Genomic DNA, 55,249 nt, shown 5'->3' with positions numbered 1-55,249 from the left:
ACGCCGTCGGCGCCCGCCCCGCCTGAGAACCGGTGCCCGCCCCGCCTGAGGACCGATGCCCGCCCCGGCCGGGGCAGGCATCGCCGTGCGGGGGTCCCCGCCTCCGTCAGGGGACGGAAGGTCCGCATTCCTGGTCGAACTTGTGCTGGAGGTCGGACAGCCGCTTCTCGTCGTACGACAGCTGCCGGCGGTCCGCGGCCAGTCCCGCCTCGGCCGAGGCGACCTTCACCGGATCGGGATCACGCTGGGAACGCAGCCGGTCGAGCCCGGCCTGGTCGTTCCCCACGGCCGTGAGGTCGTGCTCCACCGCGTGCTCGGCCGTGGCCATCCAGGTCTTCATGCGGCTGCACGGGTCGGGTGGCAGAGGGGCCATGGGTACGCCCCCTTCCTCTCGGATTCGGGCCTTGCCCGCTGCCTCCATCGTGGCGCCGCCCCGCCGCGGCCCGCATCCGGAGCCCCCGGGGGAGCCCGCCCAGCCATGACGAAGGGCCCTCCGACCTGTCGTTTCCGCAGGTCGGAGGGCCCTCGTGAAGCCAGGGGCGGAAGAGCAGGCCTGTACGCCGGGTTCTGTCTCCCGGGTTGCTCGCGCGGCCCGGGGAGGCGGCCATCCATCTAGGGCTGCCGTTGCCGACAGCCTCGTGCGGTCCACCCGCGGACTCGGGCGAGCAGCCTTCAAACGTCCGCGCACGGCGCCCGAGGGCGCCGATCTTGACCTTGCTCCAGGTGGGGTTTACCTAGCCGGCCGGGTCACCCCGGTCGCTGGTGGTCTCTTACACCACCGTTTCACCCTTACCCACCACGTGAAGCGGTGGGCGGTCTGTTTTCTGTGGCACTGTCCCGCGGGTCACCCCGGGTGGGCGTTACCCACCACCCTGCTCTGTGGAGCCCGGACGTTCCTCGGCGGGTCTGGGACCCGTCGCGACCGCCCGGCCGGCTCTTCCGCCGTAGTGGTCATCGTAGCCGCTCGGGCGGCGCCTCCCGTACACCGGACCGGACGGTGGGCGGCTCGGCGCCGAGGCGGGCGGCCACCCGGGCGGCCGTCGCGCTCGCCCAGGCGGTGGTGGTGACCAGGCCCAGGACGAGGACGGCGGCGCCGAGGCCGACCAGGATCCACCAGCCTGCGTGGCTGGCCTGCGCGAAGCCGGTCGCCACCGGCCCGACCACGGCCGCGGTGACGACCGTGCCGATCACCGCCACGCCCAGCGACTGGCCGATCTGGCGGCTGGTCGAGGCCACCGCGGCCGCCACGCCCGCCTGGGCGCGCGGCATGCCGGACACGGCGGCGTTGGTGGTCGGCGCGTTCACCATGCCGAAGCCGAAGCCGAACAGCCCGTACGCGACCAGCAGCAGGGCGGGTGGGGAGTCGGCCGCGAGCCGGGTGAGCAGCAGCCCGCTCGCGGCGAGGCCGAGCCCGGCCGCGACCAGCGGCAGGCGCGGGCCCCGGCTCGCGACGATCCGTCCCGACAGCGGCGCGCAGACCAGCATCATCCCGGCCATCGGCAGCGTCCACAGGCCGGCCTCGACCGGGCCGTAGTGGCGGACGTCCTGGAGGTAGAGGGTGTTGAGGAAGAGGAAGCCGCCGAGCGCGGCGAAGGCGCAGACCGCGGTGACGGTGGCGCCGGTGAACGGCGCGCTGGCGAAGAAGCGGGGGTCCACCAGCGGCTCGGCCACCCGGCGCTCCCAGAGCGGGAAGGCGATCAGCGCGGCGACGGCGGTGGCGGCCAGCGCGAGGATCAGCGGGGAGGTCCAGCCGTTGGCCGGGCCCTCGATGATCGCGGCGGTGCCGCAGCCGAGCAGCACGACCATCAGCAGCTGCCCGACCGGATCCAGCCGGCGCGGCCGGGGCGCCCGGGACTCGGGCACGAAGCGGGCGGTCAGCGCGATGGCGGCGAGCGCCACCGGAACGTTGATCAGGAAGATCGACGGCCAGCCCGCACCGTCCACCAGGAAGCCGCCGAGCAGGGGGCCGAGCGCCATCGAGATGCCGACCACCCCGCCCCAGACGCCGATCGCCCGGGCCCGTTCCCCGGGGTCGGTGAAGGTGTTGGTGATGATCGACATCGCCACCGGGTTGAGCATCGAGCCGCCCACCGCCTGGAGCGCCCGGAACGCCACCAGCCAGCCCAGGCTCGGCGCCTGGCTGCACAGCAGCGAGCCGAGCGCGAAGCAGACCAGGCCGGTCTGGAAGACCCGGCGGCGGCCGAAGCGGTCGGCCACCGAGCCGAACAGCATCAGCAGCGAGGCCAGCACCAGGGTGTAGGCGTCGATGATCCACTGGAGCCCGGACGCCGGGGCGCCCAGGTCCCGCTGGATCACCGGCAGGGCGATGTTCACCACGGTGTTGTCGAGGCCGACGATGAACAGGCTCAGGCAGCAGATCGCCAGGACGAGCAGACGGCGGCGGGGCCCGAGCGCGGGCCCGGGAGCGGGCGCGGGCGCGGGCAGGGCGGCGGCGCGGGGCTGGGGGTCGGGCACGGACCGATCCTCCCACCGCGCGGTGGCCCGGGGCGGGTTGGCGGCGCGTCCGGGTGGCGCAGTCCTCCAGCGGGGGCGACGGCAGGGGTGCGGCCAGGAGACGGGGGCCGGGCGGCGGCCGCGGGGTGTGCGCGGCCGGCGCAGTAGGGTTGCGGGGTTCGTGTGCCACAGATTGTCGAGGAGTCCGCTGTGCTGGTGCTTTTGCCGCCCTCGGAGGGCAAGGCCGGGTCCGGCGACGGCGGGCCGGTGGCGCTGGAGCGGCTGTCGCTGCCCGGGCTGGCCGCGGCGCGCGGTGCGGTGCTGGACGCGTTGGTGGGCCTGTGCCGGGGCGACGAGGACACCGCCGCCGAGGTGCTCGGGCTCTCCCCCGGTCTGCGCGGCGAGATCGCCAAGAACGCCGGACTGCCGACGGCCGGGGCCCGCCCGGCGGGCGAGGTGTACACCGGGGTGCTGTTCGACAACCTCGGCCTGGCCACCCTGGACGCCGTCGCGTACGACCGGGCCGAGCGCTCGCTGCTGGTCTTCTCCGGTCTCTGGGGCGCGGTGCGGATCTCCGACCGGATCCCGTCCTACCGCTGCTCGATGGGCGTGAAGCTCCCCCGGCTGGGGGCGCTCGGCGCGTACTGGCGGAGTGCGATGGCCCCCGTGCTTCCGGAGGTCGCGGACGGGCTGGTGCTGGACCTGCGCAGCTCCGCGTACGCGGCGGCCTGGCGGCCGGCCGGCGAGGTGGCCTCCCGGACCGCGACCGTCCGGGTGCTCCAGGAGCGCAACGGCAAGCGCACCGTGGTCAGCCACTTCAACAAGGCGACCAAGGGGCGGATCGTCCGGGACCTGCTGGTCACCGGCGCCGAGCCGAAGAACCCCGAGGAGCTGATGGACGCGCTGCTGGAGCTGGGCCACCGGGTGGAGCTCGCGGCGGAGGGCACCGCCCGCAAGCCGTGGCAGCTGGACGTGGTGGTCACCGAGGTGCACTGAGATGCACTGTGGTGCACCGAAGTGCACCGAGGTCCACCGACCGGCTGCCCCGGCCGGGTCAGCGCAGGTGCGAGGTGTCGTTGAGCAGCCGCAGCGAGGCGTTGCCGTCCGCGTAGTACTGGACGGCGCAGATCGAGGCGGCGGACAGCTCCATCCGGTACATCGAGTCCGGCGGGGCGCCGAGCGCCAGCCGGACCAGGGTCTTGATCGGGCTGACGTGCGAGACCACCAGCACGGTCTTCCCCGCGTACCGGGCGAGGATCTTGTCCCGGGCGACGCCGGCCCGGTGGGTGAGCGTGGTGAAGCTCTCGCCGCTGCCGGTCGGCTTGGCCTTGGCGGAGCCGAGCCAGGCGGTGAGGTCGTCCGGGTAGCGCTCCCGCACCTCGGCGAAGGTCAGGCCCTCCCAGTCGCCGAAGTCGACCTCGCGCAGCCCGTCCTCGTACCGGACCTCCAGGCCGAGCCGTTCGGCGACGGTCTCGGCGGTCTGCCGGGTGCGGCGCATCGGGGAGGCGACGACCGCCTGGACCGTGCCGCGCGCGGCCAGCGCCTCGGCGGCCCGCTCGGCCTGCCAGCGGCCCTTGTCGGAGAGCTCCGGGTCGCTGCCGCCGCTGCCGGAGAAGCGCTTCTCCGGGGTGAGCGGGGTCTCGCCGTGGCGCAGCAGGACGAAGGTGGTCGGGGTGCCGAGGTCGGCCGGGGCGGCCCAGCCGGCCTTGGGGGCGGCGGTCTCCAGCGGCGGTTCCTCGACGGCGGCCGCCGGCTTGCGGGGCTCCCACTGGCGCCCGGCCTTGCCCGCGTCCATCGCCTCGTTGGCCAGCCGGTCGGCGTCCTTGTTCCGCTCGCGCGGGATCCAGGTGTAGGTGACCCTGGAGCGCGGGAAGACGGTGCGCGCCTCGGCGGCGAGCGGCTGCATGTCGGGGTGCTTGATCTTCCAGCGCCCGGACATCTGCTCGACGACCAGCTTGGAGTCCATCCGGACGTCCACCGAGGCGTCCGGGTCCAGCGCGCGGGCCGCCCTGAGCCCGGCGATCAGTCCCTTGTACTCGGCCACGTTGTTGGTGGCGTGGCCGATGAACTCGGCGGCCTCGGCGACGATCTGCCCGGTGTCCCCGTCGCGGACCACCGCGCCGTAGCCGGCCGGCCCCGGGTTGCCCCGGGACCCGCCGTCAGCCTCGACGATGAAGCGCGCCGTCACCGGCTCAGACGCCCGAGTCGGAGGTGCGGACCAGGATCCGCGAGCAGTTCTCGCAGCGGACCACCTTATCGGCCGGCTCGGCCTTGATGGCGTTCAGCTCGGTGATGGAGAACTCGGTGCGGCAGCCCTCGCAGCGGCGCTGGTAGAGGCGGGCCGCGCCGACGCCGCCCTGGGTCTCGCGCAGCTTGGTGTAGACCTTCAGCAGGTCGGCCGGGATGACGGCGGCGACGGTCTCGCGGTCGCGCTTGACCTTGTCGGCCTCCCCGTCGATCTCGGCGAAGGAGGCGTCGCGGCGGCCCTCGGCCTCCTTGAGCACGACGGTGGAGTGCTCAAGGCGGGCGGACAGCTCCTCGACCCGGCTCTTGGCGCTCTCCTGGCGCTCCATGATCTCCAGCACGACGTCCTCCAGGTCGCCCTGGCGCTTGGCGAGCGAGCCGATCTCGTGCTGGAGGTTCTCCAGGTCCTTCGGCGAGGTGATCGCGCCGGAGTCCAGGCGCTGCTGGTTGCGGGCGGCACGGGAGCGGACCTGCTCGACGTCCTGCTCGGCCTTGGTCAGCTCGCGGGCGGTGTCGCCCTTCTGGGCCTCGGCGGCGACGACGAGGTCCTTGAGCGCGGTGTGGTCGGCGGTGGCCTTGTCGATCTCGGCGTGCTCGGGCAGGCTCCGGCGCCGGTGGGCCAGCTGGTCGAGCTTCGAGTCGATGGCCTGGAGGTCGAGCAGGCGGATCTGGTCGGCGGGCGCGGCGTTCAAGCGGAGAGCTCCTGTGAATCGGGTCAGGCGGTGAAGGACATGGGGGCGTGCGCGGTCCACGGGTCGGTGACCCGGTGGGAGACCTTGGTCTCCACGGCCCAGCCGCGCTTGTCGGCGGCGGCCAGCAGGGCCCGCTCGGCCAGGGTGAGCCAGGGCCACTCGGTGGCCCAGTGGGCGGCGTCGAGCAGTGCGACGGGCGCCGCCTCGGCGGCCTCGGAGGCCGGGTGGTGACGCAGGTCGGCGGTCAGATAGGCGTCCACGCCGGCCGACCGGACGTCGGCGAGGAAGCTGTCGCCCGAGCCGCCGCACACCGCGACCCGGCTGACCAGCCGGTTCGGGTCGCCGGACACGCGGACGCCGGCGGCGGTGGCGGGCAGGCCCTTCGCCACCTGCGCGGCGAAGGCGGAGAGGGGCAGCGGGGGCTCCAGCAGGCCGATCCGGCCGCTGCCGCGGCGGCCCAGCGGGTCGGTCGGGTCCGGCACCAGCGGGCCGGTGACCTTCAGGCCCACCGCCTCGGCGAGCGCGTCCGAGACGCCGGGGTCGGCGTGGTCGGCGTTGGTGTGGGCGACGTGCAGGGCGATGCCGTTGGTGATCAGGGTGTGCACCACCCGGCCCTTGAAGGTGGTGGCGGCGACGCTGGTGGTGCCGCGCAGGTAGAGGGGGTGGTGGGTGACCACGAGGTCGGCGCCCCACTCCACGGCCTCGTCGACGACCGCCTGGACGGGGTCGACGGCGAACAGCACGCGGTTGACCTCGGCCTGAGGGTCTCCGCAGACCAGGCCGACGGCGTCCCAGGACTCCGCCCACTGCGGCGGGTAGACCTCTTCGAGCGCGGTGATGACGTCGGACAGTTTCGGCACCTGTCGAGACTACCGTGCGCGCGGGGGCGGTCGGGCCTCGGCCGTTCGGCGGGCTGCCGGGGAATTCGTCGCGGCTGTTCGGACGCGGGAGCTGTGGGCGTACGGGTGCGCGTCAATCGTCGACGGGAGGCGCCCGACGGGGCCCGCGCGCTCCGTACGCGGCCGCACGCCTGGCGTCCGTTACTCACAGCAGGGGTCTCGTACGAATTCGAAACCATGCCTTGATCACCCTTACGAGTGAAGTGACCGGCTCTGCGTTGAGGCTTCGGTTGGCTCGAAAGTAACTTCACTCCTGCGAACGGGAGTTGCCCCGGCGCCAGCCGCGACAGGAGTCGGGCGGCGGCCGCGCCGGGCCGGACGGGATCCGGGCGAGCGCTCCCGCGCCGGGGCGGCACCGCCGCTCCCTCCGGGAAGACCGATCAGGCCGGGCCGTGGCCCGGGTGCCTCGAGCAGTGGGCACCCGGGGCGGTGGCCGGGACGAAGGGATGTGGTGGCGAATGGGAGCGGGCACATCGCTGCGTACGGCCGGTAAGAGGGGATCGGTCGCACCCGGACCGGCCGCGGCGGGTTCGTGGCCGGAGGCGACGCGGGCGGCACCGACCGGTGCCGGAGGCCGGGGAGACGGCGGTGACCGGGACGTCACCGGCGGCGGCCTCCGGCGCGCGGCCGGGCCGCCCGCGTCCGCGCCCCCGGAGCCGCACGCCGTCGGGCCGGTCGGGCGGGTCGAGCCGGTCGGGCGGGTCGGACGGGAGGGCTCCGCCTTCCCGGTGCAGGAACGAATCGCCGGGCGGCCCCCGAGCGGCCCGGGGACCACCCGGCCGCGGCGCGACGGCACCCCCGGGGTGAGTGGAGCATGAACGTGGCCACCCGGACCGTGACCCAGGCCCTGCGCCGGCTGGGCTTCGCCTTCGCCGCCGACGGCGGCCACGCCGCCTGCCTCGCCTCCTCCGCCGACAGCGGCTGGTACGTGGAGAGCTGGCGGCTGCCGCAGGACGGCGGCCCGGCCGTACCGACCCCGCTGCCGCTGCCTGGCAACCGCTCGGAGAGCCCGCGCTCGCAGCTGGTCCCCTTGTCGGACGGCTCGGTGCTGATCTGCCGGCACGACGGCGAGCGGCACGACCTGGTCCGCCTGGCGCCCGGCGAGGGCTCCACCGCGGAACAGCACGCGGGCGCGCTGCGGATGGCCGGACTGCGGGTGCTGCCGCTCCCGACCCGGGCCGGGGCCGGCCCGCGGCCGCCGGTGGCGGTCGCCCTCGGCAGCGACACCCGCCCGGCGACCACCGTCTGGCTCGTACGCGCGGACGGCGGCGAGCCCGAGCAGGTCGCCGAGATCCCGGGGCTGCACGGCGGCGGCACCTGGCTGGACCGTACGGGCACGCTGCTCGCGCTGGACCGGGTGAACGCGGGCCTGGTCCGCAGCGTGGTGCTCGACCTGCGCACCGGCTCCACCACCCCGCTGCTGGAGATCGGCCCGGACAGCAACGACCGCCTGGTGCTGTTCGACCCGGACAGCCGCTTCGCGATGGTGCGCAGCGACGCGCCCGGCGCCGACCGGCTCGGCTGGGGCGTCCTCGGATCCGGGGAGCCGCTGCGGTTCCCGGAGTGCCTGCACGTCGCGGGCATGCTCCTGCGGCCGGTGGCGCTCCGGGTGGCGGCGGACGGCCCGGGGGTCGCGGTGCAGATCGACCACGGCGCGGGCTCGGCCCTCGCACTGTGGCGGCCCTCGGCCGGGCGGCTGGACCCGCTGCCGGTGCCGCCCGGGCGGCTCGGCGCGGTCGGCCACTGGGGCGAGGCGGGGCTGCGGCTGCCGTACTCCTCGCCCGACCATCCGGCGGCGCTGGCCACCCTGGACGTCGACGCGCTGCTGGCGCACGGTCCGCTCCCGGCCGCCTCCGGGCCGACGCCGCTGCCGCTACGACTCGCACCGCTGGCCTCGGGGCTGCCCGGGCCGTGGCGGGACACCATCCTGCCCTGGCAGCCCGGCGGGGTGCGCCCGGTGCTGACCGAGCCACCCGGCTGGCGGCTGGACGGCAGCACCGCGCCCGGCGACGGCGGCCGCTGGCAGCCCGCGCAGAGCCTCGAACTGGCGGGCCCGGCAGGCCCGTTGGAGGCCGTGGTGTACGGCGGGGACGCCTGGCTGAGCAGTCCGCACCTGGTGCTGGCGCTGCACGGCGGCCCGGCGGACGCCTGGCGGCTGGAGTTCGACCCGGCGCTGCAGCGGATGGCCGCCGAGGGCCTGGCGGTGGTCGCGCCGAACCAGCGCGGCTCCACCGGCTACGGCGTGCCGCACGCGCTGGCCATCCGGGGCGCCTGGGGCGGTCCCGACCTGGACGACGTGCTGCACCTGCTGGACGGCATCGCGGGCCAGCGCGCCGCCCTCGGCCTGGAGCCGCCGGCCCTCTTCGGGGTCAGCTACGGCGGCTTCCTGGCGCTGCTGGCGGCCGCGCACGCGCCGGCCGAGCAGGTCTCCCGCTGCGCGGTGGTCGCGCCGTTCCTGTCCGGCGCCCGGCTGCTGGCCGAAGCTGCGCCGCCCGTAGGGGCGTTGACCACCCGCCTGGGCGGCGGCGAGCCGATCGCCGACGCCCGCGGCCCGCGCGACGTCCTGCAGCTCGCGCACCGGCTGAGCGCCCCGCTGCTGATGGTGCACGGCAACCGGGACGAGGTCGTACCGGTGAGCCAGTCCCGGTCGCTGCGGCACGAGCTGCTGCGGATCGGCCGGATCGAGGGCGAGGACTTCCGGTACGTGGAGGCGGCCGGGGCCGGGCACGAGGTACTCGCGGACGAGGGCGCCGCCGTCCTGCACGAGCTGCTGGCCACGTTCCTGCGGACCGGCCGTCCGGGCTGATCCGCCGCCCGGCGCGGCCTCGGCCCGCCCGGCAGCCCCGCGGCGGCCCCGCACTGGGCGATCCGGGTGAACTCGCCGCGGGTGGGCACCGATTGTCGGACCTTGGTACGGACCTGCCGGGCGCCCGCCCCGGGCCGCCGTACCGGTGGGCCGCCGGCCCGGTTCAGGGCCCCGGACCAGCACGGGACCCGCGTCATGATCTCGATAGGATCTCGTCCGTTCCGGCCGTTATGGTGGCCGGGGCACGGGCCGCGATCACCGGCTACGGGCGCGTACCGAGCGCCCGATCGGGGCCCCGACCGTGCGCCACCGGCGCCGGCCGGGCGCCGATGACCTGCACCCTCCGCACGGAAAAGACGAATCTCATGTCCGACACCCTCACCGACACCACCGGACCCGCGGTTACCGGGACCGACGCCGACGAGAAGACGGCCAAGGACACCGCGTCGCACGGCCGCCACCGCGGTGGCACCGCCGCCGACGACAGGCCGGAGACCGACCCGCACGGCCGCCACCGCGCGGCCGGCGCGCGGGGCTGACCGCAGCGGCGCCTCAGGGCGGCGCCGCGCCCGAGGGCCCGCCGGGAGGGCACGGACTCCCCCGGCGGGCCCTCGCCTTCCCCCCGGCCCGCGTTCGCCCCCGGCCCGCCCTCAGTCCATCGTCACGACCGTCCGCAGCGCCTCGCCGCTGCGCATCTGCGCGATCGCCTGGTTGACGTCCGCGAGCCCCACCCGGTGGGTGACCATCCCGTCGAGGTCGATCCGCCCGGCCCGCCAGAGGTCCACGACCAGTCCGATGGTGCGCGTCACCGTCGCCCCGCCGTACAGCGAGGGCAGCAGGCGCTTCTCGTTGAAGAACAGCTCGCCCATGGTGAACTGCGCGAGGTCGTCCTGCGCGCCCGCGCCGATGACCACCACCGCGCCGCCGCGCCGGGCGGCCTCGTAGCCGGCCCGAACGGTGGCCGCGCGGCCGACCGCCTCGAAGACGTAGTCGAAGCCGCCGCCGGGCAGCTTCCTGGCCGCCGCCTTCAGGTCCTCGGGCGCGATCGCCTCGGTGGCGCCGAAGGCCAGGGCGCGTTCGCGGCGCGAGGCCACCGGGTCGACGACGGTGATCCGGCCGGCGCCGCAGACCCGGGCGCCCTGCACGGTGGCCACGCCGACCCCGCCCGCCCCGATCACCGCGACGGAGGCACCGGGCTCGACCCGGGCGGTGTTCACCGCGGCGCCGACGCCCGTGGTCACCCCGCAGCCGATCAGCGCGGCGGCCTCGTACGGGAGGTCGGCGGGCACCTTGATGACGGCGTTCGCCGCGACCACGACCTCCTCGGCGAAGGCCCCGGTGCCGTAGAAGCCGGAGGCGTCCAGCCCGCCCTCGGCGATCCGGAACCCCGGGGCGCCGAGGCCGCGCAGGCTGGCGATGCACAGGTGGCCGCGGTCCCGGCGGCAGTGGTCGCAGCGGCCGCACGGGGCCATCCAGCAGAGCACCACCCGGTCGCCGGCGGCGAGGCCGGTGACGCCCTCGCCGACCTCCAGCACGTCCCCGGCGCCCTCGTGCCCGGGGACGAACGGCGCGGGCTGCGGCAGCACGCCGCTCATCGCGGAGAGGTCCGAGTGGCAGAGGCTGGCGGCGCGCATCCGGACCCGTACGGTGCCCGGTCCGAAGCCGACGGCCGTGACGTCCTCGCGGACGTCGAGGGTCTCCTGGCCGGTCTTGTGCAGGACGGCTGCGCGCATGGTGCTGCTCCCGGGGTGCCTGGTGTTCCTCGGATCGGCGGTCGCGCCGATTCTGGCACGGGCGGCGCGGCACGACGAGAACGCGTTCCACCGACCACGGGCCGATGGAACCGGGCCGCCCCGGCACCGCCGCCCCCGCTACCGTCGAGTAGGGTCCGTGCACGTCCGTCCGCGTCCCGACCCCGAGGAGCACCCCATGTCCGACCTGCTGCTGAGCGCCGAACCGGCGCCCGAGGTGCTGGCGGCGTTCGAGGGGGCCACCGGGTTCATGCCGGTGGACGAGGGTCTCGCGCTGTACGCGGCGGCGGTGGCGGCGGCGCGGGGCACCGGGCTGCCGGTGCTGGAGATCGGCACGTACTGCGGGCGGTCGGCGATCCTGCTCGCGGCGGCGGCCCGGGAGGCCGGGACGGTCGCGCTGACCGTCGACCACCACCGCGGCTCCGAGGAGCAGCAGCCCGGCTGGGAGTACCACGACCCGACGCTGGTCGACCCCGAGGTCGGGCTGATGGACACCCTGCCGCGGTTCCGCCGCGCCCTGCACGCCGCCGGGCTGGAGGAGCACGTGGTGGCGCTGGTCGGCCGCTCGCCGCGGATCGCCGCGCTGTGGGGACGCCCGCTGGGCCTGGTGTTCATCGACGGCGGGCACACCGACGAGCACGCGACCGGCGACTACGAGGGCTGGGTGCCGCACCTGGCGCCGGAGGGCCTGCTGGTGGTGCACGACGTCTTCCCGGACCCCGCGGACGGCGGCCAGGCCCCGTACCGGGTGTACCTGCGGGCGCTGGCCGAGGGCTTCGAGGAGATCTCGGTGACCGGCTCCCTGCGCGTCCTGCGCCGCACCGCCCGCTGAGGCCCGTCTCCTGAACCCTTCCCGCCGCCCCGCGCCGATGCTCTAACGTCGTGCCGGGGCTGTCGGGCGGGGGTTCGAACGGTACGGTGGCCGCGCAGCACCAGGCAGGGCGCAGAGCATCGGCGGACGGTGGGGGCCAGCAGCGACATGACGGACCAGCAGAACAGCGCTCCGGCGGTCTGGGACCCCACCGCGCGCGGCGGCGCCGGCGGCTGGGTGCGTGGCCCGCAGCGCCCGGCCGACCCCCAGCCCGCCCCCGGGGCACCCGCCGCCCCGGCCTCCGCCGCCGTGCCCCCACCGTCCGCGACCGAGCAGTCCGCCGCCCGCCCCGGCCCGATGGCCCCGCCGCCCGCACCCGGTGCCGTCGGCGACCAGGGCCCGCCGCTGGGCGCCCGCCCGTACCTGGCCGGCTCGCCCGGCTACGATCCGCCGACCGCCCGGCTGTTCCCCGGCGCCACCCCGCCGCCGCCGGCCGCCCCGCCGACCGCGCCGTTCCCCTCCCACGCGGGCGCGCAGGCCCCCGGGCACGACTACGTCCTGCAGCCGCCGGCCGCCCCGCCGACCGCGCAGCCTCCGTACGACGTCCAGGCCCCGCATGACGCCCAGGCCCCGTACGGCGCCGCCCAGCCCGCGTACGGCGCGCAGCCCCCGTACGGCGTCCAGCCCCCATACGGCGCCCAGCCCGACTATCCGACCGGCCACGGGGACGAGGAGGACCGTCCGGCCAACCGCAAGGCCCCGCTGCTGATCGGCTTCGCCCTGCTCCTGGTGCTGGCGATCGGCGGCGGGCTGCTGTTCGCCACCCAGGGCGGCGACAAGGACGGCCAGGCCGCGCCCGCCCCGGCCTCCGCCCCGGCGACCGGCGCGGACAACCCGCCGCCCGCCCCCGCGCCCACGGGTACGGACGGCGCGCCGAGCGCTGCCGCGAGCGCGTCCGGCTCGCCCACCGGCGCGCCGTCCCCGACCGCGACCGCCGCCGGCCCGGGCGCCCAGACCCAGGCCCAGGCGCTGGACAGCCTGCTCAGCGAGGGCGAGAACGCCAAGGCCCCGATCGGCAGTGCGGTCGCCAAGGTGACCAGCTGCCCGTCGAAGGCCGACATCGAGAGCGCCGCGCAGACCTTCGACAACGGCGCGAGCCAGCGGACCGCCCTGCTGGCCAAGCTCTCCCAACTGAGCGTCACGGACGTGCCGGGCGGCGCGGACGCGGTGAACTCGCTGAAGTCCGCCTGGCAGCTGTCGGCCGACATCGACAAGGCGTACGCGAGCTGGGCGCGCGCCGTGGCCGCCCAGGGGTGCACCGGCAGGGCCCCGGCCACCCAGGACAAGAAGCACGCCGACGAGCTCAACCCGCAGGCCACCCAGGCGAAGACGGACTTCATGAACAAGTGGAACCCGATCGCCAAGAACTACGGCCTGACTCCGCGCACCCAGGACAGGATCTGACCGACCCGTGACCGGTTCCGCCGCCCGACCGCCCCGCCGCTCCGCCCTGCTGCGCGCCACCACGGCCGCGGCGGTGGCCGTTCCCCTCTGCACGGCGGGCTGGTTCGGCTGGCGGGCCCTCGACCACTCCGGCCCGACGGGCGCGACGGCCCGGGCCACGGCGTCGCAGGCTCCTGCCTCGGCTTCGGCTCCTGCCTCGGCTTCGACGGCCACGGGCCAGCCAGGCGCCACCGGCACGCCCCTCACCCCTCCGGTCGCGCCGGCCCCCACCGACGGCGCGACCCCCGACGGCACCCCCCCGGCCGGCACCCCTTCGGCCGGCACCCCGGCCCCGCCCGCCGACCCGGCCACCGACCTGGCCGGCCGCACGATCCTGCTCGACCCCGGCCACAACCCCGGCAACTCCGCCCACACCGCCGAGATCAACCGCCAGGTGGACATCGGCAACGCCCGCAAGGAGTGCGACACCACCGGCACCGAGACCAACGCCGGCTACACCGAGGCCGAGTACACCCTGGACGTCTCCCGCCGGGCCCGCGCCATCCTGACCGCCCGGGGCGCCAAGGTGGTGCTGGTGCAGGACGGCGACCGCCCCTGGGGCCCGTGCATCGACGAACGCGCCCGCGCGGGCGCCGAGGCGCACGCCGATGTCGCGCTCTCGGTGCACGGGGACGGCGGTCCGGCGAGCGGCAGCGGATTCCACGTGATCATGCCCGCCAGGGTGGTGGCCGGAAAGGCGGACAACGCGGCGATCGTCGATCCCTCGCACCGGCTCGGCCTCCTGCTGCGCGAGCGGTTCCGCGCCGCGACCGGCGAACCGTACGCGGACTACATCGCCAAGGACGGCCTGGACACCCGCTCCGACCTGGGCGGCCTCAACCTCTCCACCGTCCCCAAGGTGTTCGTCGAGTGCGGTAACATGCGCAACTCGACGGACGCGAAGCGGATGACGGACCCTCAGTGGCGCCAGCAGGCGGCCCAGGGGATCGCCGACGCGCTGACCGCGTTCCTGACGACCCAAGAGAAGACCGAAGAGCGACGCGGGAGTTGAACCGCACACCCCCGGAGGACGACGCTCCGCCCGGACCTCACGGTTTGCAACGACTTCGCCCCATTCACCGTCCCGCCGTGCACCGGCAGGACGGTTGGGCCTAGGCTTCTGGTCCGTTCGGGAGTTTCGGCCGGTCGGCCCGACCGCACGAACCACCGTCCACGACACGTCAACGAGGGGAACGTTAGTGAATCTGCGCGCTCTCACCAGGGGAGACGCCGCCGTCGCAGGCGCGGCCGTCCTGCTCTTCATCGCCTCCTTCCTGCCCTACCTGACCGCGGACTGCAGCGGCCGGTACTGTGCGGATGCCTCAAAGAACGCGTGGAGCACCGAACTGTTCCCCGTCCTGCCCTCGATCTACCTGCTCGGCATCGTCGCCGCCGTGCTGATCCTGGTGCAGCGCTTCCAGGGCGAGGCCGCGGCCAACCGCCAGGTGCTCGGCCTGCGCCTGGACCAGTGGGGCATCGCCTTCTCCGTCGCCGCGCTGTGGACCTCGGTCTGGTCCCTGGGCGCCAGCCCGTACGGTTCGAGCGTCAGCCACGGCTTCGGCGCCTGGCTCGGCTTCATCGCGCTGATCGTGCTCGCCGGCGCGGCCGCCGCGAGCCCCCTGGTGCCCGCGCTGAAGGCCCCGCTGGTCTCCGACCGCCCGGCGGCCGTCCCCGGCCAGTACGGCTACCCGGGCCAGCCCGGTCACCCGGGTGCGGCCGGCCAGCCCGGCCAGTACGGCTACCCGGCCCAGGGCCACGACCCGGCGTTCGGCGGCCAGGGCGGCTACGGCTACCCGGGTGCCGGCCAGCCGCAGCCCGGCCAGCCGGTCCAGCCGCACGACGCCGGCGCCCCGGCCCCGCAGCCGGCCCAGGCCGTGCAGCAGCAGGCGCCCGCCCCGGCGGCGGACTTCCAGCCGTTCTGGTTCGCCGTCCCGGCCCCGCGCCAGCTGGCCCCGAAGGACAACCCGGCCGGTGCCCCGGTCGGCGAGGTCGTGCCGGGCACCTGGTACCTGGCCGTCGAGCAGCGCGGCGCCGCGCTGGTCGCGCAGCTGCCGGACGGCAGCCAGGGCGTGCTGGCCGACACCTCGGGCATCCAGCGCGGCTGACGTCCGCCGACACACCGCGAAGGGGCGGGACCGGTTCTCCGGTCCCGCCCCTTCCGCGTCAGCGCTCGTGCGCGCCGCCGGTTCCCGTCCGTGCGCGCGACGCCCGCCCGCACGCCCGGCTCAGCAGCAGTCCTCGACCACCAGCCCGGCCGGCAGCTGCTCCCCGCCGAAGACCGCAACCGTCGCCGGGTCCCCGCCGAGCGCGGCCACCGCCAGCAGCAGCGCCCCCGCCGTCCAGGTGGTGCGCTCCTCCGGCCAGATCGCGTCGTCCTCGAAGACGTACCCGGTCCAGTACGAGCCGTCCTCGTGCCGCAGGTGCTTCTGGATCCAGCGCAGGATGTCCACCGCGCGGTCGGACTGGCCGATCGCCCAGAGCGCGAGCGCCAGCTCGGCGCTCTCCCCGCCGGTCACCCACGGGCGGTCGCTGACGCAGCGCACGCCGAGGCCGGGGACGACGAAGCGCTCCCAGTCCCGCTCGATCCGGGCCAGCGCCTCCTCGCCGCGCAGGCCGGTGCCGAGCACCGGGTAGTACCAGTCCATCGAGTAGCGGTCCTTGTCCAGGAACCGCTCGGGGTGGTGGGAGACGGCGTGCCCCAGCCGCCCGGCCGCGAGCTCCCAGTCGGGCTGCGGCTCCTCCAGGTAGTCGGCGATGGCCAGGCCGCAGCGCAGCGCGTGGAGGATGCTGGACGAGCCGGTGAGCAGCGCCTCGTCGGTGGCGGTGCCGTCCTCGTCGACCCGCCAGGCGATCGGGCCGCCGGGCAGCCGCAGTCCGACGATGAAGTCCAGGGCGCGCCGGACGACCGGCCAGATCCACTCCAGGAAGGCGTCGTCGCCGGTGCTGAGGTGGTGGTGCCAGACCCCGACCGCGACGTAGGCGCAGAAGTTGCTCTCCTTGGCCCGGTCGGTGACCACGCCGTCGGTGTAGGCGGCGTACCAGGAGCCGTCCGGGTTCTGGGCGGCGGCGAGCCAGCGGTAGGCGGCCTCGGCGGCGGCGTGCTCGCCGGCCGTGTCGAGGGCCATCGCGGCCTCGGTGTGGTCCCAGGGGTCGAGGTGGTGGCCGGTGAACCACGGTATGGCGCCGTCGGGGCGCTGCTCGGCCAGGATGCTGCGGACGGTGTCGGCGGCCTGCTCGGCGTCGAGCACCCCGTCGAGCAGCAGCACCTCGGGGACGGCGGCGGTCACGCCGTCCCGCCCGGCGCGCGGTTGGGCTTGGAGGCGTACGCGACGAAGCTCTTGCCGATCACCGGGTTGAGCGCCCGCTCGGCGGCCTTGGTGAGGGTGCTGATCACCGGGGTGCCGACGATGTCCCAGACCAGCAGCTTGTGGTACGCCTTCACCGGCAGCGCCTTGTCGTTGTCGACGCCGACCGCGCACTTGATCCACCAGTACGGCGAGTGCAGCGCGTGCGCGTGGTGGGTGCCGTAGGGCTTCAGGCCGGCGTCCTTGAGCTTGCCGAGCAGCTCGTCGCCCCGGTAGATCCGGATGTGGCCGCCCTCGACCTCGTGGTACTCGTCGGACAGCGCCCAGCAGATCTTCTCCGGCAGCCAGCGCGGCACGGTGACGGCGAGCAGGCCGCCCGGCTTGAGGACCCGGAACATCTCGGCGAGCACGCCCTTGTCGTCCGGGATGTGCTCCATCACCTCGGAGATGATGATCTTGTCGAAGGACTCGTCCTCGAACGGCAGCGCCAGCGCGTTGCCCTCCATCGCGACCGCCGACGCGCCCTCGGGGGCCTCACCGGCCTGCTCCATGGCCGCGAACCACTTCCTGACCTCGGCGATCTCCTCGGCGTTCTGGTCGAGGGCGATCACGTTGGCGCCGCGGCGGTAGCACTCGAACGCGTGCCGGCCCCCGCCGCAGCCCAGGTCGAGCACCCGGTCGCCGGGGGCGAGCGGGAAGCGCGAGAAATCGACGGTCAGCACTGCTGGACTCCCATTCCTATTGCTGCCAAGCGTTCTTGACGCTTCGTCAGGCCTTCGTTCGGCGTGTCAAGCGTCGCCGGGCGGGCCCCCGCCCCGCCGCCACCGACCGGGCGGCCGGCCAGGACCGCGCCGTCCGGGACGGCGCTGTGCGGGACCGTCCTGTGCGGGACCGTGCCCTCCAGGACCATGCCCTCCGGGACCGTGCCGTTCGAGTGGCCGACCGGGACGGTGCCGCCCGGGGGCCCACCCCGGACGGTGCCGCCCGCCGTGCGCGTCGACACGGCCTAGGCCACGTACCGCCAGCCCGGCCCCGAGCGGGCCCGGGCGCCGACGCCGGTGGCGATCGCCGCGCGGTAGGCCTCGGCGGTCAGCTCGGCGGCCCGCTCCCAGGTGAACCGGGCCAGCACCCGCTCCCGTCCGGCCGCGCCGAGCCGGGCCCGCAGCTCCGGATCGTCCAGCAGCCGGCCGAGCGCGGCGGCCAGCGCGTCCGCCTCCCCCGGCGGCACCGCCAGGCAGGTCTCCCCGTCCGGCCCGGCCACCTCGGGGATCGCCCCGCCGGTGGTCGCGACCAGCGGGGTGCCGGTGGCCATCGCCTCGGCGGCGGGCAGCGAGAAGCCCTCGTACAGGGAGGGGACGCAGGCCACCTCGGCCGAGCGGTAGAGGTCGACCAGTTCCCGGTCGGTCAGCCCGCTGCGGAACTCGATGTGCCCGGCCAGCCCGAAGCGGCGCACCGCCTCGGCCACCGGCCCGTCCTCCTTCTGCGGCTTGCCGACCACCACCAGGTGGGCGTCCCGCTCGGTGCGCACCTTGGCGAGCGCCTCGACCAGGAAGACCAGGCCCTTCAGCGGGACGTCCGCGCTGGAGGTGGTGACGATCCGGCCGGGGACGCGCTCGACCTCCGCCGAGGGCGACCAGAGCCGGGTGTCGGCGCCGATCGGCACCACCGAGATCGCGCCCGGCACGGCGCCCAGGTGCTCGGCGATCTCGCGCTGCGAGGTCCCGGAGACGGTGATCACGCGGTCCAGCCGGGCGGCGACCCGGCGCTGCATCCGGGTGAAGGCGTACCAGCGGCGCAGCGAGAGGCGCTTGCCCCGGGTCGCGGCGGCGTCCAGCTCCAGCTGCCGGTCCACGGTGATCGGGTGGTGGATCGTGGTGACCAGCGGGAAGCCGTGCCGGGCCAGGCCGAGCAGGCCGTAGCCGAGGGTCTGGTTGTCGTGCACCACGTCGTAGCGGCCCTTGTGGGCGGCCAGGTACCGGCGGGCGCGCAGCGAGAAGGTGAGCGGCTCGGGGAAGCCGCCGGTGCGCATGGTGGCGAACTCCAGCACGTCCACCGGGCCGCGGAACTCGTCCCGGGCCGGGGTGCGGAAGGGGTCGTCGGCGCGGTAGAGGTCCAGGCTCGGCAGCTCCACCAGGCGCACCGAGCCGGGGCCGTCGACCTCGTCGAGCACCGGGTAGGGCTGGGCACCGATCACGTCCACGTGGTGGCCGAGCCGCGCCAGCTCGCGGGAGAGGTGCCGTACGTACACGCCCTGACCGCCGCAGAAGGGGTCACCGCGGTACGACAGCAGGGCAATCCGCAGCGGCTGCGCGGTCATCCTGGGCCCTCTTCTCTAGCTGCTATCGGTGCTGCCGGTGGTGCTTCCGGTCGCTAAAGTAGATCAGGTTTCAGTAGCCGGGGAACTCGTCGTCGACCACGTGAACAATGAGAGACCTCGAAGATACCGGCCCGTAGCATTTCCTCAGGAACCAGGGCTGGTGATTCCCGCCACGCCGGATCCTGCCGACCACGTGGAGCACGCCGCCACTCTCGCCAGCCCGGGAGCACCCTTGCCGCCGCACTCTCCTTCGACGTTGCCGCCGCTCTCCCCGCCGCCTTCCCCGCCGGGCGAGCCGCCGCTGACCGCGCGCCAGGCCGAACGGCGCCGGCGCATCCTGCGGGCCGCCACCGCGCTGGCGGTGCGGGGCGGGTACGAGGCGGTGCAGATGCGGGAGGTCGCGGAGAGCGCGCAGGTCGCCCTCGGCACGCTCTACCGGTACTTCCCGTCCAAGGTGCACCTGCTGGTCGCGGTGATGCTGGAGCAGCTCCAGGGCCTCCACGAGCACATCCGCCGCCACCCGCCGACCGACCTCGAACCGGCCCCGCGGGTCGCCGACACCCTCACCCGGGCCTTCCACGCGTTGCAGCGCGAACCGCTGCTCGCCGAGGCGATGGTCCGGGCGCTGTCCTTCGCGGACCGCTCGGTCGGGGCCGAGGTCGACCAGGTCAGCGTGGCCACCGGACAGCTCATCCTGGACGCGATCGGCCAGTCCGGACCGCCCACCGAGAGCCAGCGCGCGGCGGTGCGGGTGATCGAGCACACCTGGCACTCGGCCCTGGTCGCCTGGCTCTCCGGCCGCGCCTCGATCGCCGAGGTACGGGCCGACCTGCACACCGCGGCCCGGCTGCTCACCCTGCCGTGAGCGGGCGGCGGCCCCGTCGCGGCCCGTCGGTTTCCCGGGTTCGCATCTGGAACCTGTTCCTGCCCGCCTCGGGCCGCACGCCGCGCTCCGGCGGTTAGAGTCGACGGGCAGCACAACTCCATCCCGCTCCTCCCCCGGGGAAAGCCGGTGCGAACCCGGCGCTGACCCGCAGCCGTGAGACCGGCGCCGCCACCGGCCGCCCGGACGAGCCGGAGCACCCGGGGAGGGACGAGCGGCCGGCCCGGACGCACGCGCCCGGCACCGTCGAGGACTACGGAACGGCCCCGCCCGGGCCACCACCGCTCACCGAAAGGCACACCCGCACCATGCTGACCGCCGCCCGCCTGGGCGCCGCCGCCCTGTCCGCCGCGCTGCTCACCGGCATCGCCGCCGGCCCGGCCCTCGCCGACGTCACCCCGCCCGCCGTCCCGGACGGCCTGTACGGCAAGAGCGACCCGACGTACGACGGCGTCTGGCGGCAGTCCCTCGCGCTCACCGCGCTGACGACGGCCAGGATCACCCCGGCCGACTCCGCGGTCGGCTGGCTCACCGGCCAGCAGTGCGAGGACGGCGGCTGGCCCTCCTACCGGAACGCCGGCACCGCCTGCGACGCCAAGTTCGAGGACAGCAACGCCACCGCCATCGCCGTCCAGGCCCTGGTCGCCCTCGGCGGGCACCAGGACGCCGTCGACAAGGGCGTCGCCTGGCTCAAGGCCAACCAGAACGCCGACGGCAGCTGGGCCTACAACCCGGGCAACCCGGGCGACGCCGACTCCACCGGGCTCGCCGTCAACGCGCTGTTCGCCGCGAAGACCGACCCGGCGGGAGTCGCCAAGGCCGGCAAGTCCGCCTTCGACGGGCTCGCCCTGTTCCAGCTCGGCTGCGCCGCCCCCGCCGACCAGCGAGGCGCCTTCGCCTACCAGCCCGACCCGGCCGGCGGCGCCCTCACCCCGAACGCCCTGGCCAGCGCCCAGGCCGCGCTCGCCGCCGCCGGCGGCCGCCTGCCGGTCGCCACCTCGGTGCGCGCCGACGCCGCGCCCAAGGCACTGGTGTGCCCCTCCGACGCCGCGGCAGCTCCCGGCCCGGTCGCCCACGCGGACTCCGGCGAGGCCGTCGGCGCCTACCTCACCGCCCAGCTGGCGGCCGGCGGCGACCACCTCACCCTCACCACCCCGGGCGCCGCCCCCACCCCCGACTACACCGCCACCGCCTGGGCCACCCTCGCCCTCACCCAGAGCGGCCACCCCCAGCAGGCCGCCGGCGCCGTCGACTGGCTCACCAAGGAAGGCGCCACCTGGACCAAGGGCGGCACCGACGCCGGCGCCACCGCCACCCTCCTGCTGGTCGCCCAGGCCGCCCACCGCGACACCACCGCCCTGACCGGCCAGCTCACCGCCCTCGGCCCGACGCCCAAGGCCGCCGACGCCACCGCCTCGGCGACCGAGGCCCCGAAGGAGAAGAAGGACGGCGGCATCAGCCAGTACTGGCTCATCGGCGTCGGCCTCCTCGTCGGCATCGGCGGCGGCCTGCTGCTGAGCCTCCAGCGCAAGCGCAACCCCCACCTCTGATGCACCCGGCACCCCGCCTGATGCACCCGGCACCCCGCCCCACCCCGCCCGGCCGGCGGCCCTCGACCGCCCTGGCCGCGTTGCTCCTCCCCCTCCTCGGGGCGGTGCTGCTGCTCGCCTCCGCCGCGCCCGCGCACGCGGCCGGATACCGGTACTGGTCGTTCTGGCGCGGCGCCGAGGGCGGGAGCTGGGCGTACCAGCAGCAGGGGCCCGCCGTCGCGGTGCCGCCGGACGGCGCGGTGGACGGGTGGCGGTTCGCGCTGAGCCCGGACGGCGGACAGGACGCCGCGACGCCGCGGACCGCCGGGAGCTTCGCCGACATCTGCGCGGCCACCCCCGCCCAGGAGGGGCACAAGCGGGTGGCCGTCGTGCTGGACTTCGGGACCGCCGAGGACGCCGGCTCCGCCGCCGCCGTGCCCGAGCAGCGCACCGCCTGCGCCAGCGTCACACCGCGGGCCACCTCGGCCGAGGTGCTGGCCGCCGTCGCCCCGCCGCTGCGCTACGACACCAACGGGCTGCTCTGCGCCATCGCCGGGTACCCGAAGGCGGGCTGCGGCGACCAGGTCGGCGCGGCCGGCGCCGACCGGCCGGGCACCGACGCCACGTCGAACGACCACGGCAGCGGCCCGGACGTCGGCCTGATCGCCGGTGGCGCGCTGGTCGCCGTCCTCGCCGGTGGCGCCGTCTGGCAGGCCCGCCGCCGCCGTCACTCCTAACCCACCCGATCCAGGAATCCCCCGTGAGCAGCACCGCCGCCCGTAGCACCCGGCCGCCCACCGGCCCCCGTCAACTGCACCCCGGGGCCTGGTGGTTGTGGGCGCTCGGGCTGGGCGCGGCGGCCACCCGCACCACCAACCCGGCGATCCTGCTGCTGCTCGCGGCCGTCGCCGGGTACGTGGTCGCGGCCCGGCGCGGCGACGCACCCTGGTCCCGCTCGTACGGGGCGTTCCTGCGGCTGGGCCTGCTGGTGCTCGGCATCCGGCTGGTGTTCGCCGTGTTCCTCGGCTCGCCGATCCCCGGCACCCATGTGCTGTTCACCCTGCCCGAACTCCCGCTGCCCGCCTGGGCGCAGGGCGTGCGGATCGGCGGCCGGGTCACCGCCGAGGGGCTGCTCGCCGCCCTGTACGACGGGCTGCGGCTGGCCACCCTGCTGATCTGCGTCGGCGCCGCCAACTCCCTGGCCAGCCCGGCCCGCCTGCTGCGCACCCTGCCCGGCGCGCTCTACGAGGCGGGCGTCGCCGTCGTCGTGGCGATGACCTTCGCCCCCAACCTGATCGCGGACGTCCGCCGGCTGCGCGCCGCACGGCGCCTTCGCGGCCGTACCGACAAGGGCGTCGCGGCCCTGCTGAGCGTCGGACTCCCGGTACTGGAAGGCGCGTTGGAGCGGTCCATCGCACTGGCCGCCGCAATGGACACCCGGGGCTTCGGCCGCACCGCCGACGTCCCGCGCCGGCTCGCCCGGGCGACGGCCGCGCTCACCCTGGCCGGGCTGCTCGGGGTCTGCCTGGCCGCGTACGGGCTGCTGACGGCCGGCGGCGCGGGCTGGGCCCTGCCCGTCCTGCTGCTCGGCCTCGCCGCCGCCGCGGCCGGACTGCTGCTCGGCAACCGACGCTCCGTCAGAACCCGCTACCGGCCCGACCCGTGGGCCCTCCCCGAATGGCTGACCGCCGGTTCCGGGGTGGTCGTGGCCGCCCTCACCACCTACCTGGCCGCGCGGGACCCGGCCGCCTTCGCCCCCACCGTCGTCCCGCCGACCGTCCCCGCGCTGCCGCTGACCGCCGTGCTGGCCGTCCTGCTCGGCCTGGTACCGGCGTTCGCCGCCCCGACCCCGCCCCGGAGGGCATCGTGATCACCTTCGAGCAGGTCTCCGTCCGGTACGCGGACTCCGCCGCGCCCGCCCTCAGCGGCGTCGACCTCACCGTCCCCGAGGGCGAACTCTGCCTGCTGGTGGGCCCGTCCGGCTCCGGCAAGTCCACCCTGCTGGGGACGGTCAGCGGCCTGGTGCCGCACTTCACCGGCGGGGTGCTGCACGGCCGGGTCACCGTCGACGGCCGGGACACCCGCGAACACCGGCCGCGCGATCTCGCCGACCTGGTCGGCACCGTGGGGCAGGACCCGCTGGCGCACTTCGTCACCGACACGGTGGAGGACGAACTCGCCTACGGCATGGAGTCCCTGGGCCTGCCGGGCGACGTGATGCGCCGCCGGGTCGAGGAGACCCTCGACCTGCTCGGCCTCGCCGAGCTGCGCGACCGCGCGCTGACCTCCCTCTCCGGCGGCCAGCAGCAGCGCGTCGCGATCGGCTCGGTGCTCACCGTGCACCCCCGCGTGCTGATCCTCGACGAACCCACCTCGGCGCTCGACCCGGGCGCGGCCGAGGAGGTGCTGTCCGTCCTCCAACGACTGGTGCACGACCTCGGCACCACCGTGCTGATGGCCGAGCACCGACTGGAACGGGTCGTCCAGTACGCCGACCAGGTGCTGCTGCTCACCCCCGGCGCCCCGCCCGTCCTCGGCGAACCCGCCGAGGTGATGGCGCACTCCCCCGTCCACCCGCCGGTGGTCGGCCTCGGCCGGCTCGCGGGCTGGCGGCCGCTGCCGCTCTCCGTCCGCGACGCGCGCCGCAAGGCCGCCCCGCTGCGCGCCCGACTCGACGGCCGGACGCCCACCGCTGTCGGTTCCTCTGGTTCCTCTGGTTCCTCTGGTTCCTCTGGCTCTTCCGGTTCTTCCGGTTCTTCCGGTTCTTCCGGTTCTTCGTCCGGCGCCCCCATCGCCGTCGCCCACCACCTCGCCGTCCGGCGCGGCCCGGTCCCCGCCCTGCGCGGCGTGGACCTCGTGCTCCGCCCCGGCGAGATCACCGCCCTGATGGGCCGCAACGGCGCCGGCAAGTCCACCCTGCTCGGCAGCCTGGTCGGCCTGCACGCCCCGGCCTCCGGCAGCGTCCAGGTCGGCGGCCGCACCCCGCACCGCACCCGCCCCGCCGAGCTGATCCGCGAGGTCGGCCTCGTCCCGCAGGACCCGCGCGACCTGCTCTACGGCGAATCGGTCGCCGCCGAATGCGCCGCGGCCGACACCGACGCGGGCGCCGCCGCCGGCACCTGCCGCGCCCTGGTGGAACGCCTGCTGCCCGGCATCGCCGACGACGCCCACCCGCGCGACCTCTCCGAAGGCCAGCGGCTCACCCTCGCCCTCGCCGTCGTGCTCACCGCCCGGCCCCCGCTGCTGCTCCTGGACGAGCCGACCCGCGGCCTCGACTACGCCGCCAAGGCCCGGCTGGTGGAGATCCTGCGCTCGCTGGCGGCCGAGGACCACGCCGTGCTGCTCGCCACCCACGACGTCGAACTCGCCGCCGAACTCGCCCACCGCACGGTGATCCTGGCCGAGGGCGAGATCGTCGCGGACGGGCCGACCGCGGAGGTGGTGGTCTCCTCCCCCGCCTTCGCCCCGCAGGTCGCCAAGGTGCTGGCGCCCGGACCGTGGCTCACCGTCGCACAGGTCGCGGAGGCGCTGGGCGCATGAGCACTCGTCCCGTCCCGCTGGGGCGCCGGTCCGTCACGGCGCTCCTCCTCGTCACAGCCGTCGGCGTGACGGCCTTCGGCTGGCCGCTGCTCGCCTCCACCAAGTCGGCGCTGATCGGCCACTCCGCGGACGCGCCGTGGCTGTTCGCCCTCCTCCTCCCCCTTCTCCTCGCCGTCGTCATCGCCCAGATCTCCGAAGGCCGCTCGGCGGGCGGCGGAGCGCCCGGGCTGGACGCCAAGTCCGTGGCCCTGCTGGGCGTCCTGGCCGCGGCCGGCGCGGCGCTACGGCCGCTCGGCGCGGGCACGGCGGGGCTGGAGCCGATGTTCTTCCTGATGGTGCTCTCCGGGCGGGTGCTCGGACCGGGCTTCGGCTTCGTGCTCGGCTCGCTGTCGATGTTCGCCTCCGCGCTGCTCACCGGCGGGGTGGGGCCGTGGCTGCCGTTCCAAATGCTGGCGATGGGGTGGGTGTGCCTCGGCGCGGGGCTGCTGCCAGGCGCTTCCTCCCTGCGCGGCCGCCGCGAGCTCTGGCTCCTCGCCGCCTACGGAGCTCTGGCTTCCCTCCTCTACGGCACGATCATGAACCTCCAGGGCTGGCCGTACATCGGCGGCCTGGCCGGCTCCATCTCCTTCCACCCCGGCGACCCGCTGCCCGCCAATCTGGTCCGCTTCGCCGCCTACTGCCTGACCACATCGCTGGGGTGGGACCTGCCGCGAGCCGCCCTGACCGTCGTCCTGTGCGTCACCCTCGGCACCCCCGTCCTGCGCACCCTGCGCCGCACCACCCGCCGCGCCGCCTTCGACGCCCCGGTCACCTTCCACCCGCCGGAGCGCTAACGGCACACCCCGCACACCTGCCCGACCCCGGCCACGGGCCGCCCGCACATCCCGCCCCGCCCGGGGCACTCGTGCCGGCGCGGCCCCGCCGCTTCCCGTCGGGGCGCCGGAACGGCCGGCAGCCTGGTGATCCGCCCCGCCAGGACCGCCCCCACGCTGTGCGTCACCTTCTCCGGCAGCGGCGCGGACAGGACCCCGGTCAACGCCTCCCGCGTCCACCCGCCCGCCAGCAGCCCCTCCACCCGGGCCGCCTGGTCGCACAACGGCTTCCCCGCCAGGGCCATCCGGGGCTCCCTGCGCCCGAGTTCGAGCAGCAGCGCCATCCCGGCCGTCAACTTCTCGGAGGGACGGACGGAAGGTTGTTCCACGTCCTTTATCTCCGGTTCCTTGGAAGGGCTTCCCGCCTTCCCGGCGACTGGATCGCCTGGAGCTGGGACACCGGCGGCCGGGGACGCGGGAAGCGGCGGCACCGTGTGCACCGCCTTGCCCGCCACCGGCACCTCGTGCACCGAGACGACCGTCCGCACCTGCCCGGTCAGCGGGTCCCGCTGGGTCCGCCGCACGTAGTGCCCGGCCGCCTCCAACTCCCTGAGCGCCCGCGCGACGGTCGTCCGCCCCTCCACGCTCTTGGCGGCGAGGGTCCGCACGTCTTCGCGTGCGCCGTCCGGCAGGCTGAGCAGGTAGCTCAGCAGCCCGCGCGCGGCCCAACTCAGCGAGTGCTTACGGACGACGTGGCCGTTGTCGAGGATCGTGTACCCGGGAGCATGCTTTGGGATACGGTGAATCTGCATCTTGGAGGTCCTGTCTCCTGGTGCCGAACCCCGGGGTGTTGGCGCACCGCCGGGGTAACTTCTGCCCAAGTGCCGAGCACCCTTCCGATCACCCGGCATCGCAATCTTCACCGTAATGCTGTAACTCCCCGTCAAACTCCGTTCCTCATCACCCATTCGGGCGGCGCAAGCGAGCGCAGCACGGCGCACCCCAGGCTCGTAAGCCCGGGGCGCGCTTCGCACCACCCCACCTCACCCGACCACGTGGTCCGGCTCGTCCAGCCACACCCGGTGCTCACCCGCGACGGTGACGGTCAGGCCGAACCGGTCGAGGCCCGGCTCACCCTGACGCTGCCACCAGGCGTGGACGGCGGTCAGCTCGTCCCACAGGTTGCGGGGGCCGGACTGCGAGACGGCGTGCTTGCCGTCCCAGTCCGCGAGGCGGCAGTGGGCGTACGAGACCCCGTCCCACACCTCGAACCGGCCGGTACCGAGCCGGTCGTAGCCCGCCGACACCACCTGCCGGAACAGCCCCGGCAGCCGCAGCCCGATCGCGAAGGCGGCGTCGGTGTCCTCGGCCACAGCGTCGGGGGCGAGGTCGGACGGGCCGTGCCGGACGTCCTCGATCTCGAACTCGCCGCTCCCGGGGCGCTGGCCCCGCACCCACATGAAGGCGACGTCCTCGACGAACGGCCCGCTCGCGGAACGGCCGTCGTCGGCGACGGTGAGCCTCAGCAGCGCGCCGTTGCAGAACGCCGTGCCGTACGGGACGACGATCACGCCCCCGGGCACCGTCTGCTCGATCAGCGCCCCGGGCACACGCTGCACGGCCGCCGTGACGTGGACCCGGTCGTACGGCGCGGCGGCCGGATGGCCGAGCATGCCGTCGCCGACAACGGCCTTGACCGGAAGGCGATTTGCCTCCAAACGGCACCGCGCAGCGGCGGCGAGCTCAGGGTCCAACTCGACGGTGGTGACGTTCGCCGCCCCGAGCCGGCGGGCCAGCAGTGCGACCGTCCAGCCCGTGCCGGTGCCGACGTCCAGCACCCGCATGCCGTCGGAGACTTGAAGGTGCCGGAGCATCTGGGCCACGACGGTGGGCATCGAGCTGGACGAGGACGGCGTGCGGCCGTCCTCGTCCAGCCGGGTCACCAGCGGGATGTCGGATGCGACCAACTCGCCCCATTCGAGCGGGTGTTCCGACCGGTCGATCCACTCACCCTTGTGGCGGATCCGGTCCGGAACGAACAGCCCGCGCGGCACGCCCCGGAACACCGGCTCCCAGTCGGCCGACAGCGCCCCGGACTCCCGGAGTGCGTCAGTGAGCGCGTTCCACTTCACGCGACAGTCCCCCTCAAGGCTTCGACGGCTTGGGCAGGTTGGTGGGCGGCGCGTCCCGCTTGCCGTCCTGCGCCGCCGTGTCCGGCTTCCCGGAGTGGCTGCCGCCCTTGCCTCCGCCCGCCGTACCGGGCCCGTCGCCGCCGGGCCCTCCGCCGTGCTTGCCCATGTTCTGCTCCTCTCGAAGTGCTGGAGATCGTGCTCGAAGTGCCGGAGATCGCTGTCGCCGGCCTACCGGTCCGGCGGGCGGGGCGTCCGCGGCCCCACCGGCTTCGGCGGGGGCGGTTTCGGCTCGGTCCAGGACATGGCATTGCTCCTTTCGAAGCAAGGTGCGAATGAGCGGGCGAGCCCGGCAGTGCCACCGGGCAGCTGGTCGTCGAGGGCCTGGAGCCGAGGCCGATGACCGCGGCGCGACCGTTCACGGACAGACGCTTCCGATTCGTGGAGGAACTCCGTCGGTGTGAGTCGAGTACAGCCCAACTCACGGCCGCCGACCAGGCATTGTCCGTAGTCCCGGGGTTGTCCCGCCGTCACCGGCAGTAGGCTCCCGATCACCGCGAATGATGGGATTGGCCCCGTGGACGACCCGATCCGGCACCCCCTCGCCTACGCGCGCGGACTGCGCCACTGGTCACAGGGCGACCTCGTCGCGGAGCTGAACAAGGCCGCCCGCCGTCACGGGCTCCTCTCCGGTGCCGACAAGACGGCCATCAGCCGGTGGGAGCACTGGCGCAAGACGCCGAACACCGACTCCCAACTCCTCATCGCCGAGGCCTTCGACGTCCCGCTTTCGGACCTGGAGGCGTTCGGCTGGCCCTACTGGCTGCCCGGACGCGACGAACCGCTGCCGCTGGGGGCCGCTCACACCGTTCACGCACTCGACGACGCCCAGAGAGCCGCCATGGACCGCCGCACCTTCATGACCTTCAGCGCGATCTCCCTGGGCGGCCTGGCCGCCCAGTGGGCCGCCGCCGAGCCCGAGCGCCTCACCTCGGCCCTGAGCGGCAAGCCCGTGGACGGCGAACTCGTCTACTGGCTGGAGGACACCGGCAGGCAGCTGACGACCCTGCCCACGGAACAGCGTCAGCACACCGCCCGACTGGTGGACGCCCACCTCGCCACCGTCACGGACCTGATCAAGGAAGCCCGCTACGGCGAGGGGACCGGCCGCCGCCTCCACCGGCTGGCCGCCTCGCTCGCCACCACCAGCGGCTGGCACCGCTTCGACCAAGGCCGGCACTGGGCGGCCGGGAAACTCTGGGAAGCCGCCCTCCAATCAGCGAACGCCGCGGGCGACCGTGACCACGGCGCCGGAGTGCTGTCCGACTTCGCCTACCAGGCCAACTGGCTCGGCAAGGCGAAGGTCTCCATCGACCAGCTCGGACACGCCCTGTCCGGCGTCTCGCACCCCACCGCCCGCTCCCTGCTCCTCCTCCGCCGTGCCCGGGCCCACGCGGCACTCGGCGACCGCTCCGCCTGCCACCGGGACCTCTCCGACGCCGAGACCGCCCTCGCCGTCGAAGCCACCGACCCCGCTCCCGGGTGGTGCGCGTGGATGAGCCCCGCCGACCTGGCCGTGGACTCCGGCCAGTGCCTCCTCGACCTCGGCCGGACGAGCGAGGCCCACGCCCTCATCGCGGAGGGGATGGCACTGCTGCCCCGCGCCCGGGACAAAACGCGCGGCATCTTCCTGACCTACCAGGCCCGGAGCCATCTGAAGGCCAAGGACATCGAGCAGGCGCTGTCCGTCACCACCGAGTCCCTCGACCTGGCCACCCGCATCGGCGCACCCCGCTGCGTCACCCTGGTCCGCGAACTCGCGCCGGCCTTCAAGCCCTACCGCCAGGTCGACGGCGTCCCGGAGTTCCTGGAACGCCTGCGGGCCACGTGAGATCGACTCGGTGGCGCGCGCCCGGAGCGGCCCTCGGTCCGAGATCCGCCGCGACGCCGGAGCGGGCGGCTTGATCGTTCACCTGGAGCAGGGCGCTCCCCTCCCGTAGCCTTGGTTCCCTTCTCCAGGAGGCGTGTTGAGCGAGATCGTCCTGATGTCCGACCCGAAGGTCGCCGCGATACCCGTCGCGCCCCGCGACGAGCTGCTGCTGGACGTGCGGAGCGGCGGCGGGCTCCTCGTCGACGAGCGTCAGCAGGACGGGACCGGCGCCTTCGCGCACCTGCGGGCCGGGGTGCTCGACCGGTTGCTCGACGCGCAGGCCGCGCTGCCGGACGGCCTGCGGCTGCTGTTCGTCGAGGGCTACCGGCCGCCGGCGCTCCAGAGCAGCTACTTCGACGAGTACGCCGCCGAGTTGCGGGCCGCGAACCCCGAGTGGCCGGACGACCGGATCAGGTCGGCGACGAGCCGCTACGTCTCGCCGCCGGAGATCGCGCCGCACAGTGCCGGCGCTGCCGTCGACCTCACCCTCGTCGACGCCGACGGCCGTGAGCTCGACCTCGGCACCAGGGTCAACGCCAGCCCGGAGGAGAGCGCCGGGGCCTGCTACACCCACGCGGACGGGATCGGCGCTGAGGCCCGCGCCAACCGGCGGCTCCTCAGCGACGTCCTGACCGGCGCCGGGCTCGTCAACTACCCCACCGAGTGGTGGCACTGGTCGTACGGGGACCGCTACTGGGCGCTGGCCACCGGTGCGCCGACCGCGCTCTACGGGCCGGCCCAGCGGTAGCCGACACGACACGCGGCCCGTGGAGCCTGCCGAGCGGGCCTGCGGCCCCGGGTCAGGATGGCGTCGACACCGGCCCAGGCCCGAGGAGCAGAGCGATGACCGAGCAGAACCCCGAGCGGCGACTCCCCGCCGTCGCCGTCGCGATCGTCGTCAAGGACAGCCGGGTGCTGATGGTGCGGCGGCGGGTCGCCGAGGGCGAGCTGTCCTGGCAGTTCCCGGCCGGGGAGGTGGAGCCGGACGAGTCCCCGGAGGAGGCGGCCGTCCGCGAGACCGCCGAGGAGACCGGCCTCCGCGTCGCCGCCGCCCGGCTGCTCGGCGAGCGGGAGCATCCGCAGAGCGGGCGGCGGATGGCGTACACGGCCTGCGAGGTGGTCGGCGGAACCGCCACCGTCGCGGACTCCGACGAGTTGGACCGGGTGGTGTGGGCGTCGCGCGCCGAACTGGCCGAGTACGTGCCGTTCCCGCTGTTCCCACCGGTGCAGGAGTACCTGGACGGCACGCTCGCCGGGTAGGGCGCGGGGCGGCGGACGAACTCGCGCGAGAAGTCGGCCCGTCCGACTTCCCACGCACGAGCACCACCGCCGGTGTCCGGAACTCATCCCCGCCGTAGGGACGTTCGGACGTTCGGACGGGAGACCGGTCGTCCCCGCCCCGGAAGGAAACGCGTGACGACCGCGCACGGAACCCCGTCCGACCCCGACCACGCCGCACCGCGGGCCCGCCGCCCGGGGCGGGAGCCGGTCACCGACGAGACGGTCGCCCGGTTCCGGGTCCAGGCCCGCACCGACCCCGCCTCGGGCCTGCCCGCACTGGCCGAGGCGCTGCGGGACCGGGCCTACGGCGAGCCCCGGCCCCGGCCCGAGGAGGCCGTCCCGTTCCTGGAAGAGTCCGCCGGCATCTACCGCGCCCTGGTCGCCGACGGCGGCACCGAACACCTGGGCGCCGCCGCCAACGCCCTCGCCTCCCTCGCCCTGAAGTACTCCCTGGCCCACGCCGACGACCTCGCCCTCGCGGCCCGACAGGAGGCGGCCGACCTGGCCTCGCGCGCCGAAGCGGCCCGGCCGGTGCCGGACCTCGGCCGGGCCGCCGTCCTGCGCGCCGACCTCTCCCACGCCCTCGCCGAGGCGGGCCGGTTCGACGAGGCCGTGGACGCCGCCCGCGCCGTGGCCGCCCGCTCCCGGGCGGTGACCGAGCCCGGCGGGAGCGACCTGACGTGGCGCCTGCTCGACCTCACCGTGCTGCTCCGCCTCGCGGACCGCACCGAAGAGGCCGTGGCCGCCGAGCACGAGGCCCTCGCCTGGCTGCGCGAGGGCCGCACGGAGCCGGACCGCAGCCCCGTGCCCGCCCTGCGGACCGCCGGTGCCGCCCTGTGGTTCGCCGACCTCGGCGACCCCGGGCAGGCCCACCACCTGCTCGCGGAGGCCGCCCGTGCCTGCGAGCGCCTGCCCGCCCGCGGTGGGCGGGGCAACTTCGGCTTCCTCGAGGGCCTGCGGGGCGCCCTGTTCGCCCGCTCCGGTGTGAGGGACGAACAGGCGGCGGCCGACGCCCCGGACCCGCTCGCGCTCGGCGTCGACCCGGGCCGACGCCTCCAGCCGGTGCTGGGCCTGAGCCTCCACCACTGGTCCTTCAGCCTGCGCGATTCCTTCCAGGACGGACTGGTCACCCTCGCGCGGGCCGTCGAGGCTGTCACCGGCGTTCCCGAGCCGACCGACCGCCTCCCGGACGAGGACGACCTGCCTGAGCCGACCGACGGCCCGCCGCCCCTGCCGGACGACCGCGAGCTGCTCGCCGCCCTCGGCACCCTCACCCGGCGGCTCGACCTGCGCCGGGCGGTCCTGGGGGAGCATCCGACCTCCTACGCCCGCACGGCTCTCCCCCGGCTGCGGCGCAGCGTCCGCATCGAACGGCGCCTCCACGCGACGGACCCCGCCGCCGACACCCGGCGCCTGGTCAGGGCGCTCACCGATCTGGCCATGGCGCAACTCGTCCACGGCGACCACGCCGACGCGACCGGCACCCTGCACGAGGCCCTCGCGCTCGCCGGCTGATCGGGACGGTCAGCCACCGATGCCCGTGCCGGCGCCGAACTTCCCGCCGCGGGAGGCCAGTTCCTTGAGCACGACCCCGCCGCGCCCGGCGAGGTGCGACCGCCGCAGGCTGTCGTCGCGCCGGGTGAACTGGGCCACCGCGCCGCCCCGGCCGAGGGTGACGGCCCGGGCGATGTAGCGCGGGGTGTACGGCGCGGGGGTGCGGCCCGCGAGCAGGCGGCGCAGGTTGTCCACGGCGCGGACGGCCTGCGGGCCGGCCAGCGCGCAGGCGAAGCGGGCCCCGGGGACGGCCGCGCAGTCGCCGATGGCGAAGAGCCGCTCGTCGTCGACGCAGCGCAGGGACGCGTCCACGGCCGTCCGGCCGTCCCCGTCGACGGTGAGGCCGCTGCGGGCCGCGAGCATGCCCGCGTAACCGGCGCCCACCACGACCACCTTCATCTCGGGTACCACCGTCATCCCGGCCTCCTGCCGACGCGCCGCGTCTCCGTTCGGTCGGGCAGGAGACGCCGGCGGGCGGCGCGGTGTGACACCGGCGGCCGTATGGCACGGGTCACATCGCCGGGCTGTCACGGATCGGCGGGCTCCGGCGTCCTGTGGGAGGCACCAGCCGACGGAAGGAGACCCCAGATGAGCAGCGAGCACGCGGACGGCCGCCGCCCCGACCCGGCCACGGACGGCCGCCGCCCCGACCCGGCCACCGAGGCCTTCGTCGCCCACCGCAACCTGCTGTTCACCGTCGCCTACGAGATGCTCGGCTCGGCGGTGGACGCCGAGGACGTCCTCCAGGAGACCTGGCTGCGCTGGGCCGGCGTCGACCTCGCCGCCGTGCGGGACCGGCGCGCCTACCTCGTCCGGATCACCACCCGGCAGGCGCTCGGGCGGCTGCGCACGATCGGCCGGCGCAAGGAGTCGTACGTCGGCCCGTGGCTGCCCGAGCCGCTGCTCACCTCGCCGGACGTCGCCGAGCAGGTCGAGCTGGCGGACAGCGTCTCGATGGCGATGATGATGGTCCTGGAGACCCTCGGGCCCATCGAGCGGGCGGTGTTCGTGCTGCGCGAGGTGTTCGGCCTCGGGTACGAGGAGATCGCGGAGGCCGTCGACAAGACCCCGGTCGCGGTCCGCCAGATCGCCCACCGGGCGCGCGCCCACGTCGCGGCCCGCCGGCCGCGCGGCGCCGTCTCGGCCGACGAGGCCCGCACCGCCATCGCCGCCTTCCAACGGGCCGTCGAGACGGGCGACTTGCAGCAGCTCCTGGACCTCCTCGCCCCCGACGTGGTCGCGCTGAGCGACGGCGGCGGCATCAAGCAGGCCATGCCCCGGCCCACCGTCGGCGCCGGGCCGGTGGGCCGCCTGCTGGCCGCGGGCGTGGCGGTGTGGGGGCCGCTGGGGACGTGCGAACCGGCCCAGGTCAACGGGCACCCGGCGCTGATCCTGCGGGTGGACGGGGAGATCGACCTGGTGGTGGCGATGCGGATCGACGAGGGGCTGATCACCGGCATCTACTCGGTGCGCAACCCGGAGAAGCTCACCCACATGGAGCGGGAGACGCCGCTGAGCCTCTGAAGCCCCGGACGGCCGGAACCCGGGAACGCCCTCGTTCGCCCCCGCCTCCCCCTCGACCCCCGCCCCTCCACCCCTCCGCCTGAACAGCCGCGCGCCCCGGGGTTCCGTGAACCCCGGGGCGCGCAACCGCCGTACGGACGTCAGGCCTTGGGGCCCGCGGACTGGACGACCTCGAAGGACCAGAGGGTGGAGCCGGAGGCGGCGGGGCGCTTGGGGGCCTCGTCGGAGGGGCCGTTCTGGTGGGCGGCCTTCATGGGGCCCTCCATCCAGGCCTTGAAGTCCTCCTCGCTGCGCCAGCGGGTGTAGACGAGGTACTGGTCGGTGCCCTCGACGGGGCGGAGGAGCTCGAACCACTCGAAGCCGTCCGAGTTCTCCACCGCGCCGGCCCGGGAGGCGAAGCGCTGCTCCAGCACCTCGCGCTGCTCGGCCGGCACCGTCAGGACGTTGATCTTGACGACGGACATGGCACGCTCCTTCTGTTTCGGTGACTGCTGACGGGCAGCAGTCTGCTACACCTCACGGGCGGACCGTTCGCAGGTGCCGGTGGTCGTGGCGAGGCGTCCCCGTAGGGCAGTCAGGACCCGGGCAGTCCGCTGGTCGCGAGGGTCTGGTTCTTGTAGGCCCGCACGCCGGTGATCTCGGGGCCGAACCAGTCCGGGGGCGAGAACGCCTCCGCCTCGGCCTCCGAGCCGAACTCGACCTCGGCGGTGCGCAGTCCGGCCAGCTCCCCGTGGTAGACGTCCGCGTAGACCGTGACGCCGGAGGCTTCGAAGGTGTAGCGGTCCTTGATCAGGCGCGCCCCCTCGGTGGCCGGCCAGAGCTCGGTGAACTCCTGTTCCCCGAGCTCGCGTTCCACCTCGATCCGGACCGGCGCGCCGGCCGAGGAGTCCTTGCGCTTGACGCCGAGGAGGCAGCTGCCGGCGATCCGCCGCAGCCGCACCTCCGTCCCGTCGTCCTTGATCGCGATGTAGCCCTGCTCGATGTGCTGCCGCACCGCCGTGTCCGGCGGCTCGAAGTCACCCAGCAGGAACTTGCGCTCGATTTCGAGCGGCACGCCGCACCACCTTTCCGGCAGGCCGTCAGAACGACCGGCCCTCCCCACGGTACGGCCCCTGCGGCCCCGACGGGTCCGGCCGGTCCCGCAGGTCCGCGCAGAGCGAGGAGCTGAGCCGGTTCAGCACCCCGGCGAGTTCGGCGTACCGCTGCTCGTCCCAGTCCCCCAGCAGTGCGGCGAGCTGGGTGCGCCGGGCGGCGACCAGTCTCAGCGCCACCTCCTCCCCCGCTTCGGTGAGCCGCAGCGGCAGCCCGCCGGACCGGGCGGCCAGTCCCCGGCCCTCCACCTCCCGGACGGCCTCCTCGACGACGGCCATCGGGACGATCCGCCGCTCGGCCAGTTCGGCCGGCTCGACCGAGCCGTGCTGGTACATCTGGAGGAGCAGCCAGCTGGAGGCGGGCCGCAGGTCCAGCCCGGCGGTCTCGGTGATCCGCCGGAAGAGGTCGCGCCGGGCCTCGCGGCTGTTCAGCACCGAGAGCGCGCGGGCGATCTCGTCCAGCGAGGTGCGCTCGACCGGGTTGACCCCGATGGACTCGCCGAGGTCCGGCGCGGTGACGGTGGAGCGCAGCTTCTGTTCGCGCAGGAACAGCGACAGCACGAAGGCGACCACCGCGACCGGCACCGCGTACAGGAACACCCGGGTGATCGACTCGGCGTACGCGTGGTACACCGCCGGCTGGACGGAGGCGGGCAGCTGGGGGATGACCCGCGGGTCGGAGGTGATGACCTCCGGCCGGAAGCCGGGCGGCAGCGGCACCCCGGCCAGGGCGTCGGCGAGCCGGCTGCTCAGCCCGCTGGCGAAGACCGTCCCGAAGACGGAGACGCCGAAGGAGGCCCCGATGGAGCGGAAGAAGGTGGCGCCGGCGGTGGCCACACCGAGGTCCTCGTAGCCGACCGAGTTCTGCACGATCAGCACCAGCACCTGCATCACCAGGCCCAGTCCGAGGCCGAAGACCAGGAAGTAGAAGCTCATCTCGGCGGTGCTGCTGTGCTCGTCCAGCCGGGAGAGCAGCAGCAGCCCGACGGTGGTCACGGCCGTCCCGGCGATCGGGAAGATCCGGTAGTGACCGGTGCGGGAGACGATCTGACCGGAGCCGATCGAGGTGAGCAGCATGCCGAGCACCATCGGCAGCATGTGGATGCCGGACAGGGTGGGCGAGACCTGCTGGACCACCTGGAGGAAGGTCGGCAGGTAGGTCAGCGCGCCGAACATCGCGAAGCCGACCACGAAGGAGATCACCGCGACCAGGCTGAAGGTCCGCGAGCGGAACAGCCGCAGCGGCAGCACCGGCTCCGCGGCGGTCCGCTCGACCAGGACGAAGGCGAGCAGCAGCACCAGGCCGAGCACGCCGAGGCCGACGATCTGCCAGGAGCTCCAGGCCCAGGTGGTCCCGCCGAGCGAGGTCATCAGCACCAGGCAGGTGGCGACGGCGGCGATCAGGACGGTGCCGAGGTAGTCGATCCGGTGCTCGCGGCGGACCTCCTGCCCGTGCAGCACGATCGCGATCACCATCAGGGCGACGATGCCGATCGGCAGGTTGATGTAGAAGACCCAGCGCCAGCTGAGGTGGTCGACGAACACGCCGCCGAGCAGCGGCCCGAGCACGCTGGTGACGCCGAACACGGCGCCGAACAGGCCCTGGTAGCGGCCGCGGTCCCGAGGGGCGACGAGGTCGCCGACGATCGCCTGGGAGAGCACCATCAGCCCGCCGCCGCCCAGGCCCTGGAGCGCGCGGAAGGCGATCAGCTCGCCCATGTTCTGGGCGATCCCGCACAGCACCGAGCCGAGCAGGAAGATCACGATGGAGGCCTGGAAGAAGCGCTTCCGGCCGTACATGTCGCCGAGCTTGCCCCAGAGCGGGGTGGCGGCGGTGGAGGCCAGGAGATAGGCGGTGACCACCCAGGAGAGGTGTTCGAGGCCGCCGAGGTCGCTGACGATGGTCGGCAGCGCGGTGGAGACGATGGTCTGGTCGAGGGCGGCGAGCAGCATCGCCAGCAGCAGGGCGCCGATCGGCACCCAGAGGTTGTGGACGGTGACCGCCGGCGGGCCGCTCCCGCCCGCGGCGCTCCGGTCGGACGCGGCGCGCGGCTGCGTCACGACGTCTCCGTGGGCATGGCGTCTCTCCATGGGGGCGCGGGCCCGTCGGCCGGGCCGTGCGGATGATCACTCCCAGCTCACAGCGCTCGCTGGTTCGTCCCGATATGTTCCACCGGGTTGAGCCGAGCGTAAGCGCCGGGGACAACGGCCGCGCCCCGGGCGTTCTCCGAGGAGCCAACCGGCACCAACCGGCACAACATCCCCGCCGGGGGACGGACGCCCCTGTCCACCCTTCGGGCGGTCCTGCATAATCAGGCGCGATCGTGCGCCCCGGGTCCGCCCGGAACGTGCGCCGAACGACCGAACATCCGCCCGCGAAGTCGACGCGAAACCGAGGAGGACCGGCCGATGCCGGACCAGCACTGCCCGACGTGCGGCACCGCACGCTCCACCGGCTGCGGCTGCGTCCCGGACCCGAGCCTCACCGAGACCGCCGTCCTGCCCCACCTCGAGGGCCCGCTGGTCCGCCCGTACGTCCCGCAGACCGCCGACCAGGTGGCCGACGAGACCCACCCGAACGCGCCGGTGGTGGACCCGTTCGCGACCACGGTGCTGCCGCCCGTGCCCCCGGGGCAGCCCGGGCCGCCGGCCGCTCCCCCGCTCGGACCGGACGCCGACGCGTACGCCACCACCGTGCTGCCGCCGGTCGCCCCGGGGCAGGACCCGTTCGGGGTTGCCGCCGGTGCCTACCCGGGGGCCGGTGCCTACCCGGGGGCCTCCGGTGCCTTCCCGGGCGCCGACGGCTACGCCGCCGCCACCACCGTGCTGCCGCCCGTCCCGCCCGCCGGGCCGGGCCCGTACCCGGCGGCCTCCCACCCGCAGGAGCCCGCTTCGGGACCGGCCGGGAACGAGATCGGCCTCTTCTCCTTCGGGCAGGCACCGGACGCCGTCGGGTCGGCCTCGAACGCCGGTCGCGCCTCGGCCCCGGCCGCGCCCGGCCCGGAAGCCACCGGCGGCCGGGCCGCCAGGAGGGCGGCCGAGCAGGCCGACCGGCGCCCGCTCGCCCAGCGCAAGGGGCTGCTGGCCGGGGTCGGCGCCGGCCTGGTGGCGCTCACCATCGGCGTCGCGTACGCGGTGACGCCCTCCGGCGAACCGTCGGCCAAGCAGGCCCAGCCGCTGCCGACGAGCACCCTGGTGCCCGCGCCAGTGGACCCGCCCACCCTGGCGGCGCCCGCCCCGAGCGCGGCGGCGCCGACCAGCCAGGCGCCGAGTCCGACGCCCACCCCCACCCGCAAGCCGAGCCCGACGAAGACGGCCGCCCCGGCCCCGACCGCCACGCCGACGCCACCGCCGCCGCCTCCGGTCCAGCCGCCCGCCCCGGCCCCCACCCCGACGCCGGTCCCCACGCCCACGCCGACCCAGGCACCCAGCCCGCGGCAGCTCCAGCTCGGGATGAGCGGGGCGGACGTCAAGGACATGCAGCAGCGCCTGTACGTCGCCGAATGCGGATTCATCGACAAGTCGATCGTCAGCGGCACCTTCGACTACTGGACCCAGTCGGTGCTCACCAGCTACCAGCGCGAGAACCGGATCAAGGGCGAGAACGGCGTCTACGGCCCCAAGACCCAGGCCACCCTCACCGCCGACCCGGGCTGCTGAGCCGGGCCACCGAGCCTGGCTGCCGAGCCGCGCCGCTGCCCGGCCCCGGCCGCGCGCACCCATACGAAGGGGCGGCGGCCGCCCGTCGGCAGCCACCGCCCCGCTCTTGACCGCGTCGGCGTGTCAGCCGCGTCGGCGCCTCAGCCGGGTCAGCCGGTGATCGCCCCGAAGATGCTGATGCCCGCCAGCACCACCATGATCGTCGCCGCCACCCGGACGATCAGCTTCATCGGCACGTACTTGAGCAGCTTCTGCCCGCCCACGATGGCGATGCCGCCGACCGCGCACAGCGCCAGCCAGGAGCCCAGGCCGACGGCCAGCGGGTCGGCGTACTTGGCGGCCAGGTTGGCGGTCATGATCTGGGTCAGGTCACCGAACTCGGCGACCGCGACGACCACGAAGCTGGCCCCGGCCACCTTCCAGAAGCTGTTCGAGGACGGCTCCTTGGCCGCGTGCTCGTCCTCGTCCCCGCCGCCGTGGAACAGCAGCATCGCCGCGCCGACCAGGAACAGCACGCCGGTGACGCCCTCCACCCAGCGGTGCGGCAGCAGGGTGAGCAGGTGCCCGGCGACGAGCGCCAGGCCCACCTGGAGGGCGAAGGCCGCGGCGATGCCCGCGAACACGTAGCTCGCCCGGTACTTGGTGCCGAGCACCAGGCTGGCCAGCGCGGTCTTGTCCGGCAGTTCGGCCAGGAAGATGATGCCGAAGGTCAACGCGGCAACGGTGATACTCATCAGGAGTCCTCGGTCGGGCTGCCCGGCCTCCGCAGGTCCGTCAGGGGACGCTTCGGCCCGACAGCACTGGTCATGGTCACAGCACTGCGGCCGAAGGTCTCGCCGGCAACGCTCTTCGAGCGGTGCCCCGGGCGCCGGACCCCTGGGGGTCAGTATGTCGACGGTCCGGTGGAGGGCTACTCCCCTTCAACGGCCCCAAGCGTACCGGACGGCGTCAACGGGCCCGTCCGGGGAGCCCGGGGGCGGCCCGGGGCACCGGCCGACTCCGCCTACCGGGCACTCCCGTCCTGCTCGGCCACGACCAGTCCGCGCCCGACCAGTTCCAGCACCACCACGATCGCCACCGATTCCACCGCCAGCAACCCGATCAGCACGAACAGCTGCACCGCCCCCGCCTGGACCGGCGAGGCCCCGCCCAGCAGCATCCCGACGAAGGCCCCCGGCAGGGTGACCAGGCCGACCGTCCGGGTCTGGTCCAGCGCCGGGACGAGCGAGGTCGCCGCGGCCGTCCGGCAGATCTCCAGCCGGGCCTCGCGCTCCTCGAAGCCGAGCGCCAGCGCCGCCTCCACCTCGCCGCGCCGCAGCCGCAGCTCGTCCAGGGCCCGCCGCCCGGCCAGCGAGGTCGCGCTGAGCGCCCCGCCGATCAGGATGCCCGCGACCGGGATGACGGACAGGCCCTCGGCCGGCAGCAGCCCGACACCCAGCAGCAGGGCGAGCACCGGCAGCACCCCGGCGCCGATCGGGGCGGCCGCCCAGACCCAGGCCGGGCCCGGGGTCATCCGCCGTCCGGCGGTGCGCACGGCGACCGAGAACATCAGCACCACGAACAGCGCCGACCACCAGAGCGACCCGACCACCCAGGTGATCACCGCGGCGACGGCGGCCAGCTGCACCACCGCGCGCAGCCCGGCCCGCAGCACCGCGTGACCGTGGCCGAGCAGGCCCCGCCCGGCCACCGCGACGGCGGCCAGCAGCAGCACCGCGGTGACCACCCCGAGCAGCGGGGTGACCGGCAGCAGCTGGCCGCCGGAGGCCGCCAGGTCCGCCGGGAGCGTCAGATCCGCCAGGTCCGCCAGGCGCATCAGATCCGGCCCATCAGCTACCGCCCATCAGACCCGGCCCACCGGATACGGCCCATCGGATACGCCGCTCAGATCCAGCTGGTGAACCACATCCGGTCCTGCCAGGACGACATCGGGATCACCTCCGCCGTGTACAGCGGGTAGAAGAAGGCGAAGCAGCCGACGATCGCGAGCACGATCGCCCCGGCGCCGATCGCCCCGATCCTGCGACGCTCGGGGCTGCACCCGGGCGGCCCGAGCATCGCCCCGAGCATCTGGGCGACGGCCAGGCACAGGAACGGCACCAACACGACCATGTAGAAGGAGAAGATCGTCCGCTCCTGGTACCGGAACCAGGGCAGGTAGATCCCGGCCACCGCGCACAGCACCGCGCCCGAGCGCCAGTCCCGCCGGAAGAACCAGCGCCACAGCAGGTAGGCCAGCGCGAAGCAGGCCGTCCACCAGAGGAAGGGCGTGCCGAGGCCGAGGATCTGCGAGGCGCAGCCCCCCGAGGAGGTGCAGCCGCGCTGCCCGTACGGGATCTGCTCCCAGTACATGGAGACCGGGCGGCCGTCGACCAGCCAGGCGAAGGGGTTGGACTGGTACGTGTGCGGGGTGCTCAGGCCGGTGTTGAAGTCGTACATCTGCGAGTGGTAGTGCCACAGGCTGCGCAGCGACTCGGGCACCCAGCTCATCGGGATCTGCGGCAGCGGGATGCCGAGGACGCTGTCCGGGGAGAGCCCGGCGCGCCCGTCGGCCCAGTGCCGGTCGTAGCCGCCCCCGCCGGTCGGGCCGGAGCCGCCGGTGGCGAGCCAGCCGCTCCAGGCGCCGACGTACACCACCACGGCGGAGCCGACCATGGCGAGGAAGGCGGGGACGGCGTCCCGGCGCAGCATGGACCGCCAGGGGTGGCGGGCGCCGGCGGCGCGGCGGCCGGACTGGTCCCACAGGACGGTCAGGATGCCGAAGCCGGCGAGGATCGGGGCGCCGTTCCACTTGACCGCGCAGGCGGCGCCGAGGAGCACCCCGGCGGCGATCCGCCAGGGGCGCCAACCGAGCCGGACGGTGTCGCCGATGCCGGTTCCGCCGCCACCGGTTCCGGCGGCTGCGGTCTCGGCGGCTGCGGTCGCGGCTGCGGCGAGCCGGGCGCGGGTGCGGTCGCGGTCGATCAGCAGGCTGCCGAAGGCGGCGAGCACGAAGAACATCTGGATGCCGTCGAGCAGGCCGACCCGGCTCATCACCAGCTGGAGGCCGTCCACCGACATCAGCAGCGCGGCGGTGCAGCCGATCAGGGTGGAGCCGAAGAGGCGGCGGCCGATCCGGGCCAGCATCAGCACGGTGACGGTGCCGAGCAGGGCGGTCATGAACCGCCAGCCGAAGGGGTTCAGGCCGAACAGCTGCTCGCCGATCGCCATCACCCATTTGCCGAGCGGCGGGTGCGCGATGAACTCGGGCGCGGAGGTCAGCGGGATCGACTGCGGGACGGAGAGGATGTCGGCGTTGGCGTGGTCGGGCCAGGTGCCCTCGTAGCCCTGCTGGAGCAGCGACCAGGCGTCCTTGGGGTAGTACGTCTCGTCGAAGACGAAGGAGTCGGGGTGGCCGAGGTTCCAGAACCGCAGCAGGCCGGCGAAGAGCGCCACGGCGATCGGTCCGAGCCAGCCGGAGCGGTCGGCCGCCCAGCGGACCAGGCCCCCGCGCGGGGCCGGTGCCGGGGCGGCGGTGGCCGGGGCCGCCGGTGGGTGCGTGAGCGCCGCTTGCGTCATAGCCTCGCCGATTCGCCTGTCTGCTCTGCCCGGGGCCTGGCTCCGCCCGGGTCGTGCCGCTCCGGGCGGGGCCGGGCGGCAACAGCCACTGACACTATGTGGCGGTGCGCGCGAAGCCAAGCGCGACGGGCGCCGACCAGGTGACCTGGTCGGCGCCCGTTCCGAACGCTCCTGCCGTCCGTTCGGCTACGCGGCGGTCTGCAGCTCCCGGACCGGGACCGGCGTGTGGACCACGGCCGGGGCCGCGTTGTCCTGCTCCGGCGTGAGGTGCGGGCGCAGCCGCAGCGCCATGGCGACGATCAGCAGCGTGGAGACCGCCATGGCCGCCAGGTAGAGCGGCCAGGTGCCGGAGCCGACCAGCAGCACACCGACGGCCGGGCCGACCGCGACCGCGATCTGCTTCACCAGGGCGTACCCGGCGTTGTAGGTGCCGAGCAGCCGGGCCGGGGCGAGGTCCGCGACGATCGGGCCCATGGTGGGCGCGAGCAGCGACTCGCCGACGCCGAAGAGGGCGTAGATCGAGACGATGGCGACCGTGGCGGCCATGGTCTCGGTCCGTATCAGGCCGGCCACCAGGGCCATCGCCCAGGCGCCGAGCCAGACCACACCGGCCGCGGCCATCGCGGTGGTGCGGCGGCGCCGCGCGGTGATCCGCACCACGAACATCTGCAGGACCACGATGGTCAGCGCGTTGGCGCCGATCGCGAAGCCCAGGGTGGAGGGCGCGGTGCCGACGGTGTCGGTGGCGAAGGCCGCGACGCCGGACTCGAACTGGCCGTAGCAGGTGAAGAAGATCAGCCCGGCGAGCACGCAGAGCCGCAGCATCGCCTTGTCGGCGACCAGCGCGCGCAGCCCCGTCGGGCCGTCGTTCTTCTCGTGGACGACGGTCAGCTGGACCTTGGGCATCCGGGCGGTGCCGGTGACCAGGGCGAGGCCGAGGAACGTCACCGCCTCGATGGTGAACAGCCGGGTGAGGCTGGCCGGGTCGGCCACGTTCACGATCTGCCCGCCGACCAGGGCGCCGATGCCCATGCCCAGGTTGACCAGGGTGAACTGGAGCGCGAAGGCGTGCGAGCGGGTGGCCGCCGTGGAGCAGCGGACGATCATCGTGGCGAGCGCCGGCTGGCAGGTGGTGACACCCGCGCCGAACAGGAAGGAGGAGACCAGCAGGGCCGGGGTGCCGGTGGCGTGGCCGAAGGCGAACGCGCCGGTGGCGGCGAGCGCCGTACCGGCCAGCAGCACCGGGCGGGGGCCGTACTTGTCGATGCCGCGGCCGGTGAACGGCAGGACGGCGAGGGCCGCCAGCGCGAAGACGGTGAACACCATCCCGGCCGCCAGCGAGCCCAGCCCGCGCACCTGGTCCACGTACACGAACATGTACGGCATCGTGAACCCGCTGCCGAACGCACTGAGCGCGTTGCCGATCTGGACGCGGCGCAGCGGGCCGCCCGCTCCACGCCGCTGCTGCCTCTGCTGCTTCACCGTGCCGGTCACCGTGCACATCCCTTCCTGGTTTCAACTGGATACTCTTAAGTCCAGAAGATTTCAGAGCTAAAGTTTGACGAGATAAAGTCTTAGCACCAGAAGAGTGCGGAGTCAAAGGCTTAAGGAGTGCACCCTCGTGCGACACTGTTCGGCATGACTACGGACAAGCCGCGGCCGGCTGACGGCAAGCCCGCCCCGGCCACCCCCCTGGAGTTCGGCATCGCCGAGCAGGTGGCCCTCTACCAGCGGGAATTCCCCACCGTCGACCCCCAGGTGGAGACGATCGTGCAGACCCTCAACCGGGTCTCCCGGCGGATGGGCGTGGCGTACGACCGGCAGCTGACTGTGCTCGGAATCACCTCCGCCGAGTGGGAGGTGCTCAAGGCGCTGGTGGTGTCCGGCAGCCCGTACCGGCTGGGGCCGGGCGAGCTGGCCAAGCGCCTCGGGCTCACCCCGGCCGCGATGACGCACCGGATCGACCGGATGGTGGCGGACGGCCTGGTCACCCGGGATCGGGACGAGACCAACCGGGTGCGGGTGATCATCGAGCTCACCGAGGCCGGCCGCGACAAGTGGCTGGAGTCGATGCGGATGGCCGCGGTCTTCGAGGAGGAGCTGCTCCAGGACGTCGCGGGCGAGGAGCGGGCCACGCTCTCCGCGATGCTGGGCCGGATGCTGCGGCGGATCGAGGAGAGCCAGCCGGACGCCCTCGGGCGCACCGCCGACCTGGACTGATCCCACCGGCCCGACCCCGGGGGCCGGGGAACGCGAACGGGTCCGGCCCGCCGGGAGGATGCTCCTCCCGGCGGGCCGGACCCGTCACTTCAGGTGCTGCGAGGATCCGTCAGGCCCTCGGCGGTCCGGTGGACCGTCAGCAGGGACCGTTGTCGGTCCAGACGCCCCACTGGCCGCTCTGGCTCGGGTCGTCGCCCTTGGTCCACCACTTGTTGGTGTAGTAGTGACCCTTCCACGAGACCTTGGTGCCGCCGGCCGCGTAGGTGGTGTTCGCGTCCCAGCTCGGGGCGTTCGGGCAGGTGGCCGGGGTGCCGGTCGGCGTGCCCGTGGGGGTGCCGGTCGGGGTGCCGGTCGGCGTCCCGGTGGGGGTGCCGGTCGGGGTGCCGGTCGGCGTCCCGGTGGGGGTGCCGGTCGGGGTGCCGGTCGAGGTCGGGGTCGGGGTCGGCGTGCCGGTCGGCGGGGCCGGGCAGGCGGACGCGGAGCCGTTGGTGGCGCTCACCATCTTGTCGAACAGGGCGGTCTTGGTGCCCAGGTCGTACAGCGAGAAGGCGAAGGAGCCGCCGAGGCCGTTGCAGTGCGCGTAGTCGAGCTTGGCCTGGATGGACCTGGCGTCCTCACCGCTCCAGAAGGTGTTGCCGTCGTAGAAGTACGTGGCCTGCGCCCCGTCGTCCCAGAAGGTCTTGGACGGGTTGTCGACGAAGCCCGTGAGCTCCTTGTACATCTGGATGCCGGGCTGGTTGCCGGACATCGCCGCGCCGGCCGCCGGCTGGGTGGCGGGCTGGTACAGGCCGTGCTTGCCGTTGTCCTTCACGCCGGTCCAGCCGCGGTAGTAGAACGGCACACCCATGTTGATCTTGTTGGCGGGGAAGCCGCCGGGGATGCCGTACTCCTTGTCACCGACCGTCCACGCCTTGATGGCGTTGTCGATCGAGTACTTGCCGTTGCCCGGCTTGGCCGGGCTCGACGGGTCGTCCGGGGTCGAGTACAGCCCGGCCTGGTGGTTGGTCGGGCCCTGGGCGTCCCAGCCGCCGTGCATGTCGTAGGTCATGACGTCGAGGAAGGTCAGGTACTGACCGATCTTGTCGGTCTCGACGTTCATGATCTTGTCCTGGCCGGCACCGACCGCCGCCGAGAGGGCGTAGGTCTTCTTGTCGGCCGTGCCCTGCGCGTCCAGCTGGGTGCGGAACTCCTTCAGCAGCGCGGTGAAGTTCTGCTTGTCCGCCGGGCTGGAGAGGTTGCCGGTGTGGCCGCCGCCGCCCGGGTACTCCCAGTCGATGTCGATGCCGTCGAAGACGCCGGCCGCCGAACCCGGGCCGCCGAACCCGGCGTCCTTGGGCAGGTTGCCCTTGATGAACATGTCGATGCAGGACGACACCAGGTGCTTGCGCGAGGCGTCCGTGGCGGCGGCCGGCGAGAAGTACTTGGAGTAGGTCCAACCGCCCAGCGAGAGCAGGACCTTGAGGTTGGGGTTCTTCGCCTTCAGCTTCTTCAGCTGGTTGAGGTTGCCCGCGATCGGCTGGTTCCAGACGTCGCCGACGCCGTCGACCGAGATGTCCGGGCCGAAGCTCTTCTGGTAGTCGGCGAACGCGTCGCCCGCGCCGTCACCCGCGTTGGGGTTGTTGTCGTTCGTGTCGGCGGCCTTGGTGGCCTCGAAACACCCCAGGTCGGTCGGGTGGATGTTGGCGAAGGAGTAGATCAGGTAGTCCAGGTTCTTGGCGACGCCGGTGTCCTGGATCGTCTTGGGGTAGTACGCGTTCGCGTAGATCGACCACTGGTCGAAGTAGGCGACCTTGATGCCGCCGCTGGTGGCGGGCGCGCCGGTCGAGTTGGTGGTCGCGGCGTTGGCCGCGCCGCCGCCGGACAGCGCGAGGCCGGCGCCGAGCAGCAGGGAGGCGGTGGTGCCGGCCGCGATGGCGGCCATGCTCTTCGGGCGGCGTCGGCGGCCGCCCTGCGGCGCCGGGGTCCCGGCCCTTTCAATGCGTGAGCGCAGCATGGGTGCGTGACTCCTGGTTGTGGGGGTTCCCGTCGCCCCGGGGGGCACGCGTCCGGGGTGGGGCCGGACGACCGGGACATGACAGGCATGGGTGGGGAATCGAGCGGGATCAGACCATGACGGACTACCGGGATGTGCCGAACCGGCGCCGGCACCACGAGGCCGCCGACGCCGGTTCAGGGGCTCCCTGCACCTGGGCAATAAAAATGGACTAGACCAACTCGCCCGTCAAGGGGTGCCGTTGGGCCTTGAGACCCGCTTAAGGTTCCACCCCCGCGCTGAGCTGGGCGGCCGCGCCCCGAGCCGGCATCGGACTCGTCGGACGGTCCGGCGCCGGACCCAGGCGAGGAGCCGGCGCCGAACCCAGGGGAGGAGCCGGCGCCGGACCCGGTGACCGGGTCAGTAGCGGACGGCGTTGGCCACCTCGGCCTTGACCGTGCCGGAGAGGTCCCGGTGGGCGTGCGCGGTGGCCTGGGTGCTCTGCCCGACCGCCAGGTCCTGGATGGTCACCGCGGCCGCGTCCTGCACGTTGCCGGACGCGTCGGTGAAGTTCACCTGGATCACGTACCGGTACGACTGCTGCCCGTGGTTGGTGACGGTCAGCTGCACCTGCGGCTTGCCGTCCGAACCGGTGGTCACCGCCCCGGCGGCGACGTCCCCCTTGGCGTCCAGCCCGCCCTTGATCCCGGCGACCGCCGAGGAGGCCGCCGACACCGCCGCCGAGGCCTGCGCCTCGGCCGAGGCGATCGCGGACCCCGCCCCGCCGGCCACCGAGGCCAGCGCCGAGGCCGCGGAGGCGGCGGCGCTCGCCCCCTTCTCCACCGCGGCCGCCGCCTCGGAGGCCACGCTGCTCGCACTCTTCCCGGAGGAGCAGCCCGCGAGCGCCGCCGTGCCGACCACCGCCGCGGCCAACACCGCCGCCACCGCCCGCCGTTGACGGCGCAGCGGCGGTGCGTCCAGGTCCTGGGCGGTGACCCTCGGCGGGGTCAGGGCCCTCGCGCGGGTGAGCGGCTGGCGGTCCATGCGGTCCCTCGTTTCCGGTCGGCGCCGGGCTGCCCGGCACACCTCCAGGCCCACCCTCCGAGGGCCGAGGGGCCGCCGCCAGCAGGGCTGCTGCCTCCGGGTGAGCCGGGCAGGCAGCCCGGGAGGGATCGGTGTGCCGGGCAGGCAGCCCCGGAGGGCTCGGTGAGCCGGACGGAAGCCCGGGAGGGCTTGGTGAGCCGGACGGAAGCCCGGGAGGGCTTGGTGAGCCGGACTCCGGGAGGGCCTCAGGACAGCCCCGAGCCCTCCTGCGAGTCCGACTCCACCGCGGCCCGCTCCTCGCGCAGCCGCACCTGGTGCCGGCGCCGCGCGACGACCCCGTACGCCCCGGCGGCGCTCGCCACGAAGGACACCAGGCCGACCCACGGCCGGTCGAAGACGTGGCCGGTCAGGTGGTCCAGCGAGTACCGGCCGGCGCCGGCCAGGCCGAGCGCCAGCCCGGTCGCGCCGAGGAAGGCCGGGTACTCGTAGCCGCCGGACATCGCGAAGAAACCGGCCGGGGCGTGCACCGACACCGCGCCCGCCATCGTCCCGGCCACCACCGCGCCGGCCGCCGGGGTGGCCAGCCCGACCACCAGCAGCGCGCCGCCGCCCGCCTCGCCGAGACCGGCCGCCAGCGCGCTCTCCCGGGCCGGGTGGAAGCCCATCTGCTCCATGGCCTGGGTGGCGCCGTCCAGGCCGCTGCCCCCGAACCAGCCGAACAGCTTCTGGGTGCCGTGCGCGATCAGCACGCCGCCGACTGCGCTGCGCAGGGCCAGCAGGCCCAGGTCCTTACGGTTCAGGCACATGTCGCATCCTCGCTTCCGCGGCGGAGTGGCCCCGCCCGCCGGCCGTCCTGACTCCATAGCAACCGAGGGCGCCCGCCCCTTCGAGCCGGGGCCGCCATCCGGGCGAATTCGGCCGCGACCGGGAATGAACCGCCGGTGGGGAGATCCACGCCACGCCCGGCCGCGGGGCGGGGCGTGGCGGACCGGCCACCCGGGGCCCCGCGGTCATGCTTGGCCCATGTTCGTCTTCAACCTGAGCAGCGCCTTCATCACCTTCTTCGCCGTGGTCGGCCCGCCGAAGACCCTGCTGGCCTTCGCCCGGCTGGCCGGGACCCGCAGCAACCAGGAGCTGCGCCGGCTGGCCGCGCTGAGCACGGCCATCGCGGCGGTGATCGGTCTGGTGCTCGGCTTCGGGGCCGACGAGCTGACCACGCTGTTCCACATCAGCGACCAGTCGCTCCAGCTCGCCGGCGGGGCGATCTTCTTCGTCTACGCCGTCGCCCTGGTCTTCGGCGTCCACCTCGGCTCGGACGCCGACGAGGACGAGCACCTGGCGAACCCGCTGGTGGACGGCATCCGCGAACTGCTGCTGCCGTACATCGCCAGCCCGCTCGCCGTCACGGCCGTCATGGTCGCCTCGCTCAACCAGGACGACTGGAGCTGGAAGGCCGCCGTCTCCGGGGCGTACGTCGCCGTCGCGGTGATCAACTACCTCTGTGTGGCGGTGCTCGCGCCGCTGATGCGACGCACCCACCGCACCTCGCTGGAGGTGCTGTCCCGGCTGCTCGGGCTGCTGCTGGCGGCGGTCGGCGTCGAGCTGTTCCTGGAGGGCCTGGCCGGGCTGGGGGTGCACCTGCCGGCGGGGCACTGAGCGGGCGGACAGCCGGCCCGTCAGCCCGTCCGCCCGCTCAGCCCGCCCGTCAGCCCGCCCGTCAGCCCGCCACGAGGCGGGCCAGCACCTCGCCGATCCGCTCGCGCACCAGCGGATCGGCGACCAGCCCGTCCGGGCCGACCGCACCGCGCTCCAGCGGGAGCCGGACGCAGGCCTCGTCCAGCACGGCCGCGCCGGTGTAGCCGAGGACGGTGCGCAGGGTGGCCTCGGCGCCCAGGCCGCGGCCCGGGCCGGCGGCGTTGATCCAGCCGGTGGGCTTGTCCGAGATCTCGATGCCGCCGACCGTCCAGTCCAGCAGGTTCTTGAACGCGCCCGGCAGCGTCCCGGCGTACTCGGGGGTGCAGACCAGCAGCGCGTCGGCCGCCTCGATCGCGGCCCTCAGCCCGGCCACCGGCTCCGGCAGCGGGTCGGTGTCGTGGTCCGGGTTGAAGTGCGGCAGCCCGGCCAGCCCGGCGTAGTACGTGGCCCGCAGGCCCGGGGCGGCCGCCGCCACGGCGGCCGCGGTGCGCAGCACGGTCTCGTTGGTGGAACCGGCTCGCAGGCTCCCGGGCAGCAGCAGGATGTGACGCTCGTTCGGCATGCCGGGCAACCTACTCCCTGACGCCCGCGTCAAGGCCAGCCGCCGGTTCAGGCCCCGTCAGCGCGGCACCACCGACCGCCAGGGCACCGGGCTGGAGAGGATCATCGAGCTGGACGGCTGCCCGTAGCTCCCGAGCCGGTCGCACACCGCCTCGAACTCGGCCATCGTCGACACCGCGACCAGCAGCACGCAGCACGCCCCGCCGGTGACCCGGTGCAGCTGGATCACCTCCGGCCAGGTCGGCACCTCCGGGTCGCGCAGCACGCAGCGGGGGCCGTAGCACTGGATCTGGACCAGCGCGGTGATCGGCAGCCCGGCCCGGGTGAGGTCCACGTGGGCGTGGTAGCCGCTGATCACCCCCTCGGACTCCAGGCGGCGGACGCGTTCGGCCACCGCGGGTGCGGACAGGCTCACCCGGCGGGAGAGTTCGTTGTACGAGAGCCGGGCGTCGGACTGGAGCTCGGCGAGCAGACGGCGGTCGACGGCGTCCAAGGCGGCCTCCCCGGTGGTCGGGATCAAGGGATTTCCGTTCGTAAAGCGAATCGGCGGAACGCCTCGCGAACGACAGCCGCGAAGGCGGTTGCGATACCCGTCGACCATTCAAGCGGGGGGCACCGCCGCCGCACAATGGGCACCGGGTGGAACCCGGCAGTCCGGCCGGTTCACCCGACCGGGCGACGGGGCCCGGAGGATCAGGAGGGATCGGGATGGGGCACGACACGGTGGAGAAGCCCAACCTGTCGTTCGGTCGGGGCGGAGCGCCGGGTCGGGGCACCCCGTACTCCGAGTACGTACGCCTGGAGGAGCTGCACGGCCTGCAGCACCCGCGCAGCAAGGAGCCGGCCGAGCTGTCGTTCATCGTCACCACCCAGGTGATGGAGCTGCTGTTCGACCTGCTGCGGCACGAGTGGACGATCGCCCGGCAGGCGCTGCGCGAGGACGACCTGACCGCCGCGCTGGCCGCGCTGCGCCGGGGCACCCACGTGCAGGACGTGCTGGTGGAGTCCTGGGACCTGCTGGCCACCATGACCCCGCACGAGTTCAACTCCTTCCGCTCGCTGTTCGGCGAGGCCTCCGGCTTCCAGTCCTCCGCCTTCCTGCGGCTGGAGTTCCTGCTCGGCAACAAGAACGCCGCGCTGCTGACGATGTACGACGGGATGCCCGGCACCCAGGCCGAGCTGACCGAGGCGCTGCGCTCCCCCGGCCTGTACGACGAGGCGCTGGAGCTGCTGGCGCGCCGCGGCCTGGCCCCGCACCGGGAGCCCTCCGAGCAGCGCTACCAGCCGTCCGCGGAGGTCGAGGCGGCCTGGCGGCGGGTGTACACCGAGCCGGAGCTCGCCGAGCTCCAGCCGCTCGGCGAGGCCCTGCTGGACGTGGCCGAGCGGGTCACCCGCTGGCGTCAGCGCCACCTCTCGACGGTCAAGCGGACCATGGGCGGCAAGCCCGGATCGGGCGGCTCCAGCGGACTGACCTGGCTGCGCAAGTCGGCCGAGCAGGACGTGTTCCCGGAGCTGTGGACCATCCGGGACGGGCTGTGACGGAGCGGGCTGTGACAGAGCGGACTTCGGCAGTGCGGACTTCGGCAGAGCGGGCAGGGACGGAGCGAGCCGTGAGCAAGGGGACCGAGGGGATGGGCATGACCACGCGCGAGGACTGCGCGGCGCTGGACGCCGTCGACCCGCTGGCGGCGTTCCGCAAGGAGTTCGCCCTGCCGGACGGGGTGATCTACCTGGACGGCAACTCGCTCGGCGCGCTGCCGGTGCGCACGCCCGAGCGGGTGCGCCGGGTGGTCGAGGAGGAGTGGGGCCGGGAGCTGATCCGCAGCTGGAACGACGCCGGCTGGTTCGAGCAGCCGTACCGGCTGGGGCGGCGGATCGCGCCGCTGATCGGCGCCGGCCCGGCGGAAGTGGTCGTCTGCGACACCACCTCGGTCAACCTGTTCAAGGTGCTGTCGGCCGCGCTGCGGCTGCGTCCGGGCCGGCACACCGTGCTCGGCGACGCCGAGGCCTTCCCGACCGACCTGTACATCGCCGAGGGCGTGACCGGCCTGGTCGAGGGCGCGCGCAGCGCGCTGATCCGCCCCGAGGAGCTGGACCGGCACCTGGACGGGGACGTCGCCGCAGTCGTCCTCTCGCACGTGGACTACCGCACCGGCGAACTGCTGGACATGCCCGGCATCACCGCCCGGGTGCAGGCCGCGGGCGCCCTGATGATCTGGGACGTGTGCCACTCGGTGGGCGCGCTGCCGGTCGAACTCGGCGCCGCCGGCGCGGACTTCGCGATCGGCTGCACCTACAAGTACCTGAACGGCGGCCCCGGCTCGCCGGCCTTCCTGTACGTCGCCGAGCGGCACCTGGCGGCCGGCCCGCTCCAGCCGCTGAGCGGCTGGTTCGGCCACGCCCGGCCGTTCGCCTTCGAGCCCGGGTACGACCCGAAGCCGGGCATCGGCCGCTTCCTGACCAGCTCACCCTCACTGCTCGGCCAGGCCGCCCTCGACGCCTCGCTGGACATCTGGGAGCGGGTCGACCCGGCGCTGGTACGGACGAAGAGCCTGGCGCTGACCGACCTGTTCATCTCGCTGACCGAGGGACTGGACGGCGTCGAAGTGGTGACCCCGCGCGCACACGCCCGGCGGGGCAGTCAGGTCGCGCTGCGGCACGCCGACGGCTACCCGGTGGTGCAGGCCCTGATCGAGCGCGGGGTGATCGGCGACTTCCGCGCACCGGACCTGATGCGCTTCGGCTTCACGCCGCTCTACCTCTCGTACACCGAGGTCTGGGACGCGGCCCGGCAGCTGGCCGAGGTGCTGGAGAGCGGCGAGTGGCGGGCGGAGCGCTTCTCCCGCCGGGGCGAGGTGACGTAACTCGGGAGCCGGGGCCGGGCCCTCGGGCCGGCGGGGCCGGGCCGCCGTGACGCAGCTCATGTCCGGGCCGAGTTCGACATCCGTCGCCCTTGGGGAAGCTTCCGACCGACGGAACGTCATACCCTGGGGGAGGTAGCACGTGAACCTCGAACTCGGCCCGCTCAAGCCCGAACCGGCCCCGCTGATCCTCGGCCTGGCGCTGTTCTTCCTGCTGCTGTGGGCGCTCGGGCGCCACCTGATCCCCCGGATCGAACGAGTGCAGTCCGAACGCTGGGAGGCCACCGAGGGCCGCGCCGAACGCGCCGAGGCCCTGCTCGCCGAGGCCGAGGCCACCCGGGAGGCCCGCCTGCGGGAACTGGCCGAGGCCCGGCACGAGGCGGCCCGGATCCGCGAGGAGTACGCCGAGCGCGGCGCGGCGGCGATGGTCGCGGCCCGCGCGGAGGGCATCCGCGTCCGGGACGAGCTGCTCGCCACCGGCCGCGCCCGGATCGCCGCCGACCGCGCCGAGGCGGCCCGTCTGCTGCGCCAGGACGTCGGCGAGCTGGCCGTCACCCTGGCCGGCCGGGTGATCGGCGAGCCGGTGCACGCCGTCGCCGCCCAGCGCCGCACGGTGGAGCGGTTCTTCGAGGCGGACTAGCGGACCGCAGCGGGCTGCCGACCGGAGTCGGCCGAGGCCCGGCACAAGTCCGCCTTCGTCAGCTCTGCGTGAGCTCTTGATCAGCTCCGCGTGAGCGCTTCGTCAGCTCTTCGTGAGCTCCGCGACCAGGTCGCGGTAGACCGCGAAGGCCGGCTTGGGCGTGTAGTCGTCGCGCACCAGGCCGAAGTGCGGGAACAGCCCGGCGCCCGCGCTGTCCGCGTCGCGCAGGGCGAAGAACGCGTAACCGGTGACGTTGAGTTCGGCGGCGAGCCCGACGACCGTCCGGACCACCTCCGCCACCACCTCGGCCTGCCGCGCCTCGCTCCGCCCGGGGCCGGTGGGCCAGCCGTTCTCGCAGATCCGGACCGGAACGCCGGGCCCGATCCCGGCCGCGGGCAGCGCGTCCCGACGGAATCCGGCGAGCACCGCCCGTACCGCGTCGGCGAGTTGCCCGGACGGAACGGGACGGAAGACGTCCGGGAAGAAGTCCAGGCCGACGTAGTCCAGGGCGCGGTGGAAGCGCTCGTCGGCGAGCCGGCCGAGCTCGGGCCAGAAGGTGTCCGCGGGGTCGAAGGTGGGAACCGCGTTGAAGCCGACCGCAAGCCGGTCGAATCCGTGGGCCAGCGCCTCCTCCTTGGCCGCGATCACGCCCTCGACCAGCGCCCGCCGGACGTTCGGGATGCCGCCGTCCACGGGCGGGAGGTCCAGGTTGGGCTCCTCGCAGATCTGGAGCAGCCCGAGGCGGTGCCCCTCGGTCCGGACCGTCCGCCGGACGAAGTCCAGCCAGCCCGCCAACTCCCCGCCGCGCTCGCGGTACTGGACCACCAGGTCGAGCCGGCGGCCCTCGACGGCGTACCGCTCCGGCCGCTCGGGAGTGTGCTCGCCGCCCGGGTACGAGCGGTAGGCACGGACCAGGAACTCCCCGGCGCCGCCCTGGAGTTCGCGCAGGGCGGCGGCCATGCGGGCCGGGTCGTCGGGGCGGGCGGGGGTGATCACGCCGGTGTCGTCACCGGCCAGCCCGCCGGGATAGATGCCGAAGGTGAAGGTCATGCCGTCACCGTAGCCGATATTTTTGGTGTCACTGCAATTTTGGAGTGACACCATGCCCTCCGGCTAGAATCCGGCCATGGGACTTCGCGAACTCAAGAAGCAGCAGACCCGGGAACTGCTCTCCGACACCGCCATGGGCCTGTTCGCCGAGCGCGGCTTCGACCGGGTCACGGTGGTCGAGGTGGCCCGGGCCGCCGGAGTCTCGCCGAACACGGTCTTCAACTACTTCCCCACCAAGGAGGACCTGTTCTTCGACCGGCAGGAGGAGGTCGTCGCCCACCTGGCCGAGGTGGTCCGGCACCGCCCCGCGGGCCGCTCGGCCGTGGACGCCGTCCGGGCCGACCTGCTGGCGGCCTTCGCCGACGGGGAACCGACCGTCGGGCTGAACCCTGAAGTGGCGGCGTTCTGGCGGATCGTCGAGGACAGCGCCGCGCTGCGGGCCCGACTGCTGGAGCTCGGCGAACGGGCCGAGGCGGCGCTCGCGGCCGTCCTGGCCGAGGAGTCGGGAGCCGCACCGGAGGACCCGCTCCCCCGGATCGTGGCCGGAGCCGTCACCGGGGCCCACCGGGCCGTACTCGGCGAGATCCGGCGGGCCATGGTGGCCGGGGAACCGACCGAAGCGGTGCGGACCCGGGTCGAGGCGGCCGTCGACCGGGCCTTCGGCCTGCTCTCCTCGGGCCTCGCCCACTACCCGGCCGAAGGGTAGGCGGCCGGAAACGGGGTCCGGCGCTTCGGCGAAGGCGGGAAGGCGGGAGACCGGAGACCGGAGCGGGGAGCCGGGGAGGCGGGAGCGGGGAGGCGGGAGCGGGGAGGCGGGAGACGGCTCCGGCGCGAAGCCGAGACGGCGCGGGGCCCCCCGGGGGGAAGGCGCGGGGGGCCCCCGCCCCCCCCCCGCCGGGCCGGCGCACAACCCGAAGCGCCCGCAACCCCGGC

General features: G+C 74.5%; 52 protein-coding genes and 1 other RNA gene (1 of these 53 cut by a window edge). 26 read left to right on the top strand and 27 right to left on the bottom strand.

Going from position 1 to position 55,249, the window contains the following annotated elements; translation table 11 throughout:
* Positions 1-26, top strand: partial view of a Prokaryotic metallothionein gene (locus ACFWP2_RS01145; RefSeq protein WP_380446978.1) — the 3' end only. Its footprint begins 232 nt before the window's first position; only the last 26 of its 258 coding nucleotides appear in the window; its start codon lies beyond the left edge, outside the window; the stop codon is at positions 24-26.
* Positions 27-106: 80 nt separating this feature from the next.
* Here the strand turns inward: ACFWP2_RS01145 and ACFWP2_RS01140 are convergent, their stop codons facing one another.
* The 3 genes from ACFWP2_RS01140 to ACFWP2_RS01130 form a co-directional block, all read right to left on the bottom strand.
* Positions 107-373: a hypothetical protein gene (locus tag ACFWP2_RS01140; protein WP_380446976.1), complete on the bottom strand. Its 267-nt coding sequence runs from the start codon at positions 371-373 to the stop codon at positions 107-109.
* Between the two features lie 167 nt (positions 374-540).
* Positions 541-938, bottom strand: an RNA gene (gene rnpB, locus ACFWP2_RS01135) — RNase P RNA component class A.
* Positions 939-951: 13 nt separating this feature from the next.
* The gene (locus tag ACFWP2_RS01130) at positions 952-2,445 is read right to left on the bottom strand and encodes an MFS transporter (RefSeq protein ID WP_380447480.1); all 1,494 of its coding nucleotides are present in this window, start codon (positions 2,443-2,445) and stop codon (positions 952-954) included.
* Between the two features lie 219 nt (positions 2,446-2,664).
* Here ACFWP2_RS01130 and yaaA point away from each other — a divergent pair, with 219 nt between their 5' ends.
* The gene (gene yaaA, locus ACFWP2_RS01125; RefSeq protein ID WP_380446974.1) at positions 2,665-3,450 is read left to right on the top strand and encodes a peroxide stress protein YaaA; all 786 of its coding nucleotides are present in this window, start codon (positions 2,665-2,667) and stop codon (positions 3,448-3,450) included.
* 58 nt (positions 3,451-3,508) lie between these two features.
* Here the strand turns inward: yaaA and ACFWP2_RS01120 are convergent, their stop codons facing one another.
* Genes ACFWP2_RS01120 through ACFWP2_RS01110 form a run of 3 tightly spaced genes read right to left on the bottom strand, consistent with a single transcriptional unit; the run spans position 3,509 to position 6,250 of the window.
* Complete coding sequence (locus tag ACFWP2_RS01120; protein WP_380446971.1) at positions 3,509-4,642, bottom strand: bifunctional RNase H/acid phosphatase; 1,134 nt, start codon at positions 4,640-4,642, stop codon at positions 3,509-3,511.
* Positions 4,643-4,646: 4 nt separating this feature from the next.
* Complete coding sequence (locus ACFWP2_RS01115) at positions 4,647-5,390, bottom strand: zinc ribbon domain-containing protein (protein WP_380446969.1); 744 nt, start codon at positions 5,388-5,390, stop codon at positions 4,647-4,649.
* Between the two features lie 23 nt (positions 5,391-5,413).
* The gene (locus tag ACFWP2_RS01110; RefSeq protein ID WP_380446967.1) at positions 5,414-6,250 is read right to left on the bottom strand and encodes a Nif3-like dinuclear metal center hexameric protein; all 837 of its coding nucleotides are present in this window, start codon (positions 6,248-6,250) and stop codon (positions 5,414-5,416) included.
* A gap of 853 nt (positions 6,251-7,103) precedes the next feature.
* On the opposite strand from ACFWP2_RS01110, the gene ACFWP2_RS01105 reads away from it, so the two are divergent.
* Together ACFWP2_RS01105 and ACFWP2_RS01100 are read left to right on the top strand one after the other, a co-directional pair.
* Complete coding sequence (locus ACFWP2_RS01105) at positions 7,104-9,095, top strand: alpha/beta fold hydrolase (protein WP_380446965.1); 1,992 nt, start codon at positions 7,104-7,106, stop codon at positions 9,093-9,095.
* A 365-nt stretch (positions 9,096-9,460) separates the two neighbouring features.
* Positions 9,461-9,634 carry a hypothetical protein gene (locus tag ACFWP2_RS01100; RefSeq protein ID WP_380446963.1) on the top strand — a complete coding sequence of 58 codons (174 nt, stop codon included), beginning with the start codon at positions 9,461-9,463 and terminating at the stop codon, positions 9,632-9,634.
* A gap of 111 nt (positions 9,635-9,745) precedes the next feature.
* Here ACFWP2_RS01100 and ACFWP2_RS01095 read toward each other — a convergent pair whose 3' ends face one another.
* Complete coding sequence (locus ACFWP2_RS01095) at positions 9,746-10,828, bottom strand: alcohol dehydrogenase catalytic domain-containing protein (protein WP_380446961.1); 1,083 nt, start codon at positions 10,826-10,828, stop codon at positions 9,746-9,748.
* Between the two features lie 196 nt (positions 10,829-11,024).
* Here ACFWP2_RS01095 and ACFWP2_RS01090 point away from each other — a divergent pair, with 196 nt between their 5' ends.
* The 4 genes from ACFWP2_RS01090 to ACFWP2_RS01075 all read left to right on the top strand — a co-directional run bounded on the left by ACFWP2_RS01090 (position 11,025) and on the right by ACFWP2_RS01075 (position 15,265).
* A complete protein-coding gene (locus tag ACFWP2_RS01090; RefSeq protein WP_380446959.1) occupies positions 11,025-11,678 on the top strand; it encodes a class I SAM-dependent methyltransferase in 654 nt (217 codons plus the stop codon).
* Between the two features lie 147 nt (positions 11,679-11,825).
* Entirely contained in the window at positions 11,826-13,121 is a 1,296-nt protein-coding gene (locus ACFWP2_RS01085; RefSeq protein WP_380446956.1) for a hypothetical protein, read from the top strand.
* 7 nt (positions 13,122-13,128) lie between these two features.
* Positions 13,129-14,172: an N-acetylmuramoyl-L-alanine amidase gene (locus tag ACFWP2_RS01080; protein WP_380446954.1), complete on the top strand. Its 1,044-nt coding sequence runs from the start codon at positions 13,129-13,131 to the stop codon at positions 14,170-14,172.
* 187 nt (positions 14,173-14,359) lie between these two features.
* Positions 14,360-15,265 carry a hypothetical protein gene (locus ACFWP2_RS01075; protein WP_380446951.1) on the top strand — a complete coding sequence of 302 codons (906 nt, stop codon included), beginning with the start codon at positions 14,360-14,362 and terminating at the stop codon, positions 15,263-15,265.
* 120 nt (positions 15,266-15,385) lie between these two features.
* On the opposite strand, the gene ACFWP2_RS01070 is transcribed toward ACFWP2_RS01075, so the two are convergent.
* From ACFWP2_RS01070 to ACFWP2_RS01060, 3 genes are all read right to left on the bottom strand, one after another.
* Entirely contained in the window at positions 15,386-16,447 is a 1,062-nt protein-coding gene (locus ACFWP2_RS01070) for a prenyltransferase (protein WP_380446949.1), read from the bottom strand.
* Positions 16,444-17,187, bottom strand: a complete 744-nt coding sequence (locus tag ACFWP2_RS01065; RefSeq protein WP_380446947.1) for a class I SAM-dependent methyltransferase — start codon at positions 17,185-17,187, stop codon at positions 16,444-16,446. Before ACFWP2_RS01065 ends, ACFWP2_RS01070 begins: the two co-directional genes overlap by 4 nt.
* A gap of 284 nt (positions 17,188-17,471) precedes the next feature.
* The gene (locus tag ACFWP2_RS01060) at positions 17,472-18,782 is read right to left on the bottom strand and encodes a glycosyltransferase family 4 protein (RefSeq protein ID WP_380446944.1); all 1,311 of its coding nucleotides are present in this window, start codon (positions 18,780-18,782) and stop codon (positions 17,472-17,474) included.
* Positions 18,783-19,038: 256 nt separating this feature from the next.
* Between ACFWP2_RS01060 and ACFWP2_RS01055 the strand changes: the two genes are divergently transcribed.
* The 6 genes from ACFWP2_RS01055 (at position 19,039) to ACFWP2_RS01030 (ending at position 25,567) form a co-directional block, all read left to right on the top strand.
* Positions 19,039-19,647 (top strand): TetR family transcriptional regulator, encoded by a 609-nt coding sequence (locus ACFWP2_RS01055; protein ID WP_380446942.1) that lies wholly within the window; start codon positions 19,039-19,041, stop codon positions 19,645-19,647.
* Between the two features lie 326 nt (positions 19,648-19,973).
* Positions 19,974-21,215, top strand: a complete 1,242-nt coding sequence (locus ACFWP2_RS01050) for a prenyltransferase/squalene oxidase repeat-containing protein (protein ID WP_380446939.1) — start codon at positions 19,974-19,976, stop codon at positions 21,213-21,215.
* Positions 21,216-21,235: 20 nt separating this feature from the next.
* Positions 21,236-21,931, top strand: coding sequence for an SCO2322 family protein (locus ACFWP2_RS01045; RefSeq protein WP_380447478.1), 696 nt, complete (start codon positions 21,236-21,238; stop codon positions 21,929-21,931).
* A gap of 23 nt (positions 21,932-21,954) precedes the next feature.
* Positions 21,955-23,064, top strand: a complete 1,110-nt coding sequence (locus tag ACFWP2_RS01040; RefSeq protein ID WP_380446937.1) for a CbiQ family ECF transporter T component — start codon at positions 21,955-21,957, stop codon at positions 23,062-23,064.
* Positions 23,061-24,734 (top strand): ABC transporter ATP-binding protein, encoded by a 1,674-nt coding sequence (locus tag ACFWP2_RS01035; RefSeq protein ID WP_380446935.1) that lies wholly within the window; start codon positions 23,061-23,063, stop codon positions 24,732-24,734. Before ACFWP2_RS01040 ends, ACFWP2_RS01035 begins: the two co-directional genes overlap by 4 nt.
* A complete protein-coding gene (locus tag ACFWP2_RS01030; protein WP_380446933.1) occupies positions 24,731-25,567 on the top strand; it encodes an ECF transporter S component in 837 nt (278 codons plus the stop codon). The genes ACFWP2_RS01035 and ACFWP2_RS01030 overlap by 4 nt, the downstream gene beginning before the upstream one ends.
* On the opposite strand, the gene ACFWP2_RS01025 is transcribed toward ACFWP2_RS01030, so the two are convergent.
* The 3 genes from ACFWP2_RS01025 to ACFWP2_RS01015 all read right to left on the bottom strand — a co-directional run bounded on the left by ACFWP2_RS01025 (position 25,564) and on the right by ACFWP2_RS01015 (position 27,844).
* Positions 25,564-26,358: a helix-turn-helix domain-containing protein gene (locus tag ACFWP2_RS01025; protein ID WP_380446930.1), complete on the bottom strand. Its 795-nt coding sequence runs from the start codon at positions 26,356-26,358 to the stop codon at positions 25,564-25,566. The two genes, ACFWP2_RS01030 and ACFWP2_RS01025, sit on opposite strands and share 4 nt — an antisense overlap.
* A 231-nt stretch (positions 26,359-26,589) precedes the next feature.
* Positions 26,590-27,678, bottom strand: a complete 1,089-nt coding sequence (locus ACFWP2_RS01020; protein WP_380446927.1) for a methyltransferase domain-containing protein — start codon at positions 27,676-27,678, stop codon at positions 26,590-26,592.
* A gap of 13 nt (positions 27,679-27,691) precedes the next feature.
* Positions 27,692-27,844 (bottom strand): hypothetical protein, encoded by a 153-nt coding sequence (locus tag ACFWP2_RS01015; protein ID WP_380446925.1) that lies wholly within the window; start codon positions 27,842-27,844, stop codon positions 27,692-27,694.
* Between the two features lie 408 nt (positions 27,845-28,252).
* Here ACFWP2_RS01015 and ACFWP2_RS01010 point away from each other — a divergent pair, with 408 nt between their 5' ends.
* The 4 genes from ACFWP2_RS01010 to ACFWP2_RS00995 all read left to right on the top strand — a co-directional run bounded on the left by ACFWP2_RS01010 (position 28,253) and on the right by ACFWP2_RS00995 (position 32,401).
* Entirely contained in the window at positions 28,253-29,566 is a 1,314-nt protein-coding gene (locus ACFWP2_RS01010; RefSeq protein WP_380446923.1) for a helix-turn-helix transcriptional regulator, read from the top strand.
* Between the two features lie 136 nt (positions 29,567-29,702).
* Positions 29,703-30,353, top strand: coding sequence for a M15 family metallopeptidase (locus ACFWP2_RS01005; protein ID WP_380446921.1), 651 nt, complete (start codon positions 29,703-29,705; stop codon positions 30,351-30,353).
* 95 nt (positions 30,354-30,448) lie between these two features.
* Positions 30,449-30,865 carry an NUDIX hydrolase gene (locus tag ACFWP2_RS01000; RefSeq protein ID WP_380446919.1) on the top strand — a complete coding sequence of 139 codons (417 nt, stop codon included), beginning with the start codon at positions 30,449-30,451 and terminating at the stop codon, positions 30,863-30,865.
* 153 nt (positions 30,866-31,018) lie between these two features.
* The gene (locus ACFWP2_RS00995) at positions 31,019-32,401 is read left to right on the top strand and encodes a hypothetical protein (protein ID WP_380446917.1); all 1,383 of its coding nucleotides are present in this window, start codon (positions 31,019-31,021) and stop codon (positions 32,399-32,401) included.
* Between the two features lie 9 nt (positions 32,402-32,410).
* Here the strand turns inward: ACFWP2_RS00995 and ACFWP2_RS00990 are convergent, their stop codons facing one another.
* Positions 32,411-32,857: a hypothetical protein gene (locus tag ACFWP2_RS00990; RefSeq protein ID WP_380446915.1), complete on the bottom strand. Its 447-nt coding sequence runs from the start codon at positions 32,855-32,857 to the stop codon at positions 32,411-32,413.
* A gap of 171 nt (positions 32,858-33,028) precedes the next feature.
* Between ACFWP2_RS00990 and ACFWP2_RS00985 the strand changes: the two genes are divergently transcribed.
* Entirely contained in the window at positions 33,029-33,964 is a 936-nt protein-coding gene (locus tag ACFWP2_RS00985; protein ID WP_380446913.1) for an RNA polymerase sigma-70 factor, read from the top strand.
* Positions 33,965-34,104: 140 nt separating this feature from the next.
* Here the strand turns inward: ACFWP2_RS00985 and ACFWP2_RS00980 are convergent, their stop codons facing one another.
* The 3 genes from ACFWP2_RS00980 to ACFWP2_RS00970 all read right to left on the bottom strand — a co-directional run bounded on the left by ACFWP2_RS00980 (position 34,105) and on the right by ACFWP2_RS00970 (position 37,146).
* Entirely contained in the window at positions 34,105-34,428 is a 324-nt protein-coding gene (locus tag ACFWP2_RS00980; protein ID WP_380446910.1) for an antibiotic biosynthesis monooxygenase family protein, read from the bottom strand.
* Positions 34,429-34,538: 110 nt separating this feature from the next.
* On the bottom strand, positions 34,539-35,018 hold the full coding sequence (locus ACFWP2_RS00975) for an adenylate cyclase (protein WP_380446908.1): 480 nt from the start codon (positions 35,016-35,018) through the stop codon (positions 34,539-34,541).
* A gap of 25 nt (positions 35,019-35,043) precedes the next feature.
* Positions 35,044-37,146: a DHA2 family efflux MFS transporter permease subunit gene (locus ACFWP2_RS00970; protein WP_380446906.1), complete on the bottom strand. Its 2,103-nt coding sequence runs from the start codon at positions 37,144-37,146 to the stop codon at positions 35,044-35,046.
* Between the two features lie 318 nt (positions 37,147-37,464).
* Here ACFWP2_RS00970 and ACFWP2_RS00965 point away from each other — a divergent pair, with 318 nt between their 5' ends.
* Entirely contained in the window at positions 37,465-38,715 is a 1,251-nt protein-coding gene (locus ACFWP2_RS00965) for a peptidoglycan-binding protein (protein WP_380446904.1), read from the top strand.
* Positions 38,716-38,864: 149 nt separating this feature from the next.
* Here ACFWP2_RS00965 and ACFWP2_RS00960 read toward each other — a convergent pair whose 3' ends face one another.
* The 4 genes from ACFWP2_RS00960 to ACFWP2_RS00945 all read right to left on the bottom strand — a co-directional run bounded on the left by ACFWP2_RS00960 (position 38,865) and on the right by ACFWP2_RS00945 (position 43,767).
* Positions 38,865-39,452 carry a TMEM165/GDT1 family protein gene (locus tag ACFWP2_RS00960; protein ID WP_380447476.1) on the bottom strand — a complete coding sequence of 196 codons (588 nt, stop codon included), beginning with the start codon at positions 39,450-39,452 and terminating at the stop codon, positions 38,865-38,867.
* A 266-nt stretch (positions 39,453-39,718) separates the two neighbouring features.
* Entirely contained in the window at positions 39,719-40,531 is an 813-nt protein-coding gene (locus tag ACFWP2_RS00955) for an ABC transporter permease (RefSeq protein WP_380446901.1), read from the bottom strand.
* Between the two features lie 68 nt (positions 40,532-40,599).
* Entirely contained in the window at positions 40,600-42,273 is a 1,674-nt protein-coding gene (locus ACFWP2_RS00950; protein ID WP_380446899.1) for a dolichyl-phosphate-mannose--protein mannosyltransferase, read from the bottom strand.
* Between the two features lie 186 nt (positions 42,274-42,459).
* Positions 42,460-43,767: an MFS transporter gene (locus ACFWP2_RS00945; RefSeq protein WP_380446896.1), complete on the bottom strand. Its 1,308-nt coding sequence runs from the start codon at positions 43,765-43,767 to the stop codon at positions 42,460-42,462.
* Between the two features lie 144 nt (positions 43,768-43,911).
* On the opposite strand from ACFWP2_RS00945, the gene ACFWP2_RS00940 reads away from it, so the two are divergent.
* Positions 43,912-44,493, top strand: a complete 582-nt coding sequence (locus ACFWP2_RS00940; RefSeq protein ID WP_380446894.1) for a MarR family winged helix-turn-helix transcriptional regulator — start codon at positions 43,912-43,914, stop codon at positions 44,491-44,493.
* A 136-nt stretch (positions 44,494-44,629) separates the two neighbouring features.
* Here the strand turns inward: ACFWP2_RS00940 and ACFWP2_RS00935 are convergent, their stop codons facing one another.
* The 3 genes from ACFWP2_RS00935 to ACFWP2_RS00925 all read right to left on the bottom strand — a co-directional run bounded on the left by ACFWP2_RS00935 (position 44,630) and on the right by ACFWP2_RS00925 (position 48,315).
* Complete coding sequence (locus tag ACFWP2_RS00935) at positions 44,630-46,486, bottom strand: glycosyl hydrolase family 18 protein (RefSeq protein WP_380446891.1); 1,857 nt, start codon at positions 46,484-46,486, stop codon at positions 44,630-44,632.
* A gap of 399 nt (positions 46,487-46,885) precedes the next feature.
* Positions 46,886-47,509 (bottom strand): FxLYD domain-containing protein, encoded by a 624-nt coding sequence (locus ACFWP2_RS00930; RefSeq protein ID WP_380446889.1) that lies wholly within the window; start codon positions 47,507-47,509, stop codon positions 46,886-46,888.
* Positions 47,510-47,754: 245 nt separating this feature from the next.
* Positions 47,755-48,315, bottom strand: coding sequence for a DoxX family protein (locus ACFWP2_RS00925; protein ID WP_380446887.1), 561 nt, complete (start codon positions 48,313-48,315; stop codon positions 47,755-47,757).
* 217 nt (positions 48,316-48,532) lie between these two features.
* Here ACFWP2_RS00925 and ACFWP2_RS00920 point away from each other — a divergent pair, with 217 nt between their 5' ends.
* Positions 48,533-49,165 (top strand): MarC family protein, encoded by a 633-nt coding sequence (locus tag ACFWP2_RS00920; RefSeq protein ID WP_380446885.1) that lies wholly within the window; start codon positions 48,533-48,535, stop codon positions 49,163-49,165.
* A 61-nt stretch (positions 49,166-49,226) separates the two neighbouring features.
* Here ACFWP2_RS00920 and ACFWP2_RS00915 read toward each other — a convergent pair whose 3' ends face one another.
* Together ACFWP2_RS00915 and ACFWP2_RS00910 are read right to left on the bottom strand one after the other, a co-directional pair.
* Complete coding sequence (locus tag ACFWP2_RS00915; protein ID WP_380446883.1) at positions 49,227-49,766, bottom strand: NADPH-dependent FMN reductase; 540 nt, start codon at positions 49,764-49,766, stop codon at positions 49,227-49,229.
* Positions 49,767-49,823: 57 nt separating this feature from the next.
* Positions 49,824-50,285 carry an Lrp/AsnC family transcriptional regulator gene (locus tag ACFWP2_RS00910; RefSeq protein WP_380446880.1) on the bottom strand — a complete coding sequence of 154 codons (462 nt, stop codon included), beginning with the start codon at positions 50,283-50,285 and terminating at the stop codon, positions 49,824-49,826.
* A 188-nt stretch (positions 50,286-50,473) separates the two neighbouring features.
* Here ACFWP2_RS00910 and ACFWP2_RS00905 point away from each other — a divergent pair, with 188 nt between their 5' ends.
* The 3 genes from ACFWP2_RS00905 (at position 50,474) to ACFWP2_RS00895 (ending at position 53,266) form a co-directional block, all read left to right on the top strand.
* The gene (locus tag ACFWP2_RS00905) at positions 50,474-51,304 is read left to right on the top strand and encodes a tryptophan 2,3-dioxygenase (protein WP_380446878.1); all 831 of its coding nucleotides are present in this window, start codon (positions 50,474-50,476) and stop codon (positions 51,302-51,304) included.
* Between the two features lie 92 nt (positions 51,305-51,396).
* A complete protein-coding gene (gene kynU / locus ACFWP2_RS00900; RefSeq protein WP_380447474.1) occupies positions 51,397-52,629 on the top strand; it encodes a kynureninase in 1,233 nt (410 codons plus the stop codon).
* Positions 52,630-52,768: 139 nt separating this feature from the next.
* Positions 52,769-53,266 carry a hypothetical protein gene (locus ACFWP2_RS00895; RefSeq protein WP_380446877.1) on the top strand — a complete coding sequence of 166 codons (498 nt, stop codon included), beginning with the start codon at positions 52,769-52,771 and terminating at the stop codon, positions 53,264-53,266.
* A 102-nt stretch (positions 53,267-53,368) separates the two neighbouring features.
* Here the strand turns inward: ACFWP2_RS00895 and ACFWP2_RS00890 are convergent, their stop codons facing one another.
* Positions 53,369-54,316, bottom strand: coding sequence for a hypothetical protein (locus ACFWP2_RS00890; RefSeq protein ID WP_380446875.1), 948 nt, complete (start codon positions 54,314-54,316; stop codon positions 53,369-53,371).
* A gap of 76 nt (positions 54,317-54,392) precedes the next feature.
* Between ACFWP2_RS00890 and ACFWP2_RS00885 the strand changes: the two genes are divergently transcribed.
* Positions 54,393-55,022 carry a TetR/AcrR family transcriptional regulator gene (locus ACFWP2_RS00885; protein ID WP_380446873.1) on the top strand — a complete coding sequence of 210 codons (630 nt, stop codon included), beginning with the start codon at positions 54,393-54,395 and terminating at the stop codon, positions 55,020-55,022.
* Positions 55,023-55,249 lie beyond the last annotated feature (227 nt).

Source organism: Kitasatospora sp. NPDC058444 (assembly GCF_042721415.1).
In the GTDB taxonomy this organism is placed as follows: Bacteria; Actinomycetota; Actinomycetes; order Streptomycetales; family Streptomycetaceae; genus Kitasatospora.
The sequence above is the reverse complement of the archived record's forward strand: the minus strand, read 5'-3'. Positions and strand labels throughout refer to the sequence as shown.

Coding starts and splice junctions, on each gene's coding strand:
- ACFWP2_RS01000 (WP_380446919.1), top strand. CDS start 30,449: ATGACCGAGCAGAACCCCGAGCGGCGACTCCCCGCCGTCGCCGTCGCG.
- ACFWP2_RS00915 (WP_380446883.1), bottom strand. CDS start 49,766: ATGCCGAACGAGCGTCACATCCTGCTGCTGCCCGGGAGCCTGCGAGCC.
- ACFWP2_RS00905 (WP_380446878.1), top strand. CDS start 50,474: ATGGGGCACGACACGGTGGAGAAGCCCAACCTGTCGTTCGGTCGGGGC.
- ACFWP2_RS00970 (WP_380446906.1), bottom strand. CDS start 37,146: ATGGAGAGACGCCATGCCCACGGAGACGTCGTGACGCAGCCGCGCGCC.
- ACFWP2_RS01095 (WP_380446961.1), bottom strand. CDS start 10,828: ATGCGCGCAGCCGTCCTGCACAAGACCGGCCAGGAGACCCTCGACGTC.
- kynU (WP_380447474.1), top strand. CDS start 51,397: ATGGGCATGACCACGCGCGAGGACTGCGCGGCGCTGGACGCCGTCGAC.
- ACFWP2_RS00890 (WP_380446875.1), bottom strand. CDS start 54,316: ATGACCTTCACCTTCGGCATCTATCCCGGCGGGCTGGCCGGTGACGAC.
- ACFWP2_RS01025 (WP_380446930.1), bottom strand. CDS start 26,358: ATGCAGATTCACCGTATCCCAAAGCATGCTCCCGGGTACACGATCCTC.
- ACFWP2_RS01090 (WP_380446959.1), top strand. CDS start 11,025: ATGTCCGACCTGCTGCTGAGCGCCGAACCGGCGCCCGAGGTGCTGGCG.
- ACFWP2_RS00980 (WP_380446910.1), bottom strand. CDS start 34,428: ATGTCCGTCGTCAAGATCAACGTCCTGACGGTGCCGGCCGAGCAGCGC.
- ACFWP2_RS01030 (WP_380446933.1), top strand. CDS start 24,731: ATGAGCACTCGTCCCGTCCCGCTGGGGCGCCGGTCCGTCACGGCGCTC.
- ACFWP2_RS01140 (WP_380446976.1), bottom strand. CDS start 373: ATGGCCCCTCTGCCACCCGACCCGTGCAGCCGCATGAAGACCTGGATG.
- ACFWP2_RS00990 (WP_380446915.1), bottom strand. CDS start 32,857: ATGACGGTGGTACCCGAGATGAAGGTGGTCGTGGTGGGCGCCGGTTAC.
- ACFWP2_RS00935 (WP_380446891.1), bottom strand. CDS start 46,486: ATGCTGCGCTCACGCATTGAAAGGGCCGGGACCCCGGCGCCGCAGGGC.
- ACFWP2_RS00985 (WP_380446913.1), top strand. CDS start 33,029: ATGAGCAGCGAGCACGCGGACGGCCGCCGCCCCGACCCGGCCACGGAC.
- ACFWP2_RS00920 (WP_380446885.1), top strand. CDS start 48,533: ATGTTCGTCTTCAACCTGAGCAGCGCCTTCATCACCTTCTTCGCCGTG.
- ACFWP2_RS01050 (WP_380446939.1), top strand. CDS start 19,974: ATGCTGACCGCCGCCCGCCTGGGCGCCGCCGCCCTGTCCGCCGCGCTG.
- ACFWP2_RS00965 (WP_380446904.1), top strand. CDS start 37,465: ATGCCGGACCAGCACTGCCCGACGTGCGGCACCGCACGCTCCACCGGC.
- ACFWP2_RS01085 (WP_380446956.1), top strand. CDS start 11,826: ATGACGGACCAGCAGAACAGCGCTCCGGCGGTCTGGGACCCCACCGCG.
- ACFWP2_RS01060 (WP_380446944.1), bottom strand. CDS start 18,782: ATGACCGCGCAGCCGCTGCGGATTGCCCTGCTGTCGTACCGCGGTGAC.
- ACFWP2_RS00950 (WP_380446899.1), bottom strand. CDS start 42,273: ATGACGCAAGCGGCGCTCACGCACCCACCGGCGGCCCCGGCCACCGCC.
- ACFWP2_RS01100 (WP_380446963.1), top strand. CDS start 9,461: ATGTCCGACACCCTCACCGACACCACCGGACCCGCGGTTACCGGGACC.
- ACFWP2_RS01045 (WP_380447478.1), top strand. CDS start 21,236: ATGCACCCGGCACCCCGCCCCACCCCGCCCGGCCGGCGGCCCTCGACC.
- ACFWP2_RS01105 (WP_380446965.1), top strand. CDS start 7,104: ATGAACGTGGCCACCCGGACCGTGACCCAGGCCCTGCGCCGGCTGGGC.
- ACFWP2_RS00940 (WP_380446894.1), top strand. CDS start 43,912: ATGACTACGGACAAGCCGCGGCCGGCTGACGGCAAGCCCGCCCCGGCC.
- ACFWP2_RS00885 (WP_380446873.1), top strand. CDS start 54,393: ATGGGACTTCGCGAACTCAAGAAGCAGCAGACCCGGGAACTGCTCTCC.
- ACFWP2_RS00930 (WP_380446889.1), bottom strand. CDS start 47,509: ATGGACCGCCAGCCGCTCACCCGCGCGAGGGCCCTGACCCCGCCGAGG.
- ACFWP2_RS00925 (WP_380446887.1), bottom strand. CDS start 48,315: ATGTGCCTGAACCGTAAGGACCTGGGCCTGCTGGCCCTGCGCAGCGCA.
- ACFWP2_RS00955 (WP_380446901.1), bottom strand. CDS start 40,531: ATGCGCCTGGCGGACCTGGCGGATCTGACGCTCCCGGCGGACCTGGCG.
- ACFWP2_RS01015 (WP_380446925.1), bottom strand. CDS start 27,844: ATGGGCAAGCACGGCGGAGGGCCCGGCGGCGACGGGCCCGGTACGGCG.